General features: G+C 64.0%; 50 protein-coding genes, 1 tRNA gene and 1 pseudogene. 25 read left to right on the top strand and 27 right to left on the bottom strand.

Annotated features, from left to right (window positions below; genetic code table 11):
* Positions 1–168: 168 nt before the first annotated feature.
* Positions 169–972, bottom strand: a complete 804-nt coding sequence (locus tag AC0L3S_RS33860) for an enoyl-CoA hydratase-related protein (protein WP_473284072.1) — start codon at positions 970–972, stop codon at positions 169–171.
* 154 nt (positions 973–1126) lie between these two features.
* Here AC0L3S_RS33860 and AC0L3S_RS33855 point away from each other — a divergent pair, with 154 nt between their 5' ends.
* Positions 1127–2101, top strand: coding sequence for a ketopantoate reductase family protein (locus AC0L3S_RS33855; RefSeq protein WP_473266055.1), 975 nt, complete (start codon positions 1127–1129; stop codon positions 2099–2101).
* A gap of 3 nt (positions 2102–2104) precedes the next feature.
* On the opposite strand, the gene AC0L3S_RS33850 is transcribed toward AC0L3S_RS33855, so the two are convergent.
* Positions 2105–2782, bottom strand: coding sequence for an alpha/beta hydrolase family protein (locus tag AC0L3S_RS33850; protein ID WP_473266053.1), 678 nt, complete (start codon positions 2780–2782; stop codon positions 2105–2107).
* A gap of 126 nt (positions 2783–2908) precedes the next feature.
* Between AC0L3S_RS33850 and AC0L3S_RS33845 the strand changes: the two genes are divergently transcribed.
* On the top strand, positions 2909–4054 hold the full coding sequence (locus AC0L3S_RS33845; protein WP_473266050.1) for an acyl-CoA dehydrogenase family protein: 1146 nt from the start codon (positions 2909–2911) through the stop codon (positions 4052–4054).
* 18 nt (positions 4055–4072) lie between these two features.
* Here AC0L3S_RS33845 and AC0L3S_RS33840 read toward each other — a convergent pair whose 3' ends face one another.
* Positions 4073–4957, bottom strand: a complete 885-nt coding sequence (locus AC0L3S_RS33840) for a LysR family transcriptional regulator (RefSeq protein WP_473266046.1) — start codon at positions 4955–4957, stop codon at positions 4073–4075.
* Between the two features lie 70 nt (positions 4958–5027).
* Here AC0L3S_RS33840 and AC0L3S_RS33835 point away from each other — a divergent pair, with 70 nt between their 5' ends.
* Genes AC0L3S_RS33835 through AC0L3S_RS33825 form a run of 3 tightly spaced genes read left to right on the top strand, consistent with a single transcriptional unit; the run spans position 5028 to position 6556 of the window.
* Positions 5028–5489 carry a DoxX family protein gene (locus tag AC0L3S_RS33835; protein ID WP_473266044.1) on the top strand — a complete coding sequence of 154 codons (462 nt, stop codon included), beginning with the start codon at positions 5028–5030 and terminating at the stop codon, positions 5487–5489.
* A 19-nt stretch (positions 5490–5508) separates the two neighbouring features.
* On the top strand, positions 5509–5967 hold the full coding sequence (locus AC0L3S_RS33830; protein ID WP_473266042.1) for a DsrE family protein: 459 nt from the start codon (positions 5509–5511) through the stop codon (positions 5965–5967).
* The gene (locus tag AC0L3S_RS33825; protein ID WP_473284070.1) at positions 5960–6556 is read left to right on the top strand and encodes a TlpA family protein disulfide reductase; all 597 of its coding nucleotides are present in this window, start codon (positions 5960–5962) and stop codon (positions 6554–6556) included. The genes AC0L3S_RS33830 and AC0L3S_RS33825 overlap by 8 nt, the downstream gene beginning before the upstream one ends.
* A gap of 7 nt (positions 6557–6563) precedes the next feature.
* On the opposite strand, the gene AC0L3S_RS33820 is transcribed toward AC0L3S_RS33825, so the two are convergent.
* The 6 genes from AC0L3S_RS33820 to AC0L3S_RS33795 form a co-directional block, all read right to left on the bottom strand.
* Positions 6564–7703, bottom strand: coding sequence for an amidohydrolase/deacetylase family metallohydrolase (locus AC0L3S_RS33820; RefSeq protein ID WP_473266039.1), 1140 nt, complete (start codon positions 7701–7703; stop codon positions 6564–6566).
* A 125-nt stretch (positions 7704–7828) separates the two neighbouring features.
* Positions 7829–7905: transfer RNA gene (locus AC0L3S_RS33815), tRNA-Arg, on the bottom strand.
* 98 nt (positions 7906–8003) lie between these two features.
* The gene (locus tag AC0L3S_RS33810; RefSeq protein ID WP_473284068.1) at positions 8004–8960 is read right to left on the bottom strand and encodes a tripartite tricarboxylate transporter substrate-binding protein; all 957 of its coding nucleotides are present in this window, start codon (positions 8958–8960) and stop codon (positions 8004–8006) included.
* Positions 8961–9008: 48 nt separating this feature from the next.
* Positions 9009–9380 carry a cupin domain-containing protein gene (locus AC0L3S_RS33805; RefSeq protein ID WP_473266035.1) on the bottom strand — a complete coding sequence of 124 codons (372 nt, stop codon included), beginning with the start codon at positions 9378–9380 and terminating at the stop codon, positions 9009–9011.
* 29 nt (positions 9381–9409) lie between these two features.
* On the bottom strand, positions 9410–10048 hold the full coding sequence (locus AC0L3S_RS33800; protein WP_007604635.1) for an RraA family protein: 639 nt from the start codon (positions 10046–10048) through the stop codon (positions 9410–9412).
* 26 nt (positions 10049–10074) lie between these two features.
* Positions 10075–11592, bottom strand: a complete 1518-nt coding sequence (locus AC0L3S_RS33795) for an AMP-binding protein (RefSeq protein WP_473284066.1) — start codon at positions 11590–11592, stop codon at positions 10075–10077.
* Positions 11593–11800: 208 nt separating this feature from the next.
* Here AC0L3S_RS33795 and AC0L3S_RS33790 point away from each other — a divergent pair, with 208 nt between their 5' ends.
* Positions 11801–12433, top strand: a complete 633-nt coding sequence (locus AC0L3S_RS33790; protein ID WP_473284064.1) for a hypothetical protein — start codon at positions 11801–11803, stop codon at positions 12431–12433.
* Between the two features lie 165 nt (positions 12434–12598).
* On the opposite strand, the gene AC0L3S_RS33785 is transcribed toward AC0L3S_RS33790, so the two are convergent.
* Positions 12599–12814, bottom strand: a complete 216-nt coding sequence (locus AC0L3S_RS33785; protein WP_473284078.1) for a hypothetical protein — start codon at positions 12812–12814, stop codon at positions 12599–12601.
* Between the two features lie 36 nt (positions 12815–12850).
* Positions 12851–13852 (bottom strand): 2-dehydropantoate 2-reductase, encoded by a 1002-nt coding sequence (locus tag AC0L3S_RS33780; protein WP_473284062.1) that lies wholly within the window; start codon positions 13850–13852, stop codon positions 12851–12853.
* Positions 13853–14009: 157 nt separating this feature from the next.
* On the opposite strand from AC0L3S_RS33780, the gene AC0L3S_RS33775 reads away from it, so the two are divergent.
* Positions 14010–14591, top strand: a complete 582-nt coding sequence (locus AC0L3S_RS33775) for a YidB family protein (protein WP_473266025.1) — start codon at positions 14010–14012, stop codon at positions 14589–14591.
* A gap of 32 nt (positions 14592–14623) precedes the next feature.
* Complete coding sequence (locus tag AC0L3S_RS33770; RefSeq protein ID WP_196236584.1) at positions 14624–14896, top strand: GlsB/YeaQ/YmgE family stress response membrane protein; 273 nt, start codon at positions 14624–14626, stop codon at positions 14894–14896.
* A gap of 92 nt (positions 14897–14988) precedes the next feature.
* On the opposite strand, the gene AC0L3S_RS33765 is transcribed toward AC0L3S_RS33770, so the two are convergent.
* On the bottom strand, positions 14989–15774 hold the full coding sequence (locus AC0L3S_RS33765; protein WP_473284060.1) for an SDR family NAD(P)-dependent oxidoreductase: 786 nt from the start codon (positions 15772–15774) through the stop codon (positions 14989–14991).
* 249 nt (positions 15775–16023) lie between these two features.
* Here AC0L3S_RS33765 and AC0L3S_RS33760 point away from each other — a divergent pair, with 249 nt between their 5' ends.
* Genes AC0L3S_RS33760 through AC0L3S_RS33750 form a run of 3 tightly spaced genes read left to right on the top strand, consistent with a single transcriptional unit; the run spans position 16024 to position 19100 of the window.
* Entirely contained in the window at positions 16024–17088 is a 1065-nt protein-coding gene (locus tag AC0L3S_RS33760; RefSeq protein ID WP_473284058.1) for an acyl-CoA dehydrogenase family protein, read from the top strand.
* A 17-nt stretch (positions 17089–17105) separates the two neighbouring features.
* Positions 17106–18266, top strand: a complete 1161-nt coding sequence (locus AC0L3S_RS33755) for an acyl-CoA dehydrogenase family protein (RefSeq protein WP_473284056.1) — start codon at positions 17106–17108, stop codon at positions 18264–18266.
* A 15-nt stretch (positions 18267–18281) separates the two neighbouring features.
* A complete protein-coding gene (locus AC0L3S_RS33750; RefSeq protein WP_473284054.1) occupies positions 18282–19100 on the top strand; it encodes an enoyl-CoA hydratase/isomerase family protein in 819 nt (272 codons plus the stop codon).
* 207 nt (positions 19101–19307) lie between these two features.
* Here the strand turns inward: AC0L3S_RS33750 and AC0L3S_RS33745 are convergent, their stop codons facing one another.
* The 4 genes from AC0L3S_RS33745 to AC0L3S_RS33730 form a co-directional block, all read right to left on the bottom strand.
* On the bottom strand, positions 19308–21422 hold the full coding sequence (locus AC0L3S_RS33745) for an acetate--CoA ligase family protein (RefSeq protein WP_473284052.1): 2115 nt from the start codon (positions 21420–21422) through the stop codon (positions 19308–19310).
* A 187-nt stretch (positions 21423–21609) separates the two neighbouring features.
* Positions 21610–22359: a VOC family protein gene (locus AC0L3S_RS33740; RefSeq protein WP_473284050.1), complete on the bottom strand. Its 750-nt coding sequence runs from the start codon at positions 22357–22359 to the stop codon at positions 21610–21612.
* Positions 22360–22361: 2 nt separating this feature from the next.
* Positions 22362–23153, bottom strand: coding sequence for an enoyl-CoA hydratase (locus AC0L3S_RS33735; RefSeq protein ID WP_473266007.1), 792 nt, complete (start codon positions 23151–23153; stop codon positions 22362–22364).
* Between the two features lie 122 nt (positions 23154–23275).
* Positions 23276–24481: an ABC transporter substrate-binding protein gene (locus AC0L3S_RS33730; protein WP_473266005.1), complete on the bottom strand. Its 1206-nt coding sequence runs from the start codon at positions 24479–24481 to the stop codon at positions 23276–23278.
* Between the two features lie 207 nt (positions 24482–24688).
* Between AC0L3S_RS33730 and AC0L3S_RS33725 the strand changes: the two genes are divergently transcribed.
* Both AC0L3S_RS33725 and AC0L3S_RS33720 read left to right on the top strand, forming a co-directional pair.
* Positions 24689–25534: a thermonuclease family protein gene (locus AC0L3S_RS33725; RefSeq protein WP_473284048.1), complete on the top strand. Its 846-nt coding sequence runs from the start codon at positions 24689–24691 to the stop codon at positions 25532–25534.
* 131 nt (positions 25535–25665) lie between these two features.
* Complete coding sequence (locus tag AC0L3S_RS33720) at positions 25666–27057, top strand: M48 family metalloprotease (RefSeq protein WP_473284076.1); 1392 nt, start codon at positions 25666–25668, stop codon at positions 27055–27057.
* A 174-nt stretch (positions 27058–27231) separates the two neighbouring features.
* On the opposite strand, the gene AC0L3S_RS33715 is transcribed toward AC0L3S_RS33720, so the two are convergent.
* Positions 27232–28557, bottom strand: a complete 1326-nt coding sequence (locus AC0L3S_RS33715; protein ID WP_473266003.1) for an MFS transporter — start codon at positions 28555–28557, stop codon at positions 27232–27234.
* Between the two features lie 182 nt (positions 28558–28739).
* Here AC0L3S_RS33715 and cyoA point away from each other — a divergent pair, with 182 nt between their 5' ends.
* From cyoA to AC0L3S_RS33680, 7 genes are read left to right on the top strand one after another with little or no spacing between them, the layout of a single operon-like run.
* Positions 28740–29900: a ubiquinol oxidase subunit II gene (cyoA, locus tag AC0L3S_RS33710; protein WP_473284046.1), complete on the top strand. Its 1161-nt coding sequence runs from the start codon at positions 28740–28742 to the stop codon at positions 29898–29900.
* Positions 29901–29911: 11 nt separating this feature from the next.
* A complete protein-coding gene (gene cyoB, locus AC0L3S_RS33705) occupies positions 29912–31909 on the top strand; it encodes a cytochrome o ubiquinol oxidase subunit I (protein WP_473265998.1) in 1998 nt (665 codons plus the stop codon).
* A complete protein-coding gene (gene cyoC, locus AC0L3S_RS33700) occupies positions 31910–32539 on the top strand; it encodes a cytochrome o ubiquinol oxidase subunit III (RefSeq protein WP_007599270.1) in 630 nt (209 codons plus the stop codon). It abuts the gene before it with no gap.
* Entirely contained in the window at positions 32536–32916 is a 381-nt protein-coding gene (cyoD, locus tag AC0L3S_RS33695; protein ID WP_473284044.1) for a cytochrome o ubiquinol oxidase subunit IV, read from the top strand. Before cyoC ends, cyoD begins: the two co-directional genes overlap by 4 nt.
* Complete coding sequence (locus tag AC0L3S_RS33690) at positions 32913–33773, top strand: SURF1 family protein (protein WP_473265993.1); 861 nt, start codon at positions 32913–32915, stop codon at positions 33771–33773. Before cyoD ends, AC0L3S_RS33690 begins: the two co-directional genes overlap by 4 nt.
* Positions 33745–35124, top strand: a complete 1380-nt coding sequence (locus AC0L3S_RS33685; RefSeq protein ID WP_473284042.1) for an ATP-binding protein — start codon at positions 33745–33747, stop codon at positions 35122–35124. Before AC0L3S_RS33690 ends, AC0L3S_RS33685 begins: the two co-directional genes overlap by 29 nt.
* Positions 35114–35647, top strand: coding sequence for a response regulator transcription factor (locus AC0L3S_RS33680; RefSeq protein WP_473265989.1), 534 nt, complete (start codon positions 35114–35116; stop codon positions 35645–35647). The genes AC0L3S_RS33685 and AC0L3S_RS33680 overlap by 11 nt, the downstream gene beginning before the upstream one ends.
* Positions 35648–35684: 37 nt before the next feature.
* On the opposite strand, the gene AC0L3S_RS33675 is transcribed toward AC0L3S_RS33680, so the two are convergent.
* Positions 35685–36395, bottom strand: coding sequence for a glutathione S-transferase family protein (locus AC0L3S_RS33675; protein ID WP_473284040.1), 711 nt, complete (start codon positions 36393–36395; stop codon positions 35685–35687).
* 109 nt (positions 36396–36504) lie between these two features.
* On the opposite strand from AC0L3S_RS33675, the gene AC0L3S_RS33670 reads away from it, so the two are divergent.
* Positions 36505–36876: a winged helix-turn-helix transcriptional regulator gene (locus AC0L3S_RS33670; RefSeq protein WP_473284038.1), complete on the top strand. Its 372-nt coding sequence runs from the start codon at positions 36505–36507 to the stop codon at positions 36874–36876.
* Between the two features lie 136 nt (positions 36877–37012).
* On the opposite strand, the gene AC0L3S_RS33665 is transcribed toward AC0L3S_RS33670, so the two are convergent.
* The 5 genes from AC0L3S_RS33665 to AC0L3S_RS33645 form a co-directional block, all read right to left on the bottom strand.
* Positions 37013–37855 (bottom strand): CarD family transcriptional regulator, encoded by an 843-nt coding sequence (locus AC0L3S_RS33665; RefSeq protein ID WP_473284036.1) that lies wholly within the window; start codon positions 37853–37855, stop codon positions 37013–37015.
* Positions 37856–38199: 344 nt separating this feature from the next.
* A complete protein-coding gene (gene fdxA / locus AC0L3S_RS33660) occupies positions 38200–38538 on the bottom strand; it encodes a ferredoxin FdxA (protein WP_275172752.1) in 339 nt (112 codons plus the stop codon).
* A 132-nt stretch (positions 38539–38670) separates the two neighbouring features.
* Entirely contained in the window at positions 38671–38940 is a 270-nt protein-coding gene (locus AC0L3S_RS33655; protein WP_473284074.1) for an RNA-binding S4 domain-containing protein, read from the bottom strand.
* Positions 38941–38962: 22 nt separating this feature from the next.
* Positions 38963–42370: a helicase-related protein gene (locus AC0L3S_RS33650; RefSeq protein WP_473284034.1), complete on the bottom strand. Its 3408-nt coding sequence runs from the start codon at positions 42368–42370 to the stop codon at positions 38963–38965.
* Between the two features lie 634 nt (positions 42371–43004).
* The gene (locus AC0L3S_RS33645; RefSeq protein ID WP_473284032.1) at positions 43005–43814 is read right to left on the bottom strand and encodes a DUF3108 domain-containing protein; all 810 of its coding nucleotides are present in this window, start codon (positions 43812–43814) and stop codon (positions 43005–43007) included.
* A gap of 605 nt (positions 43815–44419) precedes the next feature.
* Between AC0L3S_RS33645 and rpmB the strand changes: the two genes are divergently transcribed.
* Both rpmB and AC0L3S_RS33635 read left to right on the top strand, forming a co-directional pair.
* Complete coding sequence (gene rpmB, locus AC0L3S_RS33640; protein ID WP_026232426.1) at positions 44420–44731, top strand: 50S ribosomal protein L28; 312 nt, start codon at positions 44420–44422, stop codon at positions 44729–44731.
* A 179-nt stretch (positions 44732–44910) separates the two neighbouring features.
* The gene (locus tag AC0L3S_RS33635) at positions 44911–48279 is read left to right on the top strand and encodes a hypothetical protein (RefSeq protein WP_473284030.1); all 3369 of its coding nucleotides are present in this window, start codon (positions 44911–44913) and stop codon (positions 48277–48279) included.
* A 34-nt stretch (positions 48280–48313) separates the two neighbouring features.
* Here the strand turns inward: AC0L3S_RS33635 and AC0L3S_RS33630 are convergent.
* A pseudogene (locus tag AC0L3S_RS33630) lies at positions 48314–48418 on the bottom strand (DUF1488 family protein); the annotation flags it as partial.
* Between the two features lie 194 nt (positions 48419–48612).
* On the opposite strand from AC0L3S_RS33630, the gene AC0L3S_RS33625 reads away from it, so the two are divergent.
* Positions 48613–48993, top strand: a complete 381-nt coding sequence (locus AC0L3S_RS33625) for a hypothetical protein (RefSeq protein WP_473284028.1) — start codon at positions 48613–48615, stop codon at positions 48991–48993.
* A gap of 15 nt (positions 48994–49008) precedes the next feature.
* On the opposite strand, the gene AC0L3S_RS33620 is transcribed toward AC0L3S_RS33625, so the two are convergent.
* From AC0L3S_RS33620 to AC0L3S_RS33610, 3 genes are all read right to left on the bottom strand, one after another.
* Positions 49009–49287 carry a DUF1488 family protein gene (locus AC0L3S_RS33620; RefSeq protein WP_007604598.1) on the bottom strand — a complete coding sequence of 93 codons (279 nt, stop codon included), beginning with the start codon at positions 49285–49287 and terminating at the stop codon, positions 49009–49011.
* 182 nt (positions 49288–49469) lie between these two features.
* On the bottom strand, positions 49470–49766 hold the full coding sequence (locus tag AC0L3S_RS33615; protein WP_473265981.1) for a hypothetical protein: 297 nt from the start codon (positions 49764–49766) through the stop codon (positions 49470–49472).
* A gap of 1 nt (position 49767) precedes the next feature.
* Positions 49768–50025: a hypothetical protein gene (locus AC0L3S_RS33610; protein WP_027515171.1), complete on the bottom strand. Its 258-nt coding sequence runs from the start codon at positions 50023–50025 to the stop codon at positions 49768–49770.
* A gap of 358 nt (positions 50026–50383) precedes the next feature.
* On the opposite strand from AC0L3S_RS33610, the gene AC0L3S_RS33605 reads away from it, so the two are divergent.
* Complete coding sequence (locus tag AC0L3S_RS33605; RefSeq protein WP_007599247.1) at positions 50384–50515, top strand: hypothetical protein; 132 nt, start codon at positions 50384–50386, stop codon at positions 50513–50515.
* The last annotated feature ends 204 nt before the right edge of the window (positions 50516–50719 follow it).

Here is a 50719-nt window from a genome sequence, read left to right as displayed (position 1 = left end):
GCAGGTTCCCGGCGAGAGGATGCCGCAAAAAGGGATTGACTAACCAAGGCCCGTTACAGAAGCCCGGATGGAGCGCATGCGTAATCCGGGTTCGTGCCACGCGGGACAGCCGGGAGATTCGGTTGGTCCGCCCCGGATTGCGCTTCGCTCCATCCGGGCTACTCACGTTCAGCTTTTAGCACCTGCCCAATTCGCCGCGCGCTTTTCCGCAAACGACGCCAGCCCCTCCGCGGCTTCTGCACTCTGGCGCTTGACCGAATGCAGCTGCACGAGCCGATTGTAAGCCGCATCGTCCACCGCCATTCCGCCGAACGAGCTCTCCAGCGCGAGGCGCTTGGTCTCGGCCATCGCTTCAGGTCCGTTGGCTAGCAACTGCTCGACCACCTTGGCGCCGGCGGCTTCGAGATCGGCGAGCGGCACCACCTCGTGGACGAGGCCGATGCGGCGAGCGTCGTCGGCGCCGAAACGTTCACCTGTGAGCGCGTAGCGGCGGACTTGCCGTACACCAATGGCATCGCAGAGCTGCGGGATGATGATGGCTGCCGTCAGGCCCCAGCGCACTTCGGTGATCGAGAACAGGGCGTTGTCGGCCGCGATCACGACGTCGCAGGCCGCGATCACGCCGGTGCCGCCGCCAAAGCAGCCGCCCTGTACCAGCGCGACCGTCGGGATCGGCAGCGTGTTGAGCCGCTGCACGGCCTCGAAAGTCGCACGCGACGCGGCCTCGTTCGCTTCGCTCGATTGCCGCCGCACGCCGTTGATCCATTTGAGGTCGGCGCCGGCCTGGAAATGCTTGCCGTTGCCCTTGAGCAGCACCACGCGAAGGTTGGGCTTGCTGCCGAGATCGTCCATGGCCGCGAGCACGCCCGCGATCAATGCGCCGTCATAGGCGTTGTTGACCTCCGGCCGGTTCAACGTGACGGTTGCAACCCCACGCGCATCCAGGGTCCACAGGACGGGGCTGTCGGTCATCGGTGTTCCTCCGCTCGCTTGTTTGACGCGCACTATGACCGAGGCTCCGCACCTTGATCCATATCTTTCGAGCGTAGGGCAGCCGCGTCCATCGCATGGCGGCTTGTGTCATGCTGCCGCGGGGCGGCATCAAGGGATCAGGACGGGACATCACATGCGCATCTGCATTTTCGGCGCGGGCGCCGTCGGCAGTCATCTCGCGGTCAGGCTGGCCCGCGCCGGCCATGAGGTCTCGTGCGTGATGCGCGGCGCGCACCTGGAGGCGGTCCGGGCCAACGGCCTGAAGCTGCGCGTCGGCGATTCCGAGGTCAGCGCCAAGGTGAACGCGTCAGGCGATCCGGCCCAGCTCGGCCCGCAGGACGTCGTGATCAGCACCTTGAAGGCGACCGCGCTGACCGGGCTGGTCTCCAGTCTCAAGCCGCTGCTGCAGGACGACACCGCCATCGTGTTCGCGCAGAACGGCATTCCCTGGTGGTACGGGATCGGCCTGCCGCCGCGACACCCGACCCCGCCCGACATCTCCTTCCTCGACCCGGGCGGGCGCCTGCGCGCCTGCATCCCGAAGGAGCGGATCGTCGGCGGGGTGGTCTTCTCCTCCAATGAGGTGATCGCGCCTGGCGTGGTGCAGAACCTGACGCCGGACCGCAACCGCCTGCTGATCGGCGAATGCGACGATCGCAATTGCGAGCGCATCACAACGCTCCGCAGTGTCTTCACCGACGCGCGGCTGGAATCGCCGCCGGTCGCCGAGATCCGCGAGGCGATCTGGTCAAAGCTGCTGACCAACATGTCGCTGTCGGTGCTGTGCCTGCTCACCGGCCAGACGGCGCGCGGCGTGCGCGATGACCCCGCCTTTGCGGACGTCATTCCGCGGATGCTGAACGAGGCAAACGAGATCGCTCAGCACTTCATCCCGGAGGTCAAGCGCGTATCACGCAGCGGTCCCGCCCCCAACCACAAGCCGTCGCTGCTGCAGGATTACGAGCTCGGCCGCGCCATGGAGATCGACGTCCTGGTGAAAGCGCCCCAAGCCTTTGCGCGCGCCGCAGGCCTGTCGACGCCGACCCTCGATCTCATCGCCGCGCTCGCGATCCAGAAGGCGCGCGACAAGGGACTTTATTCCGCCTGAAATTCAAGCGAGCCCGTCGATCCAGGCCGCGAGCGCATCAAGCACCTCCGCAAGCGCCTCTTCATTGCTGCGGCCGGACTTTTTCAGCACCGCAAAGGAGTGATCGCCGCCTTCGATCTCATGTAGCGTCGCCTTCGGGGCAAGAGCGGCGATGACCGGCCTGAGGAGGCCGAGATCGGCGAGCCCGTCGCGGGTGCCTTGCAGGAACAACATCGGGATCTCGACACTGGCCAAATGCTCGGCACGCTCGGTCGACGGCTTCTTGTCGGCGTGCAGGGGAAAACCGAGGAAGGCGAGCCCTTTGACATCAGGCAGTGCGGCCTTCGACTGCGCCTGCGACGTCATGCGCCCGCCGAAGGATTTTCCGCCCGCAACGAGCATCACACCGGGGCAGAGCCGCGCGGCTTCCTCGACTGCCGCGCGGATCGTGGCGTGGGCGACCGCCGGCTGGTCCGGACGGCCCTGCTTGTTTTCCATGTAGGGAAAATTGAAGCGGAACGTCGCGATGCCCCGACTTGCGAGCCCCTCCGCAATCTTGTCCATCGATGCGTGCCGCATCCCTGCACCGGCACCATGCGCCAGAACGTAGCAGGCGCGCGCATTGTCCGGCTGCATCAGGATCGCGGAGACCGTGCCGATACGCGCGATGTCGAGCTTGAGCTCTTGAATTTTGACAGCCACAATCAACCATTCCGACAGACGCTACTCCGGCCGCCTTGGTAGCGTCACCGGCGCAGCCTGAAAACACAATAATTGCCGCCGAAGGCTAGCCTACCAAGCCGGCTAGCTGCATTGACCGAGGTGACCATGTCCTACCGCTCCTCCTGGATGACCGAAGAGCTCGAAATCTTCCGCGACCAGTTCCGGAAATACCTGGTCAAGGACCTGGCCCCGCATGCCGAAAAATGGCGCGAGCAGAAAATGGTCGACCGCTTTGCCTGGCGCGGGCTCGGCGAGATGGGCGCGCTGCTGGCAAGCGTGCCGGAGGAATATGGCGGGCTCGGTGCAACCTTCGCCTATGACGCCGCCGTGCTCGACGACCTCGAAAGCACGGTGCCGGAGCTGACGACCGGTGTCTCCGTGCACAGCGCCATCGTCGCGCACTACATCCTCAATTACGGCTCCGAGGAGCAGAAGAAGCGCTGGCTGCCGAAGATGGCTTCGGGCGAGATGGTCGGCGCCATTGCCATGACCGAGCCCGGCACCGGCTCGGATTTGCAGGCCGTCAAGACCACGGCCAGGAAGCAGGGCAATTCCTACGTCATCAACGGACAGAAGACTTTCATCACCAACGGCCAGGCCGCCGATCTCGTCATCGTGGTCGCACGCACCGGCGATGTCGGCGCCAAGGGCATTTCGCTGATCGTGGTCGAAACCGCGGGCGCCGACGGCTACAAGCGCGGGCGCAACCTCGACAAGATCGGCTTGCATGCCTCCGACACCTCCGAACTGTTCTTCGACAACGTCGCGGTCCCGCCGGACAATTTGCTCGGCGGCGAGGAAGGCCAGGGTTTTGTGCAGCTGATGCAGCAATTGCCGCAGGAGCGCCTAGCGCTCGCGGTCGGCGCGGTCGCCGCGATGGAGCGCGCGATAAAACTCACCGTCGATTACACCAAGGAACGGAAAGCGTTCGGCAAACCGCTGATGGATTTCCAGAACACCGCCTTCAAGCTCGCCGAGCGCAAGACCGAAGCGATGATCGCGCGCGTCTTCGTCGACTGGTGCATCGAGCGGCTGGTCGCCAAGGACCTCGACACCGTCACGGCCTCGATGGCGAAATACTGGTGTTCGGAGAAGCAGGTCGAGACCGCCGACGAATGCCTCCAGCTGTTCGGCGGCTACGGCTACATGCAGGAATATCCGATCTCGCGCATCTTCATCGATTCCCGCATCCAGAAGATCTATGGCGGCACGAACGAGATCATGAAGCTGTTGATCGCGAGGTCGCTCTAATCAGGCAGCTGTGAGCGGCTACTTCATCCGCGGGTCGGCCACGAGAAAGTCGATGAAGGTCCGCACCTTCGCAGAGAGATATTTGCGGCTCGGATAGACCGCGAATAGCTTGCCCTCGAAGATGACTTGCCCGGGCACGACGTGCTCGAGGCGGCCGGCGGCGAGATCCTCCGCGACCAGCCATTTCGGCAGGAAGGCGAGGCCCATGCCTTCGAGCGCTGCCATGTGCAGCAGCGTTTCATTGCCACTGCGCAGCACCGGATTGAGCTTGACGGTCTCGGTGCCGTGCTCGCCCTCGAAGGAGAAACTTTCACCCGGGTACAGCGCGTAGTGCAGCATCGCCTGGCCGGCGAGATCGGCAAGTTTGGTCGGGCGCCCCGCGCGATCGAGATAAGCGGGCGCGCCGACCATATGGAACGCAACCTTGGTAATGGGCCGCGCGATCAGCGCCTCGTCGGGCGCTGCGGTCGCGCGAAGTGCGAGATCGAATCCCTCCTCGACCAGATTGACCATCCGGCCGCTGAGATCGACGTCGAGGCGCACTTCGGGATAGCGGCTTTGATAGTCGGCCAAAATTCCCGCGAACATCGCATTCGCCATCCACACCGGCGCGGTCAGCCGCAGCGTGCCGCGCGGAACGACCGTCGTATTGCTGACGGCGGCTTCAACCTCGTCGAGCGAGTCGAGCATCTGCCGCGCCTGCTCGAAATAAAGCGCTCCGCTTTCGCTCAGGCTGACGCGCCGACTGGTGCGGTTGAGCAGTCGCGTACCCAGCCGCTTTTCGAGCTGCATCACGTGTTTGCTCGCCATCGCGGGCGAGATGCGCAGGCGCTGCGCCGCGGTCGCGAAGCTCTTCAGCTCGGCGACCAGGCAGAACACCCTCATGCTGACCAGAGAATCCATGAAATCATCAACACCCGGGAAACGAACCAATCCCAAGACGTATAATGATCAAATATGAGGAAACTATCAAATGGTGGCGACCGTCACCTTTTGGAGAACCACCGTGTCCACCACCGCCTTCGAGACTGCCTCCCCCGGCCGCGCCATTCGTATCGGCCTTTGGATCGCACAGGGCCTGCTCTTTTTCGTTTTCACCGCAGCCGGGCTAGTCAAGCTGCTGACGCCGATTCCAGAGCTTGCCGCGATGATGCCCTGGGCCGGTCAGTATTCCGCAACGTTCGTCCGGTTCATCGGGCTCGTCGATCTCGCCGGCGGAATCGGCATCCTGCTGCCGGCGCTGACGCGGGTCCTGCCCCGGCTGACGGTGCTGGCCGCAGTGGGCTGCTCCATGTTGCAGGTGTTGGCGCTCGTCTTCCACATCTCGCGCGGCGAGGCGCCGGTCACGCCGCTCAACGTCGTTTTGCTCGCGCTCAGCCTGTTTGTGCTGTGGGGGCGCGACCGCAAGGCGCCGATTGCGCCGCGTCAGTTCTGAACAACCGAAGGCGGCAGCCATGATCTCCGCCAACGGATGGTCCCGCAGGGGCCTGCTCGCCGGCACCGCGATCCTCACGGCCGGCGGCACCGCCGCCAAGGAGGATCGTCTCGCCGACGGCGTCGTGATCCTGATCGACAGCAACGAGCCCTATGTCATGGGACACGCGATCAGCTACTCGGCTAACCTCTCGAAGCACTTTACGGACAGGGGCGCACGATTGCTGATCGAGGTCGTCGCCAACGGCAAGGGCATCGACGTCTTCCGGGCGGACAGGACCCCGCTGGTCGAACCGCTCGCGACGCTGCGGCAGTCGGTGCCCAACCTCGCCTACAGCATGTGCGCGTCGTCAAAAGCGATCGCCGAAGCCAAGGAGCAGGTCTCGATTCCGCTGATAGCAGGTGCCAGCCTCGTGCCGTTCGGGATCGGCCGCGTGGTCGATCTGCAACTCAAGGGCTGGGCCTATATCCATGCTTGAGACCGTGCGCGAAAGCGGTCCATTGCCGTCGCGGCGATCGATCATGATGGCCGTGCCGGCGCTTCTTGCCTCCTTGCGCGCGGCCCATGCGCAGGAAGGCTGGCCACCGGTGTTCGAGGCCGGCCGCAGCCAGTTCACGCTGGTGCGGCCGCGCGCGCCGATGCCAACGCTCAGGCTTCAAGACATTGGCGGGAAGGACGTCGCGTTGAGCGCGAAGCCGGGCCGCATCACCCTCGTCAATTTCTGGGCGACCTGGTGCGCGGCCTGCCGGCTCGACCTGCCCGCGCTCGCAAGTCTCGCGGGATCGCGGCCGGACCGGCTCGACGTTGTCGCGATCTGCACCGATACGAAAGACCTGCGCAAGATCCGCACGTTTCTCGGCGGCCTCGCCGTGCAGAGCCTCGCTTGCTATGTCGACGCCTATGGCGCGGCGGCCGAAGCGTCGACCGCGATATTCTCCCTGGTCGGCATGCCCATCACCTATCTCGTTGGAACGAGCGGTCAGGTCGAGGGCTACATCGCCGGTGCGCCCGACTGGCTTTCTCCGGCAGGCGCGCGGCTGCTGCAATTTTATCGCGAGCGGGGCTAGCGTCGCTCTATTTCGGATGCCACCAGCGGCCGCCGATCACGACACCTTCGGAGACGATCTTGCGGTCCCCGATCAGGTGCTCGCCGACCACGTCCTCATAGTCGAACTGGCCTTGCTTGATCGAGATCAGCGTGGCATCGCCGGCGCTGCCCGGCTTGAGGCTGCCGAGTTCGGGCCGCCGCAGTGCCATCGCGGCGTTGACAGTGGAGGTTGCGATGACGTCGGACAGCGGCATGCCCATGCACAGGAATTTCGACAGGGTCGTGACCTGGTCGAAGGCCGGGCCGTCGATGCAGAGTTGATGAATGTCGGACGAGATGGTGTCCGGATAGAAGCCGTTGGCGAGCATGGCGCGTGCGGTCTTGAACGCGAACGAGCCCTTGCCGTGGCCGATGTCGAACAGCACGCCGCGCTCGCGGGCGTCGAGCACCGCCCGCTTCACCGTGCCCTGCGCGGTCGCGGGCGTGTTGGGGAAAGGACGGAACGCATGGGTGAGCACGTCGCCGGGGCGCAGGCGCGCCAGCACCTCCTCGTAGCTCGGCGGCGGATGGTCGATATGCGCCATCAGGGGCATGCCGACCTCGTTCGCGACCTCGAGCGCGATATCGAGCGGCACGACGCCCGACGTGCCCGAGGAGTGCAGCCCCACGCGCACCTTGATGCCGACGATGAGGTCGCGGTTGGCGTCGGCCACCTTGGCCGCCTCGATCGGATTCATCAGCCGCAGCTCCTCGCTCTCGCCGACCATGATCCGGTGCGAGAAGCCAAAGATGCCGGCGTGCGAGACGTGAAGATAAGCGAGGATGCGGACCTGGCTCGGCTCGATCACATGCTTGCGGAAGCCCGCGAAATTGCCCGGCCCCGCGCTGCCAGTGTCGACCGCGGTGGTGACGCCGGAGAGACGGCAAAACTCTTCGGCGTCGATGCCAAGCGACGTGCCGCCCCAATAGACGTGGGTGTGGAGATCGATCAGCCCCGGGGTCACGATGTAGCGTGACACGTCGCGCACGTCGGTGCCCGGATCGGCCTTGAGCCCGCCGCCGACCGCCGCGACCTTGCCGCCGGCAAAGGCGACATCCGTCACGGCATCGAGCTTCTGGGACGGGTCGACCACATGGCCGCCGCGCAGGATCAAGTCGAAGGGCATTGTCGTCTCCGGATATGGCAGCGAGGCGGGGCGAGAGTCAGCCCGGGCCAGGAAGGAAGCTTCGCGCTTCTAGCAATTTTTGCGCCGACGAGCGTAGCAAACGCGACGATTGCTCACTGAAAATCTGGCGATCCCGGGAAGACTCGAACTTCCGACCTACGGTTTAGGAAACCGTCGCTCTATCCGGCTGAGCTACGGGACCGCGGAACCCGCAGAGCGGGTTACCGGGGGCTTCATATCAAAGCGGAGGCGGGATCGGAAGCCCTCCGCGTTGCTCAATGCGGAGGGCTGCCGGCCATCTCATGCCCGGATATTGTTGTCCTTGACCACCTTGCCCCAAATGGCGACCTGCTTGTCGAAGAAGGTCTTGAAGGCGGGACCGTCCTCGAGCAGCAGCGTCATCTGCTGCGTCTCCTTGAGCTGGGCGGCGGTGGCGGGCTCGCTCAGGATCTCCTTGGACGCGGTCGCCAGGCCTGCGACGATGTCCGGCGGCGTCCACGTCGGCGCGAAGATGCCCCACCAGGCCAGCGTCTCGAAATCCGGAAAGCCTGCCTCGATCGCGGTCGGCGTATCCGGCAGGCCGGGCAGCCGCTCGCGGCCGAGCTGCAGGATCGGACGCAGCATGTTGGTGCCGAGCTGGGCTGCAACCAGCGCCGCCGATCCCGCGATCAGGTCGACATGGCCGCCGAGCACGTCGTTCATCGCGGGGCCGCCGCCGCGATAGGGCACGTGCATGATCTCGACGCCGGCCTTGTTGCCGAGCACGGTCATGGCGAGATGGCCGAGCGTGCCGATGCCGACGGAGGCATATTTCACCGCGCCGGGCGTCGCCTTGCAGGCCGCCACCACGTCGGCGAAGCTCTTGTAGGGACGGCCCGCACCGGCGGCGATCACGTAAGGCGCGGTGCCGACCAGCAACACCGGCATCAGCTCGCGCTCGACATCGACGGGCGGCTTGTCGAGGATGGAGGGGATCACCGCGTGGGAATCGAAGGTGACCAGGAACGTCGAGCCATCAGGCGGGCTCTTGGCGACCTGCGCCGCGCCGAGCGCGCCGGCGGCGCCCGACTTGTTCTCGACAATGACGATGCGGTTGAGCTTGGTTTGCAGATGGCTCTGGAGCAGCCGCGCCATCGCATCGGTCGATCCGCCCGGCGGAAACGGCACCACCAGCGTGATCTTTGAAGCCTGCGCCAACGCCGGCGTCATCGCGAGAATAGCCGGCGCTGCGAGCAGCGTCCGTCGTGTGATCGTCATGGTATCCCCTCCCCTGTTTTCTCGCGCCCGGCTTTTGCTCTCGGCGCTTTAAGTGGTCCCGAAACCGGATCCCGCTTTTCTGTATTCTGGCCGTGGCGGACTGAAGATGTCCAGCACGCGGGCTCCGTCCGGGCCGGCGCGCATGGTGTGCGGCACATTACCCGGCGTGCGCCAGAAGTCGCCCTTCTTCACGGCAATCTCCTCATCACCCTGGACGCGGATGGCGGAGCCGTCGAGCAGCACGCCCCATTGCTCCTCGGGATGATGGTGCAGCGTGCCTTGCGCATGCGGCGCCAGCGTCACCACCGACAGCATCGCCTGCTCGCCGGAGAAGATGCGCGTGGTCACGCCTGCCGCGAGCTCGCGAAACAATCCGTCGCCGGCGTCGTCGAGATTGTGGAATTCGTCCTTCTGGCTCACGCCATCCTCCCCTTCTTTTTTTTCGCTGATCAGGATTTCCCATACGAGCCCTGATAACGGCCCTCGCGGATCGCCTTCAGCGTCTCCTCTTCGCGCGCGACCTGCGCGCGCACGGCGTCCAGCAGCGCCGCAGCACCTGCGGCGGCAAACGACACAACGCCGTCCTCGTCACCGACGACGATGTCGCCGGGCGAGATCACGCTGCCGCCGATCGAAACAGGCACATTGATCTCGCCGGGCCCGTTCTTGTAAGGGCCGCGGTGGATCACGGCGCGGGCGTAGCAGGGAAAGTCATCGGCTGCGAACGCCGCGACGTCGCGGATCGCGCCGTCGATGACATAGCCTTCGGCTTTGCGCCATTGCGCGATGTTCTTCATGATCTCGCCGACCAGCGCGCGGGTCTCATCGCCGCCGCCATCGACCACGATGACGTCGCCGGGGCCCACCAGCTCGAGCGCGCGGTGGATGGCGAGATTGTCGCCGGGACGGGTGCGGACCGTGAAGGCTGTGCCCACCAGCTTGGCGCCGCGATGATAGGGTTTTAGCCCCACTGCGCCCGGCAGCCGGCCGAGATTGTCCGAAATGACCGAGGTCGGCGCGCCGCGAAAACCCTCGATGATCTCGGCCGGCGGCTTCGGCACAGCGTTCGCGGCGATGGTGATGGTCATAATCTCAGTCCTTCCCGTGAATTCTCTTAATCGGCGTGCGCCCGCGCCTTCGCCGGCCAAATCCGGAAGGCGCGCCCCTCCTTCATCCACGCCGCGCGCTCGTCGCGCAACAGGGTGCGGCGAACTTTTCCGGAATCGTCGCGCGGCGGGGCGGTGACGATCTCGAAGCTCTCGGGGTGCTTGTAGCGGCTGAGCCGGTCCCTCAAAAAATCCGCCATGCCGTCGGCGATCGCCTGACCGTCCGCATCGCCCTCCGGCTCGATGATAGCGTGCACGCGCTGCCCCAATTCCGGATCTGGCAATCCCACCACCACGCAAGAACGCACGCCGGGGCACTCGGAGACGGCAGCTTCGACCTCGGCGGGATAGATGTTGGCGCCGCCGCGCAGCACCATGTCGGCGAGGCGGTCACCGAGATACAGATAGCCTTCCGCATCCAGCCTGCCGATATCGCCGAGCGATTCCCAGCCGTCCGCGCGGCGCTTCGGCTCGGCACCGAGATAGTGATAGGTGGCATCCTTGCCGTCATTGTTGAGGAAATAGATCTCACCGCTCTCGCCCGGCGCAACGTCGTTGCCGTCCTCGCCGATGATGCGCAAGCGCGCCATTTCGCCAATCTTGCCGACCGAGCCCTTGTGCGTCAGCCATTCCGTGCCGGAGATGATGCAGGAGCCCTGTCGCTCGGTCCCGCCATAGAGCTCCCAGATCCGCTCAGGCCCAAGCCAGGCGATCCAGTTCTCCTTCAGCCAGGGTGGCATCGGAGCGGCCATGTGGAAGACGGTCTGCAGGCTCGACACATCATAGGCGTTGCGCACGTGCTCCGGCAGCGCCCAGATCCGGTGCATCATGGTCGGCACGAAATTGACCCATTGCACGCGTTCGCGCGCGATTTGGCGCAGCGCCTCCTTGGCGTCGAACTTGACGAGGCCGGTGAGCTGGCCGCCGGTGAACAGCGCGTAGTGCGACACGATGAACGGCGCATTGTGATAGAGCGGGCCGGGATTGAGCAGCGAGACCCCAAAGGGAATATTGAGCGGCGGCGCGGCGACCGTGTCGATCACCGCCGGCTGGTGATCGAGGATCACCTTCGGGCGGCCGGTCGATCCGCCGCTGGTCATGGCTTTCCAATAGCGCGCCACCGGTGCGGTGAGCGGATCGTCCGAAAAGCCTTCCGGCACGAAATCCGCGGGCAGACGGTTCGGCGCGTTCCAGTCGGCTTCACCGCCGACCACCAGCGCCGGCTTCAGGATGTTGAGCACCGCCGCCGCTTCGCCGCGTGGCAGCCGCCATGACAGCGAGGTCGGCGTCGCTCCGCATTTCCACACCGCAAACGAGGTCTCGAAGAACGCATTGCCATTGGGCAAACCGATCGCGACGAAGTCGCCGGGCTTGACGCCCTTGGCCATAAACGCGCGCGCGCGCCGGTTGGCGCCGCGTTCGAGCGCGTCCCATGTCAGCGTGTCCTGCCCGTGACGGACGGCGATCGTGCCTTGCGGTTTGCGCTCGGCGTACCAGCGCGGCACATCGGACAGGGGCAGCAGCATCAGGCGTTTCCACTTCGTTTTCTTGGCGTCGCCAATGAGGCGACCGCAGGATGAAGTGACGCTGTGACTCCTGCGCCACGTCAAGCAAAAAATGTCAGCATCGCAGCCATGAAATTCCCGGGTTCCATGGGTGACAAGCCGGCCATAAAGGGGCAAAAATCAGCCCGACTCAGTTCGGGTTGAGTTTTGCAAGGAATGCTCTCGTAGAATGTCGGACGTAGTTGCATCGCGTCGTGCGGCGCTTGTGGTTGCCGCAGCAGGATTTTTTCTGCTGGCGCCGTCGCATGCCCAGGCACAATGGTGGAAGCGCGCGCCTGTTGACTTCGAGACCTGCGCCGACGCCGCCGAGAAAGCCACGACCAAATCCGAGAAGACGGCTGCGCTTGCAGACTGCAACGCCAAATTCGCCGGCCGGCGCAAGGCGGGCGGCGGCTATTCCTATTACGATTTCCTCCAGGACCGCACCTTCGACATCGCCGGCCCCAATCCGACGCCGGAGGAGCAGAAGAAGATCGACGAATCCTACACTGCCTATCTCGCCAATCAGCGCCGCAGCAATGAAGCCGCTCAAGCCACCGCGCGCCAGCAGCGCGAGCAGCAGGAACAACAGGTGCAGCAGCTCCAGCGGGTCGCGTTGCGAACCGAGGTTGAGCGCGTGCCGGTGCCGGTCGAGCGGCCCAAGGTCCAGCAGGCCGCCATCGGCGACGCGCGGCCGCGGCCGAAGGGCGCACCCTGCACCAAGGGCTCGTTCTCCTGCGAATGGCCGCGGCTGTCGGATGGATTGAACGACATCAAGAAGCTGTTCAGCCCGACGCCGAGCAAGCCCGCGAAGAAGGGCTGAGCTGCGCCCACAAGCTCAGCCGTCGTCCTGGCGAAAGCCAGGACCCATTACCCCAGGAAGCAGTTGGGCGGCAGACTCGTAGTTCGGTACTCCGACCGTTCACTATCGATAGATTCCGCGGTATGGGTCCTGGCTTTCGCCAGGACGACGGCTGAGGATGCGGCCTCAGTTCGTGTGCTTCTTCTTGCTGCGCTTGGGAGTTGCAACCGGCGCATTCACCGGTGCCGTTGTCGTCGGTGAACTGCCCAATTGCGACCTGCTCTCCTGCAATCGCCTGTCGTAGCCGGGAGAGTTCATGACCGTCGGCGGCCGGGCCTCCGCGACCGAGGACGCGGCGCAGAGCACGGCCAGCGCGAATCCGATCGTCAGACGAAGCTTCATCATTGCTCCTCCCGTCGCGCAGCGTGCACTCATGCGTTACCCGCGAATCTGCTGCGGTGTCAGCCGCGGCGAGCCCTTGCCCGCGGCTTCAGCCTCCTTGATCAGCGCAACAATGCGGCGCGACAGCGGCACGTCGACACTGTTCTGCTCGGCGAGCGCGATGATCGCGCCCTGGAGATAGTCGATCTCGGTCTTGCGGCCGTGCTTCAGATCCTGCCACATCGAGGAACGCGCCTCGGGATCGATCTTCATGGTCCGTCCCAGGATCAGGTTGAAAATCGGATCAGGCAGTCTCAGCAAGGTCGGCGTCCAGGACGACGGGATCGGCGTCGTCGAGACCGGGGTGATGCCGGCGACCCTCATCGCAGCCAGTCCCTCCGCCATCTGATCGGCGAAGAGTTTTCGCCAGTCACGGTTCGCCAATTGCGCCGCGAGCGGCATATCGGACAAGGCGCTGAGCGCGTTGTTCAAATTGATGATCAGCTTGCCCCATTGTACGCCGGTGATGTCGCGGCTTGCGCGCATGGCGAGCCCCGGCACCGACAGCGCTGCGGCCGTGTTCGCATCATCTTGGCCAACATGAATGTCGCCGGAGGTCGAGCGGTGGAAGCGGCCCTCGCCCATCCCGACCACGTTGAAAGGCACCATGCCGGCGAGCACGCGGCGGTCGCCGAGGCGCTCGCGCAGCACCGCGACATTGCCGACGCCGTTTTGCAGCGACACGATGACGGCGTCCTGCGGCGCATGCAGCGCGATCTGGTCGGCGACACCTGCCGTGTCGGCGCTCTTCACCGTGACCAGCACGATGCCGGCGCTGTGGAAGATCGCGGGATCTTCCGACAGCGCGAGGCGGCCCGGGTCGAGCTTCGTCTCGGAGCCGTCGAAATCGGTCAGAAGCAGGCCGAACCGCTCGATCTCGGTCTTCACCCGCGGCCGCACCAGGAACGCGACGCGGCGGCCGGCAGCCGCCAGGGTGCCGCCGACGAAACATCCGATGGCGCCCGCGCCGGCCACCACGATCGGTCGATCCGTAACCACCTTGGCTGCCCCCTTAACGATCTGCTCTCGATAGCAGAGGCTGCGGCTGCTGCCCATTCCCGCAGTTACGGCGCAATCGCCTTGTAACCGTCATGACAGCCTCATATGTTTTCGAACGGGGCTTGTTACCGGCAAGAAAGCGCCAAAGGAGAACGCCATGGGTTTGCTCGACGTCCTCAACGGCATGCAGAACGGCCCGCGCGGGCCAAGCACGCCGAGTTCACAATCCTCATCCAGCGGTGGCATGTCGCCCATGACCATGGCGCTCCTTGGCCTGCTCGCCTGGAAGGCATTCAAGCATTTGAGCGGCAATCAGAGCGGCAGCGCGCCGCAGCCGTCTCCGGCACCGACGCCGACGCATCTCCCCCCGTCGGTGAATGCGGGCGCTGGCGGCGGCCTCGGTGATCTGTTGAAGGGTGGCCTTGGCGGCCTGCTCGCGGGCGGCGCGGCCGGCAGCGTGCTCAGCGGCGGTCTCGGCGATCTCCTCAACCAGCTCCAGCAGAGCGGCCATGGCGACGCCGCCAATACCTGGGTCGGCAAGGGCGAGAACAAGGCGATCGCACCGGGCGATCTCGCCAATGCGCTCGGCGCCGACCAGATCGAGAGCCTGTCGGCCCAGAGCGGCCTGTCGCGTGACGAGCTGCTCTCCGGCCTCAGCCAATATCTGCCGCAGGTGGTCGATCATCTGACGCCGGACGGACGGCTACCGACCGAGCAAGAGATCGCGGGCAGAGTCTGATTTTAATTTAGTCAAAGCGAGGAAGCACTGTCATGAGCATGGGCGGCTTGTTGTGGATCATCGTCGTCGGCTTTGTCGCCGGCCTCATCGCGCGTTGGCTGGCGCCGGGACCGAATAATCCGAGCGGCTTCATCCTCACCACCATCCTCGGCATCGCCGGCGCGTTTCTCGCGACCTTCATCGGCCAGGCCATCGGGCACTACAGTCCCGACCAGGGCGCAGGATTCATCATGGCCACGATCGGCGCCGTGGTGGTGCTGTTCATCTGGCACCGGCTGGTAGCGAGCGGCGTGATCAAGGGATAGCCTACGATCGATGGCGCGGCCTATCCACAATTCGGCGTCGTCCCGGCGAAGGCCGGGACGACGATTGCGTTTGCCGCGCTAGCCGCGCGCCCTCACGTCACCAAATGCATCCCCGCATCCATGCGCACGACCTCGCCGGTCATGTTGCTGGAGGCCGGCATCGCCAGGAAGCAGACAAGCTGCGCGATGTCTTCCGCTGATGATGCGACCTTCAGCGGCACCTTGGCCACGACGCTGTCGCGCACCTGCTTGGCGCCCGCCTCGCCACGGCCCTTGGTGAACCAGGGTGTGTCGATATAGCCCGGGCATACCGTGTTGACGCGGATCAGCGGCGCCAGCGCCCGCGACAGCGACAGCGTCATGGTGTTGAGCGCGCCCTTGCTTGCCGCATACGCAATCGACGATCCGACGCCGCTGATGCCGGCCACCGAGGAGATGTTGACCACGGCGGACGGTCGCCCCGAGGCCTTGGCGCCGGCCTCGAGCAGGCTGCGCGCTGCGCGCACCATCTGGAACGGGCCGATGGTGTTGACGCCGTACAGGCGCTGGAAATCTTCCGCCGACAATCCATCGAGATCGGCATGGGCGACATGCTTGGTGGTGCCGGCATTGTTGACGAGCATGTCGAGCCGGCCCCAGCCGCTGGCCGCGGCGACGATCTTGCGGCAATCGTCATCCTTCGAGACGTCGCCCTGCGCGACCAGAACTTCCGGTGAGCCCGCCTTGCGGCAAAGCTCCGCGGTCGCCTCGGCTTCCCCCTGGCTCGAGGAATAGTTGATGACGAGCCGCGCCCCGCTCCGTGCGAGAATTTCCGCGGTCGCGGCACCCAGGCCGGAGGCGGACCCCGTCACGATCGCGCACAAACTGTCCTTTGCCATCCGGATTTCCTTCCCCTTGATTGAATGTCGACGTTCTGTTTAGCGAGTTTGCCGCGCCCTGCAAATCGAGCAAACTTCCGCTAAGCGGAATTAGCCTTCTATAGTCCCTTGCGTCCATGCCCGCGCTGCAGGTTGACCTGCGATCAGCGCTTGTCAGGGCCATGGCTTTTTCGGATCATCGGGCGCAAGAAGAACCTGCGCGTTCGCCCACGGGGCGGGAAGCGCCAATGGCAAAACACGGGGAACGCTGTGGCGGAGAGTGACAATATCGTCGTCGAGACCGCGGAGAAAATCTTCGCCGATCTCGCCGATCCGCAGACCGTCAACAATGACAAAAAGGATTCATGGCAGGCGCCGCTGTGGCAGGCGCTGAGCGAAGCCGGCCTCCCGTTGGCCTGGGTGCCGGACGATCTCGGCGGCTCCGGCGCGAGCCTTGCCGACGGCTTTGCGCTGCTGAACGCCGCCGGCCGTTTCGCGGTCGCGGTTCCCCTGGCCGAGACCATGGTGGCAGGCTGGCTGCTGGCGCAGGCGAAGATCGCATCCCCCGAGGGAGAGATGACGGTGCTGCCGGCGTCGCCGAAGGATCGTATCACCCTCGATGCCGATGGTGCGCTCTCTGGCCGCGCCCGCGGCGTGCCCTTTGCAAAGGCGGCAAAGCACTTCGCAGTGCTGGCCCACGGCAAGGACGGCGCCTCAATCGCGCTGGTCGACGCGAGCAAGGGTCGGATCGAGACCGGACTCAATGTCGGCTACGACCACAGCGACACCGTCACGCTCGACAAGGTCCAGCCCGTCACCATCAAGCCCGCCCCGAGCGGCTTTGACCAGACCACAATGATGCTGATGGGCGGCGTCGCGCGCAGCCTTCAGATCGCGGGCGCGCTGGAATCGATGCTCGACATCTCCGTGCACTATTCCAACGAGCGCGTCGCCTTCGAGAAGAAGATCTCCAAATTCCAGGCGGTGCAGCACAACCTCGCGCGCCTCGCCGGCGAGTCGGCTGCTGCGCTTGCCGCGGCGACCTCGGCCGCGGACGCCATCGCCAATGCAAAGTCGTTCGACGACGCGGTCTATCTCGAAGCCGCCTCGGCAAAAATCCGCTGCGCGGAAGCCGCGGAAAAGGGCGGCGCCATTGCGCATCAGGTCCATGGCGCGATCGGCTTCACACTGGAGCACATCCTGCACCGCTATTCGCTGCGGGCATTGGCCTGGCGCGACGATTTCGGTTCAGAAAGCCACTGGGCCGTCGAGCTCGGCAAACTCATTGCCAACCGCGGCGCCGACGAATTGTGGCCGCTCGTGGCTTCGCGCTGATCAGGGACGAGACAACAATGACTGCTGCCCTCCGTTTCGATCCGATCCGCCTGCCCGAAAAATGCGAGCAATTGCGCAAGGAAGTGCGCGCGTTCCTCGCAGAAGAGATCGCCGCCGGCACCTTCGATCCGCACAAGCCCAACCGCGAACACACCGACGCGCCGGAATTTTCCCGCCGGGTCGGCGCCAAGGGTTGGCTCGGGATGACATGGCCGAAGAAATATGGCGGCCAGGAACGCTCGTTCCTCGAACGTTACGTGGTGACGGAGGAGATGCGCGTCGCCAACGCGCCGACGCGGCGGTTCTTCGTCGCCGACCGCCAGAGCGGGCCGGTGCTGATCAAATACGCGCCTGAGCACATCAAGATGGACATCCTGCCGCGCATCTGCCGCGGCGAGATCTGCTTCGCGATTGGCATGAGCGAGCCGAACTCCGGCTCGGACCTGTTCGCCGCGAAGACGCGCGCGACCAAGACCGACGGCGGCTATCTCATCAACGGCACCAAGATCTGGACCTCGTCGGCGCACATCGCCGACTACATGATCGCGATCTTCCGGACCTCGCAGCCGACCAAGGAAAACCGGCGTCACGGCCTGACCCAGTTCCTGGTCAAGATGAAGCAGCCGGGCATCCAGGTGAACCCGATCGGCCAGATCACCGGCCAGTACGAGTTCAACGAGGTCGTCTTCACCGATTTCTACGTGCCCGACGATCATGTGCTCGGCGAAGTCGACGGCGCCTGGAAGCAGGCGACCAGCGAGCTCGCTTATGAGCGTTCGGGCCCCGAGCGCTTCCTGGAGACCTATTACGTGCTGACCGAGCTGGTTCGCGCCGTTGGTCCCAATCCGGACACGCGCAGCGCCGAAGGGATCGGCCGGCTGGTGGCGCAGCTCCACACCATGCGTCGCATGTCGGTCTCGGTCGCGGGCATGCTGCAGGCCGGCAAGGAGCCGGTCGTCGAAGCCTCTATCGTAAAGGACATCGGCACGGTGTGGGAGCAGCAGCTTCCGCACCGCGTGCGCGATCTCGCCGCCTTCGTCGAGGAGACCGCGACCAACCGCGAGACGCTGGAGCGGCAGCTCGATTTCGCCATCAAAACCGCGCCGAAACTCACCATCCAGGGCGGCACCACTGAGGTGCTGCGCGGCATCATCGCCCGCGGGCTTGGTTTGCGCTAATTATTCGAGGACATCATGAGCACTTACAAAGATATCGGCGTCGAGAAAGTTGGTCACGTCGGCACCATCGAAATCCGCCGCCCGCCGCTCAACTTCTTCGACATTTCGCTGATCAACCAGATCGCGGACGCGCTCGACGAGTTCGATCGCGACATCGAGATTCGCGCCTCGGTGCTGTCGGCGCAGGGCAAGGCGTTTTGCGCCGGCGCCAATTTCCAGGACCCGGCACGGCAGGCGCAAGAGGTGCGCGAAGCAGATAAGACGGCCAAGGGCGATCCGGCCGACAGCCTCGGGGCAATCAACCACCTCTACATCCAGGCCGTGCGCATCTTCCGCGCCAAGAAGCCGATCGTCGCGGCCGTGCAGGGCGCCGCCATCGGTGGCGGATTGGGCCTCGCGGTATCGGCGGACTTCCGGGTCACCTGCCCCGAAGCGCGCTTCTCCGCGAACTTTACCAAGCTCGGCTTCCATCCCGGTTTCGGCCTGACCGTGACGCTGCCCGAGCTGATCGGCAAGAACAACGCCGAGCTGATGTTCTACACCAGCCGCCGCGTCACCGGCGAAGAGGCCTTCAAATGGGGCCTCGCCAACGAACTGGTACCGCAGGACCAGGTCAAGGCGGCCGCACTGAAGCTCGCCGGTGAAATCGCCGAATGCTCCCCGCTCGGCCTCGTCTCCACCCGCGCGACGATGCGCGCTGGGCTCGCCGACCGCGTGATGGCGGCCACCAATCACGAGCTCGAGGAGCAGACCAGGCTGCGCGCGACGGAAGACTTCAAGGAAGGCGTGAAGGCCACGGAAGAACGGCGCGTGGCGAATTTCAGGGGGCGGTAGCCACCGCTCTACGCGTCGCTTCGCCGCCGCCTTGCCACATGCTCCATCGTCGTCCTGGCGAAAGCCAGGACCCATTACCCCAGGGAGAAGTTGTGGCGCGAAGCTGGTAACCACGAGTCTTCGCCAAACAACTCCCTGTGGTAATGGGTCCTGGATCAGCGCTCGCTCCGCTCGCTTGTCCAGGACGACAGCGGCGTTTGTGGTGAGCTATCTCCTCCCCACCACCAGCGCATCCACGATGGTCACGCCCTGGCCTTCGGCCTGCACCAGCACCGGGTTGAGCTCGATCTCCGCGATCTCCGCCGCATGCTGTGACGCAAGCACCGAGATATCCGCGATCAACTGCGACACCGCCGCAACATCCGCCATCGCCGCCCCTCGAAATCCTGTCAACAACGGCGCGGCTTTCAAGCGCGCCAGCATCGCGCCGGCTTCGTCCGCGCTGACCGGCGCCGGGCGGTAGACGACGTCGCGGAACAGCTCCGTGGTGATGCCGCCGAGTCCCACCATCACCATCGGTCCGAAGGTCTTGTCCGTCATCGTGCCGATGATGATCTCGACCCCCCGCTTCGCCATCGGGCTGACCAGCACGCCCTGAATGGCCGCCCCGGGCCGATGCTTGCGCGCGTTGTTGAGCAGCGCCTCGAACGCCACAAACACTTCGCCCTTTGTGGTGATGTTGACGCGCACGCCGCCCACCTCGCTCTTGTGCGCGATGTCCGGCGACTGGATCTTCAGCACCAGCGGAAAGCCGACGCGGGCGACGGCGTCGTCGAGCTCGCCCTTGTCCTTCACCAGCACCTCGTCCGGCAGCGCGATGCCGGCGGCGCGGAGCAATGCTTTGCTGTCTGTCTCGGACAGAACTGGTGAGGTCAGATGGACGGAGAGATCGCGCGCCGGCGGTCGCGCTTCGTCCGTCGGCTTCGGCAGCTCGAAACGGGCATAATCGACGAGTTGCCGCATCGCGACGCCGACATGGGTGAGGCCCGAGAGCACCACGACTCCGGATTTGGCGAGCTCGCGCCGCGCGAAATCGGACGGCACCGTGTAGGAATAGAACACCACCGGCTTGCGCTGCGCGGCCAGCACCGGCGTCAACTCGGCTTCCTTGAACGGCTTGCGGGCTTCGCTCGACAGCGACAGCACGACCAGGATCGTGTCGATCTCGTCGGATGCGGTGAGGACATCGACGCTCTTCTGCAAGCCGCCCGAGGTCACGCCCTGGGCGGTGACGTCGATCGGGTTGCGCGCCGCGCCGTAGGACGGCATCAGCGCCTTGATCTCCGCCTGGATTTTCTCGGAGAGCTCCGGCACCTGCAAGCCTTGCAGCGCCACGGCATCGGCGCCCCAGATGCCGGCGCCGCCGGAGACGGTGACCACGGCGACACGATCGCCTTTCGGCAACGGATTGCTCGCAAGCACCGCTGCGATCGTCAGTGCCTCGTCGAGATCGTTGGAGACGATGAAGCCATACTTGGCGAACACCGCGTCGTAGGCCGCCGACCATCCGGCCATGCTCGCGGTGTGCGAGGCGGCCGCCCGCATCCCGGCGCCGGAGCGGCCGACTTTCGTCACGATGACGGGCTTCTTCAGCTCGGCGGCTCCCCGCGCTGCCGCGAGAAACTTGTCGACGTCGCGGATGCCTTCGATGAACAGCAGGATCACGTCGGTGGAAGCGTCCTGCACCAGGTAATCCAGGAACTCGCCGGCCCCGAGATCTGATTCGTTGCCGGCACTGACGACATAGCTCACGGCAATGCCAAGCGCGCTGGCGCGGTGATAATAGGCAAAGCCGATGCCGCCGCTCTGGGCGACGATGCCGATCCGCCTCGTCGTGGCGACCAGCGGCACCACGCCCGGCTTGACGTCCACGGCGGGACTGAACGTCGCCGCCACGCGCTGCATCTGGCTGAAAAAACCCTCGGCGTTCGGACCGGAAATCCGCATGCCGGTGCGCCTCGCCAGCGCCGCGATCGCGTCCTGCATCGCCGCGCTCTCCCCACCCTCCTCGGCAAAGCCGGACGAGATGATGACGGCGTTCTTCACGCCGGCGGCGGCGCATTGCTCGAGCGCGGCAAGCACTGCGCGGGCGGGGATGAGGATGATTGCGAGATCGATCGGCGCGCCGATGTCGGTGATCGATTTGTAGCAGATGAGGCCATCGATCTCGGCGTAGTTCGGGTTCACCGGATAGATTTTTCCGGAATATTCGTTCTTGCGCAGCATCGACAGCAGCCGGCCCGGAATCTTCTCGTGATCGCGCGAGGCGCCGATCAGCGCGATGCTGGCCGGTGCAAAGAAGCTGTCGAGCGGATGCGGCACGAAGTGATACCTTTTCTTGTTCTTGGCCCACCGCGCTCTCCCACCCCCTCATCCTGAGGTGCGAGCGATGGGCCGCTGAGCGCCCCATCGGGAGCCTCGAAGGATGAACGGCCCCGCTGGTGGCCGTCGCCCTTCGAGGCTCGCCGAAGAGGCCAGCACCTCAGGGTGACGGATCACTATCAGACAATCAACTCAGGCGGAACGTCACTCCGCCCAGCAAAAATTCGTTGCCTGCAACGGCCTGTCCCTTCGCCCTGGCGGCATGCAGCACGCGCGCCGCATCCGCAACCTGAAACTCCAGTGCGCTCATGATTTCGCTGGCGCCTTTGACAAACCGGAAAGTCGCATTGGGCAGCTTCAATTCGGCATCGCCACTCGGCGCAATGCCGATGAGCTTGCCCCAATGCTCGGCCAGCCCTTGCGGATCCGGGCTCTGCATCTCCACGCTCGTCAACGCCTGTGTCACGTCCTTGCGGATGAATTTTTGCCAGTCGGGGCCGGCCGGTGGATACGGCCCCAAAATGTCGTCGCTGCCTTCGGTGTGGTTGAACTCGATGAAGGCGGCGCGGCAGTCGCGGGGATGGAGCTGCACGCCGTGATAGGGCGCGTGGTCGATGACGTTGGCGGTGCGCACACCAAGAGCATTGGCGTTACGACCGCGCTCGTCGGGATCGTTGCAGCAGAAGATCGCCATGTAGCCGCCGCGCCCGCCGCCCTTCTCGATGAAGCGACCGGCCGTGGTGCCGTCCTTGAACGGCGCGACCACCTCCAGCAGGATCGTGTCGACCGGCAGCAGCGCGTTCTCCAGGCCGTATTTCGCGACGTTGCCGTCGTTGTAGCAGACAGCGAGGCCCATGATATCAGCGATGTCAGTGATCACGGGCGCGAGCTGCGGCGCGACCAGGCAGATCTGCCGCAACCGCATATAGGGCGCCATCGTCATGCGCCCTTGAAGGCCGGCTTGCGCTTCTCGACGAACGCCTTTGCCGCCTCCTTGTGATCCTCGGTGTCGCTGCAGCGGGTGTGGTGGATCGCCTCGCCGTCGAAGCAATCTTCCAGCGCAAGATGCTCGGCATTGTTGATGTTGCGCTTGATGAAGCCGAGCGCGATCGACGGGCCCTGCGCCAGCGACAGCGCGAGTTCGTGCGCGGCCGCGTCGATCTCGGCGTCGGGGACGACCTTCGTCACCATGCCGATCGCATGAGCTTCCTTTGCGGAAAGCACCGGCGAGGTCAGATAGAGCTCGCGCGCCCGCGCGCTGCCGAGCAGCTGGGTGAGAAAATAGGTGCCGCCGTAATCGCCGGAGAAGCCGACCTTGGCGAAGGCGGTCGTGATCTTGCAGGATTCGGAGGCGACGCGAAGGTCGCATGACAGCGCCATCGACAGACCCGCGCCGGCGGCAGCGCCGTCGAGCTGCGCCACAACGGGTTTTGGCATCTGGTGCAGGATGCGCGACACTTCCATGCCGCGGCGCAGGTTCGCCATCTTCACCTCGAACGGCAGCAGCGCCCGGCCCTCGGCCATCGACTTGACGTCGCCGCCGACGCAGAAGCTGCCACCCGCGCCCTTGAACAAGACCGCGCGCACCTCCGGATCATCAGCCGCGCGCCGCGCCGCCACGACCAGCCCGGCGACCATGTCCGGGTTGAGCGCGTTCTTACGCTCGGGCCGGTTCATCGTGATGGTGAGCAGCCCGCCTTCGAGCTTCTGCAGGACCATGTCGTTACTCATGGGGAGTCTCCCTTGTTGTTTTGTATCTCCGTCGTTCCGGGGCTCGCGAAGCGCGAACCCGGAACCTCGAGATCCCGGGTTCGCTTCGCGCCCCGGGATGACGGCGCGACTTCGTCACGCCGTCATTTCTTCACCAGCGGACAGCGCGACTGCTCCAGCGACTGGAACGCTTCGCTGCCGGGCACGGTGGCGAGCAGCTTGTAGTCATCCCAGCGGCCCTTGGATTCCGACGGCTTCTTGACCTCGAACAGGTACATGTCGTGCAACATGCGGCCGTCCTCGCGGATCTTGCCGTTCTTGGCGAAGAAGTCGTTGATCGGCGTCTCCTTCATCACTTTCATCACCGTCGCGGCGTCGGTCGTGCCGGCCGCCTTCACCGCTTTCAGGTAGTGCGTCACGGACGAATAGACGCCCGCCTGCGCCGAGGTCGGCGGCCGCTTCATGCGCTCCTGGAAGCGCTTCGAGAACGCGCGGGTGTCGTCGTTGAGATCCCAGTAGAAAGCTTCCGCAAGCAACAGGCCCTGCGCGGTCTCGAGCCCGATGGAGTCGATGTCGGTCACGAAGGCGAGCAGCGGCGAGACCTTCTGGCCGCCCTTGGTGATGCCGAACTCGGCCGCTTGCTTGATGGCGTTGACGGTGTCGCCGCCGGCATTCGCGAGCCCGATCACCTTTGCTTTCGAGGCTTGGGCCTGGAGCAGGAACGACGAGAAATCCGACGTGTTGAGTGGATGTCGCACGCTGCCGAGCACCTTGCCGCCGGTCTTGGTCACGACCGCGCTGGTGTCCTTCTCCAGATCCTGGCCGAAGGCGTAGTCGGCGGTGAGAAAGAACCAGGTGTCGAGGCCCGACTTCACGGCCGCAAGGCCGGTCACATTGGCCTGGCCGTAGGTGTCGAACACGTAGTGAATGGTGTAGGGACCGCAGGCCTCGTTGGTGAGGCGGATCGAGCCCGGGCCGTTGAACATGATGATCTTGTTGCGCGCTTTCGCGATCTCGCCAGCGGCGAGCGCGGTCGCGGAGGCCGCGACGTCGTAGATCATCTCGACGCCCTGATTGTCGAGCATGTCGCGGGCGATGTTGGCAGAGAGATCGGCCTTGTTCTGATGGTCGGCAGCCAGCACTTGAATCTTGCGGCCGAGTACCTCGCCGCCAAAGTCCTCCACGGCCATCTTGGCCGCGGTTTCGCTGCCGGGGCCGGTGATGTCGGCATACAGGCTCGACATGTCGAGGATGCCGCCGATCTTCAGAGGCGGCTTGTCCTGGGCCTGCACGGCGCTTGCACTCAGCGCCAACGCAGCAGCAAAAATGCCGGACAAAACATGCTTCATGGAAAAGACCTCCCTTATCGCGCCGTACTCTGATGGCGGCTTGGTTATTGCTCTTGGTTAAAGCTGTTGCCGCAATCATGCCGCATGCACAAGAGCGCAGCAAGCGAAGCTGCGCCACGAGGACGGGATTAGCGCGCATGTTTTCCGCAAAGCGGAATGGCGAAGTGTGGACAGCTGCTTCCACGTCGTTGCTTCGCTGCGCTAGCAATGACGGAGTGTGAGGAAGGCTCTTCGCGCCACGCCACGCTTGAGTTAAGACTGGCATGCAACGCAACCTCACCGGGCAACGTGACGCAACGGCTTCGCCTGATCGCAATCCTTCTCGTCGCGGCTCAGAGCGCATTCGCGAGCCCGTGCCAATTCGAGTCCCAAGGCGAAGGCCGCGTCGCCGCGATTGATGCGCGCAGTCTGCGGCTCGATGACGGCCGGGAAATCCGCCTGACCGGCATCGAGCCGACCGCGACGACGAAGCAGGCACTGACCGCGATGCTCGTCGGACGCGACGTGATCCTGCGGAGCGCCGACGACACGCCCGATCGCTATGGTCGCCAGGGCGCGCTGGTCTTTGTTGGTGAGAGCGACATCTCCGTGCAGGCGCTTCTCCTCGCCCAGGGCGACGCCATCGTCTCCGCCGAGATCGCCGATAAGGACTGCGCGGCCGCCCTGATGGCGTCGGAGGCCGAGGCGAGGCGCCAAAAAAAGGGCAGCTGGGCTGACCCGTCGGCCATAAAAAACGCGGAAAGTCCGGACGATATTTTGGCGGGGATCGGGCGTTTTGTGGTGGTCGAAGGCAAAGTCCTGTCGGTCCGGCAAGCTGGGGCAATGACCTACCTCAACTTCGGACGAAACTGGACACGCGGCTTCGCCGTGACTATTTCAAAGCGCATGGTACCCGCGTTCGAAGGCGCCGGGATCGCTCTTAAGTCTCTGGAAAATAAGCGTATTCGTGTTCGGGGCTGGGCTGAGGGGAATACGGGGCCGCGTATCGATGTACGCCTCGTGGGACAAATCGAGTTGCTGGGCGCAAACGAGCCGACAGGGGTAAGGCCCTAAAAGGGGCCAGGCACGGGTTAAGCGACGTGAATGGGGTGCTAGGACGGCACGGACAAGGTGAACGCCGCCTGCGGGCAGCGCCGGCTGCGCTATGCCTCGTGCTGGGGTCAACCCTTGCCGGCTGCGGCGATATGGGCCGCTTCCAGACCGCGACGGCCCCGCCGACCGTCGCGATGCCCAAGCCGAAGCCGGCCGTCGCGCAGACCCCCGCCACCGAGAAGGAGCACGAGCGCATCCTGGCGAGCTATGGCGGCACCTATGACGACCCCAGGCTCGAATCGCTCGTCACCAAGACCGTCGACCGGCTCGTCGCGGCGTCCGACCGCCCCGACCAGGGTTACAGGGTCACCATCCTCAATTCCGGCGCGGTGAACGCCTTCGCGCTGCCGAACGGCCAGCTCTACGTCACGCGCGGTCTGCTTGCGCTGGCGAGCGACACGTCGGAATTGTCCTCCGTGCTCAGCCACGAGATGGCGCATGTGCTGTCCAAGCACGCGGCGATGCGTGAGGACCAGGCCCGTCAGGCCGCGATCGTCACCCGCGTCGTCACCGACATGAGCAACGATCCCGATCTCACCGCGCTCGCGCTCGCCAAGACCAAGCTGACCATGGCGAGCTTTTCGCGCAATCAGGAGTTCGAGGCCGACGGCGTCGGCGTCGGCATTTCCGCCAAGGCCCATTTCGACCCTTATGGTGCCGCACGCTTTCTCTCGGCGATGGAGCGCAATGCCGAGCTGAAGGTCGGAAAGACCTCGCTCGATCCGCGCGCGCAGGATTTCACCTCGTCGCATCCGGCAACGCCCGAGCGCGTGCAGAACGCGCAGACCATCGCGCGGCAATATGCAGCGCCAGAGGGCGGCGAGCGCGACCGCGAGACTTATCTCGCCGCGATCGACAACCTCGTCTACGGCGAAGACCCCAGCGAAGGTTTTGTCCGCGGCCGGCGCTTCCTGCATCCGAAGCTCGGCTTCACCTTCCAGGCGCCGGACAATTTTACGCTCGACAATACCGCGCAGGCCGTGATCGGCGTGCGCGACGGCGGCTCGCAGGCGATGCGTTTCGACGTCGTGCGGGTGCCGGCCGAACAGTCGCTCGGCGATTACCTGAATTCCGGCTGGATGGAGGGCGTCGAGAAGGCGTCCATCGAGGACATCACCATCAACGGTTTTCCGGCTGCGTCCGCCACTGCCAAGGGCGACCAGTGGCAGTTCAAGGTCTACGCCCTGCGCTTCGGCAGCGACGTCTACCGCTTCATCTTCGCGGCACGGCAGAAGTCGACTGAGAGCGAGCGCAATGCGCGCGAGACCGTCGGTTCATTCCGTCGCCTGACGCTCGACGAGATCCAGGCCGCGCGGCCGCTGCGCATCAAGGTCATCACCGTGCAGCCGGGCGACACCGTGGAATCGCTCTCCCACCGCATGGCCGGCGTCGATCACCCGGCCGAGCGTTTTCGCGTGCTCAACGGGCTCGATCGCAACGCGCAGGTGAAGGTAAGAGATCGCGTGAAGGTCGTGGCGGATTGAGGCTGCGATAGCTCGGCAAATTCCGCCGTCGTCCCGGACAAGCGTAAGCGCAGATCCGGGACCCATAACCATAGATTACCGGAATGGGCACGCTGGTTGCTTCAGCATGGCTGCAACAATAATCCGTCGGGGCAATGGGTCGTGGCTTTCGCCAGGACGACATTGGGGTGAGCCCTAACCGCCCGCGTCCATATCGCCGGCCTCGCGCTGGCCGCTGAGCCAGAGCGCGAGCAAGGTCCAGAACGCGCCTGACAGCAGGTACGCACCCGAGGCAATGACGCCGAGATTGGTTGCAAGCAACAAAGCGACCAGCGGTGCAAAGCCGGCGCCGAACAGCCAGGCCATGTCGGAGGTCAGCGCCGAGGCCGTGTAGCGATAGGCCTGCTTGAAGTTCGAGGCGATCGCGCCCGACGACTGGCCGAACGACAGACCGAGCAGGATGAAGCCGATCACCATGTAGATGGTCTCGCCGAACGCGCCGGCATCGAGCAGCTGCGGGGCGAAGCCGCTGTAGATCGCGATCGCGATCGCCGATCCCATCAGCAGCGACTTGCGGCCGACGCGGTCGGCGATGACGCCGGAGAGCACGATCGCGCCGAGGCCGAACACGGCGGCGACGATCTCGATGATCAGGAAGCGCACCGGGCTTTCGCGGGTGAACAGGAATACCCAGGACAGCGGAAACACCGTGACCATGTGGAACAGCGCGAAGCTTGCCAGCGGCGCGAACGCACCGAGCATGATGTTCTGGCCTTCGCGCGCCACCGTCTCGGAGATGCGCGAGGGCTGCAATTCGCGGGTCTCGAACAGCGAGGCATATTCTTCCGTCGTCACCATGCGCAGGCGCGCGAACAGCGCCACGACGTTGATGGCAAAGGCGACGAAGAACGGATAGCGCCAGCCCCAATCGAAGAAGTCGTCGGCCGAAAGATTCCCGGCGAAATAGGCGAACAGCCCGCTCGCCACGATCAGACCGAGCGGCGCGCCAAGCTGCGGCACCATCGCATACCAGCCGCGCTTCGAAGGCGGCGCGTTCAGCGCCAGCAGCGAGGCCATGCCGTCCCAGGCGCCGCCCCAGGCCAGACCCTGCGCGATGCGCGCCAGCGCCAGCAGCCAGATCGCCGCAACGCCGATCTCGTGATAGCCGGGCAGGAACGCGATCGCGACCGTGGCGGTGCCGAGCAGGAACAGCGCCGAGATCAGTTTGGCCGTCTTGCCGTATTCGCGGTCGACCGTCATGAAAATGACGGTGCCGATCGGCCGGGCCATGAAGGCCAGCGCGAAGATCATGAAGGAATAGAGGGTGCCGGTCAGTTCGCTCGTGAACGGAAACACCAGGCGCGGGAAGACGATCACCGAGGCGATCGCGAAGACGAAGAAGTCGAAGAATTCCGAGGTGCGGCCGATGATGACACCGATAGCGATCTCGCCGGGACTGGCCTGGTCGTGGCCGTGCTCGCCCGAGTGGTCTGCCATTGCGGGGGTCTGTGCCATCGCCATTCGTGCGCCCTTAACGTCCTGAAAACCAAAGCCGACCGCCCGGCAAGGCGCCAGGCAATCTAACCATGTCTGGCGCAACATCCCGCACTGCAACATTGGACAAATTGTCCAATGTCCGGATTGCTGCGCCGCAGCTACCCCTTGGTCCCGCAAAAGAAACTCATTCTCATAAGGCTCGGCCCGTGTCCCGTTTCAAGATCCTGGCGCTGCTACCCTTGGCGGTTGCGCTCAGCGGCTGCAACTACGTCGTGCTGGCGCCGGCCGGCGACATCGCAGCGCAACAGCGCGACCTCGTCATCATCTCCACCGTCCTGATGCTCCTGATTGTCGTCCCCGTGATGGCGCTGACGGTGCTGTTCGCCTGGCGCTACCGCCAGTCCAACACCGACGCCCGTTACGAGCCGGAATGGGACCACTCGACCAGCCTCGAGCTGGTGATCTGGTCGGCGCCGCTCTTGATCATCGTTTGTCTGGGCGCGCTGACCTGGATGGGCACGCATCTGCTCGACCCCTATCGCACGCTCGGCCGCATCCATGCCGACCGCGCCGTGGACCAGTCCAAGGCCCCGCTCGAGGTCGACGTCGTCGCACTCGACTGGAAATGGCTCTTTATCTATCCGGACTACGGCATCGCCACCGTCAACGATCTGGCGGCTCCGGTCGATCGCCCCATCAACTTCCGCATCACCGCGTCCTCGGTGATGAACTCGTTCTACATCCCCGCGCTGGCCGGCCAGATCTACGCGATGCCGGGCATGGAGACCAAGCTCCACGCTGTCGTGAACCACGCCGGCACCTACCGGGGCTTTTCGGCGAACTACAGCGGCGCCGGCTTCTCCGGCATGCACTTCAACTTCCAGGGCCTCGACGACAAGGGCTTTGACGCCTGGATCGCCAGCGCCAAGTCCGGCGGCGGCTCGCTCGGCCGCGCCGAATATCTCCAGCTCGAAAAACCCAGCCAGAACGAGCCGGTGCGGCGCTACGGCACTATCGATTCCGATCTCTACCGCCTGATCCTCAACATGTGCGTCGAGACCGGCAAGATGTGCCAGAGCGAGATGATGGCGATCGACGCCAAGGGCGGCCTCGGCCATGAGGGCCTGAACAACACCCTCCCGCTGGCCTACGACAAGTACGCCCGCCGCGGCACGGCGCTTGGCCCGGAGCCGAGCTTCGTCGCCGGCACCTGCACGCCCGATGCGCCGCAGGGCAGGACCACCGCCTCCATCACGGCACCTCTCGACACCGCGCCGCTGCTCGGCGCCGGCCTGAAGCGGCCGACGTTCACGCCGCTGAAGTCCTCGTCCTTCTTCCTCGGACAACGTCCGAAGTCAGACTCGTAAAGAGATCCCGCATGTCTCCTGATCTTCTCAAGCTCATCTTCGGCCGGCTCACCTTCGAATCGCTGCCGCTGCACGAGCCGATCGTCGTCGGCACCTTTGCCGTGGTGGCGACCGGCGGCCTCGTCATGCTCGCCGGCCTGACCTATTTCCGCGTCTGGGGTTATCTCTGGAGCGAGTGGTTCACTAGCGTCGACCACAAGCGCATCGGCATCATGTACATGATCCTCGGCATCGTGATGCTGCTGCGCGGCTTCGCCGACGCGCTGATGATGCGGTTGCAGCAGGCGCTCGCCTTCGGCGGCTCGGAGGGCTATCTCAACTCGCATCACTACGACCAGGTCTTCACCGCCCACGGCGTGATCATGATCTTCTTCGTGGCGATGCCGCTGGTCACCGGCCTGATGAACTTCGTCGTGCCGCTCCAGATTGGTGCGCGCGACGTGTCGTTCCCGTTCCTGAACAATTTCAGCTTCTGGATGACGGTCGGCGGCGCGGTGCTGGTGATGGCCTCGCTGTTCATCGGCGAATTCGCCCGCACCGGCTGGCTGGCTTATCCGCCGCTGTCCAACATCGGCTACAGTCCGGACGTCGGCGTCGACTATTACATATGGGGCCTGCAGGTCGCGGGCGTCGGAACGACGCTGTCCGGCATCAACCTGATCTGCACCATCGTCAAGCTGCGGTGTCCCGGCATGACCATGATGCGGATGCCGGTGTTCACCTGGACCGCGCTCTGCACCAACGTGCTGATCGTCGCTTCCTTCCCGGTTCTGACCGTCGTGCTCGCGCTGCTCTCGCTCGACCGTTACGTCGGCACCAACTTCTTCACGAACGATTTCGGCGGCAGCCCGATGATGTACGTGAACCTGATCTGGATCTGGGGTCATCCCGAGGTCTACATCCTGGTTCTCCCCGCCTTCGGCATCTTCTCGGAAGTGACCTCGACCTTCTCGGGCAAGCGGCTGTTCGGCTACACCTCGATGGTCTACGCCACGGTGGTCATCACCATTCTGTCGTACCTGGTCTGGCTGCACCACTTCTTCACGATGGGGTCGGGCGCCAGCGTCAACTCCTTCTTCGGCATCACCACGATGATCATCTCGATCCCGACGGGCGCGAAGATGTTCAACTGGCTGTTCACGATGTATCGCGGCCGCATCCGCTTCGAGCTGCCGATGATGTGGACGATCGCGTTCATGCTGACCTTCGTGCTGGGCGGCATGACCGGCGTGCTGCTCGCGGTGCCGCCGGCCGACTTCGTCCTGCACAACAGCCTGTTTCTGATCGCGCATTTCCACAACGTGATCATCGGCGGCGTCGTGTTCGGCGCGTTCGCCGGTATCGGCTACTGGTTCCCGAAGGCGTTCGGCTTCAAGCTCGACCCGTTCTGGGGCAAGCTGTCGTTCTGGTTCTGGGTCACGGGCTTCTACCTCGCTTTCATGCCGCTCTATGTGCTCGGCCTGATGGGCGTGACCCGCCGCCTCCGCGTGTTCGACGATCCGAGCCTGCAGATCTGGTTCATCGTCGCCGGCATCGGCGCCTTCCTGGTCTTCCTCGGCATCCTCTCGATGCTGATGCAGTTCGCGGTCAGCTTCCTCAGGCGCGAGCAGCTCAAGGACGTCACCGGCGATCCCTGGGATGCGCGCACGCTGGAATGGGCGACCTCCTCGCCGCCGCCGGCCTACAACTTCGCCTTCACCCCCGTCGTCCATGACAATGACGCATGGTGGGACATGAAGAAGCGCGGCTATCAGCGCCCGCTCACCGGGTTCAAGCCGATCCACATGCCCAGCAGCACCGGCACCGGCATCATCCTCGCCGGCCTTGCCACCGCGATGGGCTTCGGCCTGATCTGGTACATCTGGTGGCTCGCAGCCGCGAGCTTCATCGCGATGCTCGCTGTCGGCATCGGTCACACCTTCAACTATCACCGCGATTTCGACATTCCGGCCGAGGACGTCATCCGGGCCGAGGACGCGCGCACCAAACTGCTCGCCGGAGCCAAGTAAATGACTGTCGCTGTCAATCCCACGCAAACCGGCGAGCCGGTGTTCTACCTCGCCGACGAACATCCGCATCCGGAAGGCTACAGCACCTCGCTCGGCTTCTGGATCTATCTGATGAGCGACTGTCTCATCTTCGCGATCCTGTTCGCCACTTTCGGCGTGCTCGGCGGCAACTACGCCGCCGGCCCGGCGCCGAAGGATCTGTTCGAGCTGCCGCTGGTCGCGGTGAACACCTCGATGCTGCTGCTGTCCTCGATCACCTACGGCTTCGCCATGCTGACGATGCAGCAGAACAAGATCGCCCAGACCCAGATCTGGCTGGCGATCACCGGCCTGTTCGGCGCCGCCTTCATCGGCATCGAGCTGTCCGAGTTCGCCCACATGATCCATGAAGGCGCGACGCCGCAGCGCAGCGCCTTCCTGTCCGCCTTCTTCACCCTGGTCGGCACCCACGGCCTGCACGTCAGCTGCGGCCTGATCTGGCTGGTGACCCTGATGGTGCAGGTCTGGAAGTTCGGCCTGATCGAGGCCAACCGCCGCCGCCTGATGTGCCTGTCGATGTTCTGGCACTTCCTGGACGTGGTCTGGATCGGTGTCTTCACCTTCGTCTATCTCCTGGGAGTTCTGCGATGAACACCGATACTCACGCCGCCCACGCGGACGATCATCACCATGGCGACAGCCATGCTCACGGCTCGTTCTCGACCTACATGCTCGGCTTCGTGCTCTCGGTCGTGCTCACCGCGATCCCGTTCTGGCTGGTGATGAGCGGCGCGCTTCCGAGCAAGCAGATCACGGCGCTCGTCATCATGGGCTTCGCGGTGGTGCAGATCGTCGTGCACATGATCTACTTCCTGCACATGAACACGACATCCGAGAACGGCTGGAGCATGATGGCGCTGATCTTCACCATCGTCATGGTGGTGATCGCCCTGTCGGGTTCGCTGTGGGTGATGAACCACCTCAACAGCAACATGATGCCGATCCACCAGATGACCGGGATGAAGTGACCGAGACGAAGGCCGTGACAAGCAAGACAGACGGGGCTCGCGGAAAGGCCGCGCGCCCGCCCTTGTGGCTCGCGGTCCTCTCGCTCGCGGCCATTGCACTTCTGATCGCGCTCGGCGTCTGGCAGATCGAGCGGCGCGCCTGGAAGCTGGCGCTGATCGATCGCGTCGAGCAGCGCGTTCATGCCCCGGTCCAGCCGATCCCCTCGCCGGCGACATGGCCCATCGTCTCCGCCGCAAACGACGAATACAGGCACGTCAGCGTCACCGGCCGTTTCATGCATGATCGCGAGACGCTGGTTCAGGCCGTCACCGAAGAAGGCCCGGGCTATTGGGTGTTGACACCGCTCAGGCGCGACGACGGCACGCTGGTCCTGGTCAACCGCGGCTTCGTGCCGTCCGACCGGCGCGACGTCTCGACGCGCCGGGACGGCAATCCGCAAGGCCAGGTCGAGATCACTGGCCTCTTGCGCGTGACGGAGCCAAAAGGCGGATTCCTCAGGGCCAACGTGCCTGAGCACAATCGCTGGTACTCGCGGGATGTCGCCGCGATTGCGGCGGCACGCGGCCTCGACCATGTCGCGCCCTTCTTCGTCGATGCCGACGCTGGATCACAATCCGGCAGCGGCCCAATCGGCGGATTGACCGTGATCAGCTTTCCCAATAACCACCTGATCTACGCGCTGACGTGGTTTGCCCTGGCTTTCATGCTGGCCGGTAAACTTATCGTCACATTCGGCGGCGGGCTGTTCCGCCGCAGGAAGCCCTGGAGCGGCTTCGTCCACGAAGCGGCCGACGGCTCCAATGCCGGCGCCCGCAGGACGGGATCAGATGCTGGAACGATCGTCGAGCCCACCTGACGACGGAAGAACGCATGGCGCCGTCACGCTGCAATCGCAGGCGGACGCGCGCAGCGAGCTGATCGGCGCTGCCCCGACCGACGACGAGACCAACCGCAAGAACATGGCGCTGCTGATCCAGCTGCGCTGGACCGCAGTGGTCGGCCAGATCGTGACCATCGGCGGCGTGCATGTCTGGCTCGGCATTCCCCTGCCCCTCACCCGCATGGGCGCGGTGATCGGCGCACTGATATTCCTCAACATCTCCAGCCTGGTCTGGGTGCGCCATCGCGCCGCGATCACCAACAACGAGTTGCTGGTCGCCCTGATGCTGGACGTCGCCGCGCTGACCGCGCAGCTTTACCTCAGCGGCGGCGCCACCAATCCCTTCACCTCGCTGTTCCTGCTTCAGGTGACGCTGGGCGCGGTGCTGCTCGATGGCCGCTCGACCTGGTCGCTGGTCGCGCTGACCTGCGCGAGCTTCGTCTGGCTGACCGTCGCCTACCGGCCGCTCGATCTGCCGCCGAACCCGCTGAGCGAGACCTATACGCTCACGGTTGCCGGCATGCTGCTGGGGTTCGTGCTCAACGCCGTGCTGCTGGTGGTGTTCGTCACCCGCATCAACAGGAATTTGCGCGAGCGCGACGCCCATCTGGCGGCGCTGCGCCAGCATGCCGCCGAGCAGGATCATATCGTGCGCATGGGCCTGCTCGCCTCCGGCGCGGCTCACGAGCTCGGCACGCCGCTCGCCTCGCTCTCGGTCATCCTCGGCGACTGGCGCCGCATGCCCGACCTCGCCGCCGATCAGGAGCTGGCCGAGGACCTCGCGGAGATGGAGACTTCGCTGCAACGCTGCAAGTCGATCGTGACGGGCATCTTGGTGTCGGCGGGCGAAGCCCGCGGCGAAGGATCGTCGCCGACAACGGTGGCGGCTTTCCTCACCGCGCTGGTGGAAGAGTGGCGCGACGCGCGCTCGGCGCGCACGCTGTATTTCGTCAACACCTTCGGCGAGGACGTCGCGATCGTCTCGGACGTCGCGCTGAAGCAGGTGATCTTCAACGTGCTCGACAACGCCTACGAGGTCTCGCGCGACTGGGTCGAGCTCGTTGCCGAGCGCGAGGGCGACAATCTCGTGCTGTCGATCAGCGATCGCGGCCCCGGCTTTGCGCCGGAGATGCTGGCACAGCTCGGAAAGCCCTATCAGTCGAGCAAGGGCCGCGCCGGCGGCGGGCTCGGCCTGTTCCTGGTGGTGAACGTGGTGCGTAAGCTTGGCGGCAGCGTCACCGCCGAGAACCACAGGAAGCGCGGCGCCACGGTCCGCCTCACGCTGCCGCTCGCCACGCTCGCGATCGGAGGCAGCTTTGACGCTTGACCGTTCGCTCATCGTCGTCGAGGACGATGCCGGCTTTGCGCGCACCCTGAAGCGTTCGTTCGAGCGCCGCGACTACGAGGTCGTGCTCGCCGCCTCGATCGAGGACGTGCGGAAAGTTCTGGAGGAGCGATCGTTCGGCTATGCCGTCGTCGACCTCAAGCTTGGCGGCGCCTCGGGACTGGCCTGCGTCGAGCTCTTGCACACGCACGATCCGGAGATGTTGATCGTGGTGCTGACGGGCTTTGCCAGCATCTCCACCGCCGTCGAGGCCATCAAGCTCGGCGCATGCCACTATCTCGCCAAGCCGTCGAATACCGACGACATCGAGGCCGCCTTCAACAAGGCCGCAGGCAATGCCGAGGTCGCGCTCGACGCCCGGCCGACATCGATCAAGACGCTGGAATGGGAACGCATCCACCAGACCCTGATCGAGACCGATTTCAACATCTCGGAAGCGGCAAGACGATTGGGAATGCACCGTCGGACGCTGGCGAGGAAGCTCGAGAAGCGGCCGGTGAAGTAGGGAGGAGCGGATCGAAGCCGCTCCTCCGCTCCACTGGTCAGGATTGCTTGCCATATCGCGCGATGACGTCGGCCAGCGCGATATGGCCGGCGCAGGATCCTGCTCCCGGATCACTACTCCCGCTCTCCACGGCCGTGGCGTAGATGACCCCGGGATCGGCCTCGAGCAATTGGCGCAGCGCCGCCAGCTTTGGCCAGCGGCTCCTGTCCGCGACGGCGTGGAAGTCGAGCCAGCGCGCCACACCTGCCAGCAAGGCGTCCGCGAGGGTCGGCCGGTCGGCGAGCAGGAACCTTGCCGGCTCGATCATGCCTTCGAGCTTGTCGTGGCGTTCGATCACCTTTCTCCTTCCGAACTCCCGCAAGGCCGAGCGCATGGCGTCGTCCATCGCCACGCCTTCCATTGCGACCCAAAGCGGCGCGAAGGCACCGGTAAAACCGGTATTCACGAACGCCATCAGCTGATGCATGCGATCGGCTTGCGGCGACAGCGGATCAAAACTTATGCGCCGTTCGGTATCCCTGGCTTCGAGCCAAGCCGCGATCGCCATGGTTTCCGTCAGCACATCGCCCTGGTCGGTTATGAGTGCAGGCGTCTCGTGTCGGGGATTGATCCTGGCGTATGACGGGCTCAGCATCTCGCCCAGCATGTCGACGCGACACAGGCGATATGGCCTGCCAAGCCATTCAAGAGCCGCAACGAGTCCCATGGAGCTTCCCATCGGGAAGCCGTAAAGTAGGATTGGATCCATCGATCTATTCTCCGTGATTTCTGATGATCACGCTGCGCAGCGGTCCCGAACCCTAGTCGCTCGCTCCATCAAGTAAATTGCGAACATTTTTGTAACCTGGAGTCCGCCGATGAAAGATCTCGTTTCGAGATGTCCCATCGAGGAAGTGATGCAGATCCTGAGCGGCCGGTGGCCTACGCTTCTGATCTACTATTTGAAACAGGGCACCAAACGGTTCAGCGACTTGCGTCGGGACAATCCGACCATCTCGCACAGGATGCTCGCCCTCGAGCTTCGCAAACTGGAAGACGCCGGTATCGTAACCCGCACGGAATTCGACGGATACCCGTTGAGGGTCGAGTACGATCTGACCGCCGCCGGCCACACGTTGGTGCCGTTGATCGATGCGTTGGGCGCCTGGTGGTCGACGGTTGCGACTGACGCGGACGGAGACGGCCGCGAGACCGGGCGCGGCGCTTCGGGAACCGCATCGCGGGTTTGATCCCGCTCAGGACCGCAGAGGCTCAAAGCAATTCGGCCCGCTGGCCGTCCCGAACCAAGGCGGTCAGCGCCTCCAAAACAAAAAGCCCGGCCGCAAGGCCGGGCTTTTGATTGGTTGCGATGAACGCGCGAGAGGCCTACGCGGCCTCGTCGGCGACCGTGGCGCCGCCATCGGTCTCGTCGCTATCGCCCTCGGCGTCCGCATCGCCTTCACCTTCGGCGGCTTCGGACTTGGCACCAGTGCGGCGCGGGCTCTTGGCGAGCTGGGCCTCGATCTCCTTGACCGCTTCGGTCTCGGTCGAGTGCTGCACCACCGCGATCTCGCGGGAGAGACGGTCGAGCGCGGCTTCATAGAGCTGGCGTTCGCTGTAGGACTGCTCGGGCTGCGACTCGGAGCGATAGAGGTCGCGTACGACTTCCGCGATCGCGACGATGTCGCCCGAATTGATCTTCGCTTCGTATTCCTGGGCGCGGCGCGACCACATGGTGCGCTTGACGCGGGCACGGCCCTTGAGTGTCTCGAGCGCGCGCTTCACCAGCGCGGGCTCGGACAGCTTGCGCATGCCGACATTGGCGACCTTGGCGGTCGGCACGCGCAGCGTCATCTTGTCCTTGATGAAGTTGATGACGAACAGCTCGAGCTTCGCGCCGGCGATCTCCTGCTCCTCGATGGCCAGGATCTGGCCGACGCCGTGAGCGGGATAGACGACGAATTCGTTGGCCTTGAAGCCCTGACGCTGGGTCACGACCTTCTTTTCCTCGACCTTCGGCGCAACAGCCGCGGGCTTCACGGCCGGCTTGGCGGCAGCGACAGGGGCCTTGGCGGGAGCAGCAGCAACAGGAGCCTTCGGCGCGGCGGGCTTGGCAGCGGGAGCCTTGGCAGCGGGCGTCTTTGCAACAGCGGGCTTGGCGGCAGGCTTGGCGGCAACAGGCTTGGCAACGGTCGCTTTCGCGGCCGGCTTGGCAGTCTTGTTAGGCATTGCGCTTCTTTTGTTCTTCGAGGACTTTGCAGCCGGCGCCTTCGTCGCGGTCCGACCCTTGGATGCGCTACGGCTGGCCGCGGCGACTTTCTTGGCGTCCTTATGGGAAGCCTTCGCTGAAGTACTCTTTTTACGCGTTTTCTGTGACACAGCCTGCGCGCGGAAACTGCCACGCCCCTGTTCGACATTTGGTTTCACGGGAACCCAACGGGGCCGACGGGGCTAACCAGGGTTCGGCTCAATGTGCCCAATATAGCACATTTCCCGCAAAAATCAATGATTTAGGGGTCTTAAGGGCTGGTTTTCGGCGATAACGCCGCTAATAGGGTTAAGTTTGACCCGAATTAGTCGCCGGAGCCGGGGTTCGGCGAGAAATACTTGTCGAACTTGCCCTCCATGCCGTCGAAATCCTTGGCGTCGGCAGGTGATTCTTTCTTCTGGGTGATGTTCGGCCAGCTCTTGGCGTAGTCGGCGTTGACCGTGAGCCACTTTTCCAGGCCCGGTTCCGTGTCCGGCTTGATGGCATCGGCGGGGCATTCCGGCTCGCACACGCCGCAATCGATGCACTCGTCAGGATGGATGACGAGCATGTTCTCGCCCTCGTAGAAACAATCGACCGGGCAGACCTCGACGCAGTCGGTGTACTTGCACTTGATGCACGCTTCAGTGACGACGTAAGTCATCCAACGCTCCGAAAAGCTCTTTTAAAAGTCGCGGCTTGCGTAGCGCGGATGGCCCGGCGCCGCAAGCTCAGGAACGGCCGATCATGACGGCTTTATGCGCTAGATCGACCAAGAAATGAATTCAAAGCGCAATTAATTGCGCTGAGAATTCGGATGGCCTTCACCGAGCTCTTCGTAGAGCACACGGGCCGAGGCGGCATCGCCGCGGCGCTCGTTGAAGGCGGTGACTTTCAGGACGCGCACGGTGCGATCGAGCGCGACGGTGAGCACGTCGCCGATCTTGATCGCATGCCCCGGCGATTTCTCGCGTGCGCCGTTGACGCGAACATGGCCGGACTCGACAAGCTCGGCGGCGGAGGTGCGCGCCTTCACCACCCGCGCGTGCCACAGCCATTTGTCGATGCGCTGCCGCTCGGTCGTGGGCTCACTCCTTGCGGCCGGACAGCTGCTCCTTCAGCGCAGCGAGTTTTGCGAAGGGCGAGTTCGGATCGACCGGACGATCGCGCTCGCGCGGAGTGGCGCTCGATGCGTAGGGGCGCAGCGAGGGTCCGCCCTGGCGGTCGCGGCCCTTGTCGCGGTCGCGGCCACGGTTGTCGCGACCCTTGTCGCGATCGCCGCCGAACTTGCCCTTGTTACGATCGCGATCCTTGTTGTCGCGGTCTTTGCCCTCGAAGCGACGGTTCTTGTCGTCGCGCGCCTCGGGACGCGGCGCGGCTTCAGCGCCACCTTCGCGCGGCTTGCGGAAGTCTCTGCCACCATCGCGACGATGACCACCGCCATGGCGATGGCGCTCACCGCGCTTCTCGCCGTCGGCGGCAGGCTGGGCTTCGCCTTCGGCAGGAGCAGTGCCGGCTTCAGCAGCCGCCTGCGGACGCGGCTGGTGATGACGCTGGTTGCGATGACGCTCGTGGCGCGGCTTGCGATCGTCGTGACGGCCGGCGGGACGCCAGACCTCGATGAGCTCAGGCTCGGCGGGCGTGGCCGCGGCCTCCACGGGTGCTGCCGCATCGGCCGACGCAGCGGCTTCGGTTGCAGCAGTCTCTGCAGGCGCGGTTTCGGCGGGGACAGCTTCAGCGGGAGCGGTTTCAGCAGCTTCAACGGCTGCCGCAGCCTCTTCCGCAGGTGGCGCGATGCCGGGAGCGTCTTCCGGCGTGACGGAAGCCTCCAGCGCCGGCTCGTCCTGCGCGGGCTCGTCGTGCTGCTCCATGCCCGGCGCGTCTTCGACGGTCACAGGCTCGGCGGCAGCTTCGATCGCGGTGTCCGCGGGCGCTGCGGCGTCCTCGACCGGTGTTTCGGTTGTGGGCGTTTCTTCGCTGGGGGCTTCAGCAGCAGGCGCCTCGGCAACAGCCGTGGCAGGCTTCGCCGGCAGCGGCGGGCGCTTGTCCATGCGATAGCCGAGCGCACGCAGCACGGATGCAAAGTCTTCGCCGGCCGAACCGGTGAGCGAGGTCATCGCCTGCGTCACGACAAAGCTGCGGCCGTCGAACGCACCGGCGGGCTTTTCGCCGGACGCGTTCTCGCGCCAGGCCAGCGCCGGACGGATCAGATCGGCCAGGCGCTCCAGGATGTCGACGCGCACGGCGCGCTCGCCGGCCTGCTTGTAGCCGAGCACGCGATAGGCATCGCGCGGCAGCTGCTTGTCGACCGGGAACGAGGTGCGGCCGGAGCTTGCCAGATGCTGCGCACCCGATAGCGCGGAGGGATCGACATTGTCCTGCTTCAGCGCCCACAGCAGTGCGGCCAGCGCACGCCCGGCCGGCTTGAGCAGGCCGGGGAAATAGAGGTGATAGGCGCCGAAGCGGACGCCGTATTTGCGCAAGGTCGCGCGCGAGGGCTGGTCGAGGTCCTTCAGCTCGTTGGCGATCTTCGGGCGCTCCAGCACGCCGAGCGCCTCGACGAGCTGATAGGCGATGCCGCGGGCGATGCCGGTGACGTCCTCGGCCTTGCTGAGCTCGAACAGCGGCCCGAGCAGCTTTTCGATATGCGTCTTGAGCCAGAGGTCGAGCCGGGCCTGCACCTTGTCGCGGGGGGCGCCGGTGAGGCGTTCGTCGGAGATGATGCGGATGCGCGGATGCAGCGCGTCCTCTGCGGCAGACAGCCGCGCCACGGCGTCGCCGGTCCAGCGGATGATGCCTTCCGAGGTCAGCACGAACTGCTCGTCCGGTGCATTGCCCAGTTTTTCGGCGCGCGCGTTGATCTCGCCGGCGAGCACGGCCTGCGCTGCAGCCTGCAACGCTTTCGCATCGGAGCCGGCTTCCGCCGCATCCGGTGCAAAGGTGAAGCCATCGAGGCGGCCGATGACATGGCCTTCGACGATGACTTCGCCGGTCTTGCCGATTTCCGTATTCAAGCTCGTGTTCTCCCGCAGGCGGCGCATCAATACACTGGTCCGGCGATCAACGAAACGCTCAGTCAAGCGTTCATGGAGCGCATCCGATAATTTATTTTCGACCTCGCGGGCGATTCCCTGCCAGCGTTCGGGGTCTTTCAGCCAGTCGGGGCGGTTGGCGACGAAGGTCCAGGTGCGAATCTGCGCGATCCGGGCCGACAGCGTGTCGATATCGCCGTCGACGCGGTCGGCCTGGTCGATCTGGGTCCTGAACCAGGCGTCGGGGATGCATCCCTTGCGCATCAGGAAGCCGTAGAGCGTCGTCACCAGTTCGGCATGGGCGGCCGGCGACAGCTTCCGATAGTCCGGGACCTGGCAGGCCTCCCACAGCCGTTCCACGGCGTCCTTGCCATGCGCGACATCGCGCACCTCGGCGTCGCGGGCGGCGTGGTCGAGCACGCGCATGTCCTCGGCGATCGGCGCGCGCGTCAGCGCCTCGTGCCCGGGGGCCAGGTTCAGCGACACCTGGAGCGCGCCGAGGGAAGCAAAATCCAGCTTCGAATTGCGCCATTGCAAAACCTTCACGGGATCGAAGGTGTGGTTCTGCAGCGCATTGACGAGCTCGGGCTCGAACGGCGCGCAGCGGCCGGTGGTGCCGAAGGTGCCGTTGCGGGTGGCGCGGCCGGCGCGGCCGGCGATCTGGCCGAATTCGGACGGGGTCAGGCGGCGGAACTGGTAGCCGTCGAACTTGCGGTCGGAGGCGAAGGCGACGTGGTCGACGTCGAGATTGAGGCCCATGCCGACGGCGTCGGTGGCGACGAGGTAATCGACCTCGCCGTTCTGGAACATCGCGACCTGCGCGTTGCGGGTGCGCGGCGACAGCGAGCCCAGCACCACGGCGGCACCGCCATGCTGGCGGCGGATCAGCTCGGCGATGGCGTAGACCTCGTCGGCCGAGAAGGCGACAATCGCGGTGCGGCGCGGCTGCCGCGTGATCTTGCGGTCGCCGGCGAATTCGAGCTGCGACAAACGCGGCCGCGTGATCATGGAGACGCCCGGCAGCAGCCGCTCGATGATCGGGCGCATGGTCGCAGCGCCCAAGAGCAGCGTCTCGTCGCGACCGCGACGGTTGAGGATGCGATCGGTGAAGACGTGGCCGCGTTCGAGGTCAGAGGCGATCTGCACCTCGTCGACGGCGAGGAACGAGACGTCGAGATCCCGCGGCATCGCCTCGACGGTCGAAACCCAGTAGCGCGGCGCTTTCGGCTTGATCTTCTCCTCGCCGGTCACGAGCGCGACGGCATCGGGACCGACCCTTGCTGCGATCTTGTTGTAGACCTCGCGCGCCAGCAGGCGCAGCGGCAGCCCGATCATGCCGGAGGGATGCGCGAGCATCCGCTCGATGGCGAGATGGGTCTTGCCGGTGTTGGTGGGACCAAGCACCGCAGTGACGCCGGCGCCGGGAAGCCGCTCGGAAGCGAAGGGGGAGGAGGAAAAAGGCATCTGGGGGATTAGGTAATGGCGATTGGGGCGAATGTCAGTGCTGTTTTGGGGCGCTGGCGCGAAGGGCTCGGAAGACACCTCGCCCCGCTTGCGGGGAGAGGTCGGCGAGAAGCGCCGGGTGAGGGGGCTCTCCGCGAATCCGTCTGTCACCGCTTCCGTGGCAGCAGCCCCTCACCCCAACCCTCTCCCCGTAAGAACGGGGCGAGGGGGACGAGAGAGCTTCCCAAATCCCGCGCAACTGTCTCACTTTGCGACGCTTTTCCCGTTGGCTTTAAGCTTCGGAACGAGTTGAGAACGAATCGCGGCCGAATCGCTGACTCCCCCTTGAGTCCTGTTCCGTTCACGCAAGATGTCGCGGGAGGCTTATTGGGTTTGCACTAGATGGAGTTTTGGCCTGCCGCACAAGCGACGTTTCGATGGCGGAATCGTTAAAGCTGGGGACGGCGCGGAGTCGAATCAGAATCGGGGAGGAGTCAAATGGATTCCCGCTCCTAGAGCCCCTCCAAACAAGAAGCGCGAAAACAACCCCATGCACAGTAGGCATGTCATTGAAATAGAAGGACTTTCATGCGGGCCATTCCGGGGCGCGCGGAGCGCGAGCCCGGAATGACGGCGGTGGGTGCGGCGGCAGCCCCTACTGCGTCTTCGCGACCCTGGGCGGCTGGGCCGTGGTGACGAAGCTCGTCGCTTCCAGCATGGCCGGCCCGAGCGGGGTCGGCACTTTCAGCCAGAACGGAACCAGGATGCGCGTTCCCGCGATCGGGGCGAACGCGACCTCGATGTTGCGCTGGGCGGCGAGATATTTGATCACGGGACGGTCGGGGATGTAGCCGGCGATGGGCACGAAATACAGCGAGCAGACCACGACCTGGCCGTGATAGCCCTTCTCCGCCTTGACGTTTTCCATGCGCTTGAAATCGAGCTTGAGCTCGTAGCGCATGCGGCCGTCGAACACGGCGGCGCTGCCGTGGCAGGCGTCCGCCGACAGCACGTCGCCGCTGCCGGATACGCGCACCAGCGAGGCCGTCATCGGGTCCCAGACGCCGCGGCGATGCGCGTCGGTGACGACGATGCGGTCGGGATCGACCGGCGGCTCCGGCAGGATGGCAAAATCCTTCACATTGCCCTTGTCGAGCGTGATGCGGATCTCTTCGGTCTTCTTCGAGGTGGTGGTGGAGGCCTGGTAGCCGGTCGCGACCAGCGCGCCGTTGACCACGCGGCCCTGCGAAGCGCCGGTGCCGGACCCGCCCGCGAACGATTTCAGCAGCCCCGAGGTGCCGCCGGAGGCCGCGGCCGCGAACACGTCGTCCTGGATGTCGATGTTCCAGGCGCCTCGGCCGACGGGAATGCCCGCCAGCGTCGCCTCGTATTGCGCCTCGAGCTTGCCCTGCGCCGCCGCGGGCTCCGCCGCCCACGCCAAAACCAGCCCGAAAAGGGCCGCCATGACCCATCGGCCGGCGGAGCGCGGATTGCTCGCGCGCAGCTCCGTTGAGCACAGCTCTTTTGGGCGCAGGCTCGGCGCAAGATGAGGCGTTGTGAGCACGAAACAATCCAATCGGGGCGCGAACGGTTGTTACTTAAGCCAAAAACCGCGCCAAGCAATGCGTCCGGGCCTATCGGCGTCCGGAACTCCACTGCACTCTTCGGGCGCGAATACGCCCTTTATGTGATGGTAAGGCGCGATAATCATTGCCGTTTTGGTGATCCGGGCGGGTCAGAACCGCGCACCTCACCCCGCTGCCTCTTCCCCCTCGCCCCGCTTGCGGGGAGAGGGTCGGGGTGAGGGGGGCTCTCCTGGGGGGAGGTGAGAATTGAGTACACTCAACCCACAGCGCCCTCGCGGAGACTCCCCCTCACCCGGAATCCGCGCTAATCGCGCGCATTCCGGCCTCTCCCCGCAGGCGGGGAGAGGCGAAAACAGCAGCCAAAACCTTGACGTCCCGCCGCTTCCCCCCTATACGTCCGCCCGCTCCCTGCAAGGACAGAGAATTTGCCCGTGGCGCCCCGAATGGCGGCCGCACATCGTTGGGAAAGATTGAGGATTTTACCATGTCTCGCCGCTGCGAATTGACGGCCAAGGGCCCCCAGGTCGGCCACACGGTCAGCCACTCCAACATCAAGACCAAGCGCCGCTTCCTGCCGAACCTGGTCAACGTGACCTTCATCAGCGAAGCGCTGGGCCGCAACGTGCGCCTGCGCGTCTCCACCAACGCGATCAAGAGCGTCGACCACAATGGCGGCCTCGATCCCTTCCTGCTCAAGGCCAAGGCCGCCGTGCTGTCGCCGCGCGCCCTCGAGCTGAAGCGCGCCATCCAGAAGAAGGTCGGCCCGACTCCCGCGCCGGAGAAGAAGGCGAGCTAAGAATTTTCGAATTGAGCGAGGGCTTGCGTCGCGAGGCGTAGGTTTAGCTGGATAGAGTTTGCAGTGCGGCCGGATCGGAAGATCCGGTCGTTTTTGTTTTAAGCGATCGACTCGACTAACATATACCTCTGGTTGGGCGCCCGCCGTTTGGACAAGCCACCATCTCGGAGGTCGCAGACTTGGAAGATGGAACGGAATCATCTGGTCTCACCGACGAGCAATCGGCTACCGATCTTCTTATTCGGCAGTTGCTTGGTACTGCGATTGCGGACCGATACGCAGATTTCTGTCGCCTAGCCAGTGGTACTTTGCCTCTCGCTGTGTCGCGACCCTTAGCGGGTCACGCACTTCGCGAGCTCGACTCATTGATACGGCATGTGCTTGCCGTTCCTATGGAAGCCAAAGCACCGGACGATCCAGAGCAAAGGAAACTACGCCGCAAGGCGCAGCAGATGCTCAAGGATATAGGTTACGACGAACCTGCTGTTCAACGAGCAGTAGGCGCGCTGAAGCCGAAGCACAGTCATAGAAGCCAGATTCAAAGGATTTCCGAGCGCCTAGGCCTCGCTCCGGATGGAGACATCGCGAACCTTTGGATTTCCCTCAATGACGCGTTCGGCCGAGTCCATGAGCGGTCATTTCATGAAAGCTTAAGGGTCGATGACACGTTCCGCGCGCAATACGCGCATCGCTTCGACACCGTTATCCGCCAACTCTTGATCCAGCTACAGAGCCGCTATACCGCACTAATGCAAAGGACTAAGGAAATTGCGGGCATGTCTCCGGCCCAAGGCATCAAACTTTTCATCAGCGAAATCCCCGGCGCAGTTCAGCTTCATAGCTACTTCTACGAAAACTTACAGTCTGAGGATTGGCTACCCTGGCTAGCCAAGGAAGGTCTACTGGCCGAGCCGCTCCCCGATTCTCAAGCAGAAAATCTTCTTCGCCTCTGGACGTGGCCCGTCGGTCGTTACCTTGTCCGAATGGCCGCTTCGCCTCGCACGCCTGCGCGAATGGCCGTTAGCGACGCAATCCGGTCCCTCCGATCTTCCGACAATCCCGACGTTCACCGCTTTGGCATCGAAGTCGTCGAGACGCTGCCAGCAAGTGAATCGGCAGAACTCGTCGAAATAATATGCAATTGGCTCACGTTAACTCGCTCGCACTTCTTGCTGCCTCCGCAAAAGCTCATCGCAACGTTAGCCGGTGGAGGCTACGCAGAATCAGCTTTACGGCTGGTGCAGTCGCTGTTTCGAGTATTCGAGGACAACGGCAAACTTGCCGCTCTGTTCGATGAAACGATGTATGAGCACTACATCAATGAAGCGGTCACGCATCTCACAAAATCCGCGCCCCTTAAGAGTCTTCCCGTTTTCTGCGAAATATTACTGCAGGCATCGCTACTTGAACGAAGATTAAAGGGCCTCGATGAAGAGGATTATACTTATTATTTCTCAGGCTCATTTGCAGAGCAATCGTCTGGCCACGGCATTCATGGCGCTCTCATAGCTTGCATTGCGAGACTCGCTAGAGCTGCAATCAATACAGATCCTCGTTCAGCGACTCGAGTTCATGACATTTTTGGGAAGTACAAGGGGCGTATTTATAAGCGAATGCAACTTTATGCCTTAGCGTTAGCTCCTCAAGAAGCGGCGGAACTCGCAGAATCATACTTGATAGATATTACCCTACTGGATTCGGGCTGGTGCAAAGAAGAGTACGCAGCACTTGCTGCGGCATGGTTTCCGTCTCTCTCATTTGCCAAGCAAAAGATTATACTTGATGCAATCGACGCTATCCCTGCGAAATTCGTCGACCGGTGGAAAGAGCTATATGAGCAGCGGGAAGGAGCACCTCCCACAAAGGAGGATGAACGCCGATATTGGGCAATTTCGATTCGCGACCTTGTCTGGGATTGGAAGGATGCGCTCCCGCCGGACCGTCGCAAAGTGCTCGACGAGATTGCCAGCGAATTCGGCGACCCTAATTCCTGGCGAAATGCGCAGTACAGTCAGGAGAACAGTCCATTAAGCCGCAGCTCGATCCAAGCGCAACCACTCGATGAGACAGTTGCCTATCTATCCTTATGGCTCCCTGACCCCGGCCTGCAGGAGCATACCATCAGCGCGCTTTCGAACGAACTGCGTGAGTCTGCGGCCGCAGACCCGGCATTGTTCACTAACAACGCTGAAAAGTTTAGCCGCTTAAGACCACTGTTCATTAGACGAATGCTGGAGGGCGTTAGCCAGCCTGCAGCAAACGGCTCCAACATCAACTGGCATCAATTGCAAGCGCTCGCGGTTGTCGTACTTGAGCGATCAAAGACACCGATCGATGGAAGCAACATTATTCCCGGAGACGATCCTGATTGGTCACTAACCTTAGGCGCGATCGTAGATGTTATGGCAACGCGCCTGCGCCGTGGCATCCAAGCTGCGGAGTTTGAAGAAGATGAAGTTGTCCAGCCGCTAGTACTTGCACTGTTTGACAGGATAGCGGAGCTTCCTAAGCCTGGCGACCAACGTTTCGATCCTAAACACGGCTATTTTTCCGCACATCAGACGAACTATGGAGGGTCTATTGAGCTCTGCGTCTTGCTGCTTTTCTTTTTGAGCAAGGCCCCATTGATTCAGGAAAGCTGCACACAACGTGAGATTCTAGCGAACAATCCGAAGATCCGCAAAATTTTTGACACTGTACTAGAAGATCAATCTGCGCTTGGCCGCATTCCAAGAGCAATATTTGGGCGTCACCTCGGAACCCTGTTTCACTTTGGGGAAACTTGGGTGCGCGAACAATTGCCGAATTTATTCCCTTCTCACGACAGGGAGCTTCGTTCAGCAACGTGGACCGCTCACGTTCAGCATGACTCTGGACCGATTGGACCACTAACTCCTGAGCTGATTTATTGTTACAAAGAGCATCTCGCTCGCTTAGACCTCTCCATCAACGCAGAGACAAGCGACAATCGCTTCTCCGAATACCTGATGGTGCTTTATCTATGGGACAAGCTTCCTGAGGAACTGTTGAAGCAATTTTGGGATTTTGCACCAATGGCCCTTAGGCGACACGCAATGTGGTTTATGGGCCGCCAGCTCGCCGGTTCGAACGAGGAATACAAATCTCGCGCCGCCTCATACTGGGATCGCCGTCTACAGATGGCGACACAGGCCAACGATCCGTCCCAATATCGTAAGGAGCTTGGAACACTAGGCCAGTGGTTCCTTTGGGGTGTCGAGCACTCTTGGCTGATGGATCAACTCTTGACGATGCTGCAGGCTGGCTTTGCTCCTAACGATGGGCTCGGCATCATCGACAAGCTAGCTGAGCATACGCCCGACAGCATTGATCGTGTGGTCGAAATCATCCGAGCGTTAGTGCAGTGCCACGAAATAGACCCTTGGATATTGGCATCCCAATCGGATGCTCTTAGAAAAATACTCGTTCATGGCAAGAAATCTAGCGCCGTGAGAACTCGGGAAGGGGTTAGCGAGACAATAAGTTTCCTGTGTTCTCGTGGGAATACGGCCTTTCTCGATCTGGCTTAAGTGCCCCACACGATTGATTGTCCAATAGGACCTGTCCCCGAAAATCAATACTCCGCAGCACGATCCCCCACGGCGTGCCTTCGAACTCCGTGACCTGATACTTGCGTTCGACGCAGGACTCGATGCCCTCGCGCAGGCGATCTCCTTAGGGCTTTCCTACCGAGGGAACCTGACGTTCATGCAACGTGGCGATGATTCAAGGCTCAGAATTGTCGATCCATCACTTATCGCCTAAAACGACTGCTACCCCGTAGTGCTACTAGCTAAGCCAAGGTCTTATTGATCTCCCGCACTGGTTGCGCTTTTGTGCAACTTTCCGGGGGGATTCTTCTAATGCGTAATTTGGGCGTGGCGGTCCTTGCGGCCGCACTTGCTGGCTGCGCGTCGTCTTCATCTGACATCTCGGCGGCTTACGTTTCGCCGGTGCAGTATCAGCAGTACAATTGCCAACAGCTCGCGCTTGAGGCGCAGTCGGTATCCGCTAGAGCCGCGACCCTTTCCGGCGTTCAAGACAGCCAGCGCACCAAGGACCAGGTCGCGACGGGCGTTGCCGTCGTTGTGTTCTGGCCCGCGGCGTTCCTGGTCGGCGGCGACAAACAGGCTGCGGCCGAACTGGCGCAGATGAAGGGACAATTGATCGCGGTCGAACAGGCCTCGATCGCAAAGAAGTGCAACATTCAATTCCAGGGCAAACCCCAGGAGCCGCCGAAGTAGGCGTCCTCGCGCGCCCTACCCCCGAAAATCAATGCTCCGCAGCACGATCCCCGGCGGGGTGCCTTCGAACTCCGTTGCCTGATATTTGCGTCCGGTGCAGGCTTCGATGCGCTCGCGCAGGCGGGTGAACTGCTCTTCGCGCTCGCTGGGCCTGGCGCGCGGGCCGCGCTCGAGGTCGTCCATGGCGGAGGTCGAGATCGCGCAGGCGATCTCCTTACTGCCGTCCTGCATCGAGAACTGGACGATGCCGCGGTCCTGGTCGTGGGCGATGAAGCGGCTGCTGGTGAGTGTCATGGGGTACTCCTTTGGCGTCCGCGCGGCGTGCAATTGCGCACCGGGGCGTCGGTCAGCCTTCGAAGCAGGCTGTGGCACAAGCTTGCACAACAACTGACTTCGGTGGTTATGGGTCCTGGCTTTCGCCAGGACGACGCCTGTGTTTGCGAGCGCTGCGCTATCGCGCCACGAGTTGCTCGCCTTCAGCCGTCGCCGTTGAGCCTTGCGAAATCGTCGAACAGCGCGGCCACCAGCGCGCGGTGGCGGGTGTCCTCGGCGGGCAGGCTGGCGGCATAGAGGTTGAGCAGATGGCGGGCCTTCACGGCGGCCTCCGGCCAGGACGTGGCGGGCACCGACATCATGCGGTTTTCGAGCTCGGCCTCGCGCTCGCGCAGCTCCCTGACCTGGGCCTCGACATCGGCCAGCGCGCGGCGCAGATCGGTTGCCTTCTGGGCGGCCATGCCGCGGTGGCTGTCGAGGTCGACCGGGACGTCAGTCATTTCAGGCACTCGCGTCGATACGTTGGGCATCCGCCAGGTCGACCGAGCCGATCGACAGCATCTCCGTCGCACCGCGCACGCCTTCGGAGGGCACCGTGATCATGGTGGCGACGCGGCGATAGGACGCGAACGACAGGCCCTCGATCATCTCCTCGTCGGTGACGACCTCATAGGCGCCGGCCGGCAATTCGCGTTCGAGGCCGCGGATGTGGAATGGATGCTTGAAGGTGATGGTTTCTCGCCGCGAGCGGATGGTCATGCGCGCCTGCCTTTCGCAAAGAAGGAGCCCCAACCGACGCCAGCTGGTCGCGACCATGCGCTCCTTGCGCGGCAATAGCCAGCCTTATGTCAGCGCGGGCGGGCACTTGGGCGGCAAGCGCGGCGCTCGCGCGCGGCGTTTTAGTCCTCGCCATCGGCAGGGCGCGGGCGTACGCTCGACCACGTCAGCGCAGCTCACGCAATTGCCGCGCGTCGATGTTGCGCTGCATCTTTCGCGCCTCGTGTGCGCGGCGGCGATCTTCAATGGCTGGGGCAGATGCATCTCGTAGCCCGCCAGCGACCATTGCAGCGCCGATCTCGCACGCGGACGAACTCGAAACCCAGGAGGAGACGAAATCATGGCCAAGGGACAACAACGCAGCAACCGCGAGACCAAGAAGCCGAAGAAAGACAAGATCAAGACCAGCGCCGCAGCGCCGAGCCGCAAGGATGCCGCGTGGCAGCCGGAGATCGGCCAGAAGAAGAAGTAGCGGGGCGGCGGATAGAGGGCGGGTTCGCGCTGTTTTCCCTTCTCCCCTTGCGGGAGAAGGTGGCATAGGCGGCCTTCGGCCGCCGTTCTTGAAAACGCCGATGCTTCGCATCGGCTATGGCGCCGGATGAGCGACTATCTCTGTTGTCAAGTTGCATTGGCGTAGGCGGTGCGCGCATCGCGTGCCTTGGCGTTGAGGCGGACC

Source organism: Bradyrhizobium sp. Ken01 (assembly GCF_055807355.1).
Note: the sequence above shows the minus strand (reverse complement) of the source record. Positions and strands in the feature narration are given on the sequence as shown.

Bases quoted from the DNA above. Each gene is read 5' to 3' on its own strand.
- AC0L3S_RS33835 (WP_473266044.1), top strand. From the start codon at position 5,028: ATGGTGGCGACCGTCACCTTTTGGAGAACCACCGTGTCCACCACCGCC.
- AC0L3S_RS33650 (WP_473284034.1), bottom strand. From the start codon at position 42,370: ATGCCTTTTTCCTCCTCCCCCTTCGCTTCCGAGCGGCTTCCCGGCGCC.
- AC0L3S_RS33625 (WP_473284028.1), top strand. From the start codon at position 48,613: ATGCGTAATTTGGGCGTGGCGGTCCTTGCGGCCGCACTTGCTGGCTGC.
- cyoD (WP_473284044.1), top strand. From the start codon at position 32,536: ATGAACACCGATACTCACGCCGCCCACGCGGACGATCATCACCATGGC.
- AC0L3S_RS33645 (WP_473284032.1), bottom strand. From the start codon at position 43,814: ATGGCGGCCCTTTTCGGGCTGGTTTTGGCGTGGGCGGCGGAGCCCGCG.
- AC0L3S_RS33795 (WP_473284066.1), bottom strand. From the start codon at position 11,592: ATGCTGCTGCCCCTGTCCGATGTGCCGCGCTGGTACGCCGAGCGCAAA.
- AC0L3S_RS33715 (WP_473266003.1), bottom strand. From the start codon at position 28,557: ATGGCGATGGCACAGACCCCCGCAATGGCAGACCACTCGGGCGAGCAC.
- rpmB (WP_026232426.1), top strand. From the start codon at position 44,420: ATGTCTCGCCGCTGCGAATTGACGGCCAAGGGCCCCCAGGTCGGCCAC.
- AC0L3S_RS33725 (WP_473284048.1), top strand. From the start codon at position 24,689: ATGACGGAGTGTGAGGAAGGCTCTTCGCGCCACGCCACGCTTGAGTTA.
- AC0L3S_RS33735 (WP_473266007.1), bottom strand. From the start codon at position 23,153: ATGAGTAACGACATGGTCCTGCAGAAGCTCGAAGGCGGGCTGCTCACC.
- AC0L3S_RS33845 (WP_473266050.1), top strand. From the start codon at position 2,909: ATGTCCTACCGCTCCTCCTGGATGACCGAAGAGCTCGAAATCTTCCGC.
- AC0L3S_RS33860 (WP_473284072.1), bottom strand. From the start codon at position 972: ATGACCGACAGCCCCGTCCTGTGGACCCTGGATGCGCGTGGGGTTGCA.
- AC0L3S_RS33620 (WP_007604598.1), bottom strand. From the start codon at position 49,287: ATGACACTCACCAGCAGCCGCTTCATCGCCCACGACCAGGACCGCGGC.
- AC0L3S_RS33790 (WP_473284064.1), top strand. From the start codon at position 11,801: ATGTCGGACGTAGTTGCATCGCGTCGTGCGGCGCTTGTGGTTGCCGCA.
- AC0L3S_RS33755 (WP_473284056.1), top strand. From the start codon at position 17,106: ATGACTGCTGCCCTCCGTTTCGATCCGATCCGCCTGCCCGAAAAATGC.
- AC0L3S_RS33855 (WP_473266055.1), top strand. From the start codon at position 1,127: ATGCGCATCTGCATTTTCGGCGCGGGCGCCGTCGGCAGTCATCTCGCG.
- AC0L3S_RS33665 (WP_473284036.1), bottom strand. From the start codon at position 37,855: ATGCCTAACAAGACTGCCAAGCCGGCCGCGAAAGCGACCGTTGCCAAG.
- cyoB (WP_473265998.1), top strand. From the start codon at position 29,912: ATGTCTCCTGATCTTCTCAAGCTCATCTTCGGCCGGCTCACCTTCGAA.
- fdxA (WP_275172752.1), bottom strand. From the start codon at position 38,538: ATGACTTACGTCGTCACTGAAGCGTGCATCAAGTGCAAGTACACCGAC.
- AC0L3S_RS33810 (WP_473284068.1), bottom strand. From the start codon at position 8,960: ATGACGATCACACGACGGACGCTGCTCGCAGCGCCGGCTATTCTCGCG.
- AC0L3S_RS33830 (WP_473266042.1), top strand. From the start codon at position 5,509: ATGATCTCCGCCAACGGATGGTCCCGCAGGGGCCTGCTCGCCGGCACC.
- AC0L3S_RS33720 (WP_473284076.1), top strand. From the start codon at position 25,666: ATGGGCCGCTTCCAGACCGCGACGGCCCCGCCGACCGTCGCGATGCCC.
- AC0L3S_RS33670 (WP_473284038.1), top strand. From the start codon at position 36,505: ATGAAAGATCTCGTTTCGAGATGTCCCATCGAGGAAGTGATGCAGATC.
- AC0L3S_RS33605 (WP_007599247.1), top strand. From the start codon at position 50,384: ATGGCCAAGGGACAACAACGCAGCAACCGCGAGACCAAGAAGCCGAAG.
- AC0L3S_RS33775 (WP_473266025.1), top strand. From the start codon at position 14,010: ATGGGTTTGCTCGACGTCCTCAACGGCATGCAGAACGGCCCGCGCGGG.
- AC0L3S_RS33825 (WP_473284070.1), top strand. From the start codon at position 5,960: ATGCTTGAGACCGTGCGCGAAAGCGGTCCATTGCCGTCGCGGCGATCG.
- AC0L3S_RS33820 (WP_473266039.1), bottom strand. From the start codon at position 7,703: ATGCCCTTCGACTTGATCCTGCGCGGCGGCCATGTGGTCGACCCGTCC.
- AC0L3S_RS33770 (WP_196236584.1), top strand. From the start codon at position 14,624: ATGAGCATGGGCGGCTTGTTGTGGATCATCGTCGTCGGCTTTGTCGCC.
- AC0L3S_RS33750 (WP_473284054.1), top strand. From the start codon at position 18,282: ATGAGCACTTACAAAGATATCGGCGTCGAGAAAGTTGGTCACGTCGGC.
- AC0L3S_RS33840 (WP_473266046.1), bottom strand. From the start codon at position 4,957: ATGGATTCTCTGGTCAGCATGAGGGTGTTCTGCCTGGTCGCCGAGCTG.
- AC0L3S_RS33675 (WP_473284040.1), bottom strand. From the start codon at position 36,395: ATGGATCCAATCCTACTTTACGGCTTCCCGATGGGAAGCTCCATGGGA.
- cyoC (WP_007599270.1), top strand. From the start codon at position 31,910: ATGACTGTCGCTGTCAATCCCACGCAAACCGGCGAGCCGGTGTTCTAC.
- AC0L3S_RS33765 (WP_473284060.1), bottom strand. From the start codon at position 15,774: ATGGCAAAGGACAGTTTGTGCGCGATCGTGACGGGGTCCGCCTCCGGC.
- AC0L3S_RS33800 (WP_007604635.1), bottom strand. From the start codon at position 10,048: ATGACCATCACCATCGCCGCGAACGCTGTGCCGAAGCCGCCGGCCGAG.
- AC0L3S_RS33615 (WP_473265981.1), bottom strand. From the start codon at position 49,766: ATGACTGACGTCCCGGTCGACCTCGACAGCCACCGCGGCATGGCCGCC.
- AC0L3S_RS33740 (WP_473284050.1), bottom strand. From the start codon at position 22,359: ATGGCGCCCTATATGCGGTTGCGGCAGATCTGCCTGGTCGCGCCGCAG.
- AC0L3S_RS33730 (WP_473266005.1), bottom strand. From the start codon at position 24,481: ATGAAGCATGTTTTGTCCGGCATTTTTGCTGCTGCGTTGGCGCTGAGT.
- AC0L3S_RS33685 (WP_473284042.1), top strand. From the start codon at position 33,745: ATGCTGGAACGATCGTCGAGCCCACCTGACGACGGAAGAACGCATGGC.
- AC0L3S_RS33610 (WP_027515171.1), bottom strand. From the start codon at position 50,025: ATGACCATCCGCTCGCGGCGAGAAACCATCACCTTCAAGCATCCATTC.
- AC0L3S_RS33785 (WP_473284078.1), bottom strand. From the start codon at position 12,814: ATGAAGCTTCGTCTGACGATCGGATTCGCGCTGGCCGTGCTCTGCGCC.